The sequence below is a fragment of the Bradyrhizobium sp. 137 genome (genome assembly GCF_023074095.1).
Lineage (GTDB): Bacteria > Pseudomonadota > Alphaproteobacteria > Rhizobiales > Xanthobacteraceae > Bradyrhizobium.
This window is the reverse complement of record NZ_JADPKU010000044.1, coordinates 222,718-276,528: the sequence shown is the minus strand read 5'-3', so window position 1 is coordinate 276,528 and position 53,811 is coordinate 222,718. Positions and strand designations below refer to the sequence as shown.

The following is a 53,811-nucleotide window of genomic DNA, read 5'->3' as shown; positions in this document are numbered from 1 at the left end:
CCCGGCTTGTCCTCGTTGGTGACGTAGATCATCGACTTGCCGAACTCGGCATCGACGCGGATGCCCTTGATGTCGACGAGGCGCGGCTTGCCGTCGGCATAGACGGTGCCCGAAACCGACCGCTCCTGCCGCTCGGTGATGACGGTGACGGTGATCAGGCTCTCATAGTCGCTCTGCGCCGCGCGCACGATCTCGTCCACCACCATGCCGCGCTCCTTGGCGACGACCGGCGCGGACACCACGTTGACCTCGCCCAGCATCGGGCGCAGCAGACCCGACAGCACCGCGGAGGTGATCGCCTTGATCTTCATCTCGGCGACGTGGCCTTCATAGGTGATCTCGACCTTGAGGATGCCACTCTCGGTGAGCTGGCCCGCGAACGAGCCGAGCTTCTCGGCGAGCGCGATGAACGGCTTCAGCTTCGGCGCCTCTTCCGCGGTGATCGAGGGGAAGTTGACCGCGTTCGAGATCGCACCGGTGAGCAGATAGTCCGACATCTGCTCGGCGACCTGGAGCGCGACGTTCTCCTGCGCTTCCGTGGTGGAGGCGCCGAGATGCGGCGTGCAGATCACGTTAGGATGGCCGAACAGCACGTTCTTGGTTGCGGGCTCCTCGACGAAGACATCGAAGGCGGCGCCGGCGATGTGCTTGGAATTGAGCGCATCGACCACCGCCTGCTCGTCGACGAGGCCGCCGCGGGCGCAGTTGATCAGGCGCACGCCCTTCTTCATCTTGGCGATCGCGGCCGCGTCGATGATGTTCCTGGTCTTCTCGGTGAGGGGGGTGTGCAAGGTGATGAAGTCGGCGCGCTTGAGGAGATCGTCGAGCTCGACCTTCTCGACGCCGATGTCCTTGGCGCGCTCCGGCGACAGGAACGGATCGAAGGCGATCACCTTCATGCGCAGGCCGAGCGCGCGATCGGCCACGATCGAGCCGATATTGCCACAGCCGACGACGCCTAACACCTTGCCGGTGATCTCGACGCCCATGAAGCGGTTCTTCTCCCACTTGCCGGCCTGGGTCGAGGCGTCGGCCTGCGGGATCTCGCGAGCGAGCGCCAGCATCAGGGTGATGGCGTGCTCGGCGGTCGTGATCGAATTGCCGAACGGCGTGTTCATCACGATGATGCCCTTGGCCGTGGCGGCGGGAATCTCGACATTGTCGACGCCGATGCCGGCGCGGCCGATCACTTTCAGCCTCGTCGCCTTCTCGATGATCTTGGCGGTCGCCTTGGTCGCGGAGCGGATCGCAAGGCCGTCGTAATTGCCGATGATCTCGGCGAGCTTGTCCTTGTCCTTGCCGAGATTGGGCTGGAAGTCGACTTCGACGCCGCGGTCCTTGAAGATCTGCACGGCGGCGGGCGAGAGCGCGTCGGAAATGAGAACTTTGGGTTTGGTCATGGGTGTGATCCGTGGGTGCGGGCTGCATTTACGGAATCCGCGGGCTTGACCCGCGGAACCATCTCTCTTGATTGATGGATGGCCGGGTCAAGCCCGGCCATGACGAGTTGAGATAACGCGACGAGTGAAACCTGCTCACGCCGCCTTGGGCAGAGCGGCCTTGGTCTCGGCAAAGGCCCAGTCGATCCACTGCGTCAGCAGCTCGACGTCCCTAGCCTCGACGGTGGCGCCGCACCAGATGCGCAGGCCGGCCGGCGCATCGCGGTAATAGGCGAAGTCGTAGCCTGCGCCTTCCTTCTCGACCAGCGCGACCAGCTTCTTGGAGAACTCGGCCTGCGCATCCTCGGAGAGCGAGGTGATCGCGGGATCGGTGAACTTCATGCACACCGAAGTGTTGGAGCGGATCGAAGGATCCTTCGCCAGGAAGTCGATCCAGGGCGTCTTCGCCTTCCAGTCGGCGAGCACCTTGGTATTGGCGTCGGCACGCGCGATCAGCGCCTTGAGGCCGCCGATCGACTTGGCCCAGTTCAGCGCGTCGAGATAATCCTCGACGCAGAGCATCGAGGGCGTGTTGATGGTCTCGCCGACGAAAATACCTTCGTTGATCTTGCCGCCCTTGGTCATGCGAAAGATCTTCGGCAGCGGCCAGGCCGGCTTGTAGGTTTCGAGCCGCTCCACCGCACGCGGCGACAGGATCAGCATGCCGTGGGCGGCTTCGCCGCCGAGCGCCTTCTGCCAGGAGAAGGTGACGACGTCGAGTTTTGCGAAATCGAGCGGCTGCGCGAATGCGGCCGAGGTCGCGTCGCAGATCGTGAGTCCTTCGCGGGTCGCGCTGATCCAGTTCGCGTTCGGCACGCGCACGCCAGACGTGGTCCCATTCCAGGTGAAGACGACGTCGCTCTTGGGATCCACCTTGGAGAGATCGGGGATCTCACCATAGGCTGCGTTCAGCTTGGTGACGTCCTTGAGCTTCAATTCCTTGACGATATCGCTGACCCAGCCTTCGCCGAAGGATTCCCAGGCAAGCGTGGTGACGGGCCGCGCACCAAGCAGCGACCACAGCGCCATCTCGACCGCGCCGGTATCCGAGGCCGGCACGATGCCGATGCGGTAATCGGCGGGGACCTCGAGCACTTCGCGCGTCAGATCGATCGCGAGCTTGAGCTTGGCCTTGCCCACCTTCGCGCGATGCGAGCGGCCGAGGGCTGCGTCCTTGAGATTTTGGGCGTTCCATCCGGGGCGCTTGGCGCAGGGGCCGGAGGAGAAATGCGGCACGTTCGGCCGCGAAGCGGGCTTCGCTACAGTCATGATCTACCCTTCCAGATAGTAAGCCTCCCGTTGGGGGGAGGTGTCCCGCCGCGGCTGATACGGGAATCGGGCAGACCAGTCAAGGAAGTTCCGGCGTCTCACGGCGGAGTGAAGGCGCCTCCGGCGCGAGATCAGGCGAGTCGACGGCAGCGAGCGCATTCAGCAAGTCCGTGGCTTCGCTGATCAATTGCGCGGCTCTGCGGCGGCTGCCGACCTTCAAAATGCATTTGTCATTGGCCTGCACGACGTAGTCGTTGCCGACCTTGATCATCGAATAGCTTGTCATCGAAATCCCCGAACCGACCGAGCTCGGTGTCTGACGCTGCCGTAGCACCGTTCGTTCCTTCATCAATGTGAACGACGGACGGGTAGTTTACCGGCTCTTAACACGAACGAATGCGCGATCCGATTCCGCTGATCGCGCAACGCCTGCGTCACGCTGCGTCAAAAGCGGACAGTCATACCGACATGACTCGCCGTGAAGCCGAGCCGCTTGTAGAAGCGCTGCGCATCGACACGCGTCTGATGCGTCAGCAGTTCGACGAGATTGCAGCCGCGTGCTTTCGCTTCCGCAACCGCCCATTGCACCAACCGCTCGCCGATGCCGCGGCTGCGACAATCGGAAGCAACGCGGACGTCTTCGAGCAAACCGCGCACGCCGCCTTGCGAGCTGATGCCGGGCAGGATCGCGAGTTGCAGGCAGCCGACCACCCTGCCCTCGCTCTCGGCGACCACAAGCGTCAGATTCGGATCGCGCTCGACCCGCGCAAATGCCTCGTAATAGGCGGCGGGCAGCGGATCCTCCACGCGCTCGCGTGCGCGTCCGAGATGATCATCGGCGAGCATTGCAACGATCGCGGCGATGTCGTCGCGGCGCGCGCGGCGAATGGAGACGGCTTCGGCGTTCATGCGCGATGCTCCAGACTCAGCGCGCCGGCGCAAGGCCGAGAAAGGCCTCGGTCTGGTCGATCCAGCGGCGGATGGCCGCAAAGCGGCCGAGATCGAAGCCGCCCTCATGCGCAACGCGGGTATAGGCGAGCAGCGAGACATCCGCGAGCGAAACCGCCTCACCGGCGAGGAAGCGGCTGGCCGCAAGATGCTGCTCCATGCGCTCGAGCGCCGCATAACCGCGCTTGACCTTCTCAGGATCGAGCTCGGAGGCCTGCTTGCCGAGATAGACCAGGAGGAAGCGGCACACCGCGATATAGGGCTCGTGGCTGTACTGCTCCCAGAACAGCCATTCGTCCATCTTGGCAGCGATGAAGGCGTCGCGCGGAACGAGGGCGCTGTCGCGTGCGAGATAGCGGATGATGGCATTGGATTGCGCCAGCGTGCGGCCGTCGTCGAACGCGACGGTCGGCACTTGGCCGGCGCCGTTCATCTTCAGGAATTGCGGCGTGCGCGTCTCGCCCTTGCTCGTGTCGATCTCAACCCACTGATAGGGCAATGCGAGCTTGTCGCAGACCCACTTCACCTTCAGACAATTGCCGGAATTGCTATCGCCGTAGATCTGCATCGCCGCCGTCCCGCTTTTGGGCGACAGAGCATCAGGACGGAAGGAGGCTGTCAACCGCGGCGTGTCGCCGCGTCAGAACTTGTAGCCGAGGCCGGCGCGGACGGTGTTGATGCTGGTGTCGACCTGGGACGTGAAGCGAATGTATTCCCACTCGGCGCGCATGAAGAGACCGCCGACGAGGTTGACGTCTACACCGAGGCCGCCGCTGTAGCCGTAGATCAGATGATTGTGCTGCGCTTCGCTCGCGGAGACCGGCCCCAGCAGAACGCCGGCGGGCGTCACGTAATCCTGAGCACTCACCGTGCGAACGATATCCGCGTTGCCGAGCGCGAGCCCGCCGAACACGTAGGGCAGGAAGCAGCCCCACGCGTAACCGGCCCTGCCGCGAAACGTTGCCATGTCCTTGATCGCGATCGAGGCCGTCGAACTCGCAGTCACGCTGTGCACGTTGCCGTCGGACAGCTGGAGGCTACGTGCTTCGCTGGCGGTGGTCGATCCTCCGAACTTACCGTGCAGGTAACTGGCTTCCAGGCCGATCACGACATCGTCCCACTGCCCATTGTAGCCCGCGAAAGCACCGTATCCACTGCTGCGCTGAGAGGCCTTTCCGAGGCCGAGATTCCATTGCGAGACCTGCATCTCCTGTTCGATCAGGGTGTCCGCGAGCAGCGCGGCCATCATATTGCTGGTCGACCCGTTGAAATTTTCGTCGGACGAGCCATAGCCGCCCTGGCCTCCGACATAGAAGCCCTGCCAGTTGACGCCGGATCTCGTCAGGCCGTCGGTGAAGCTGCCGCGCAGGATCGGCAGGTCCGGCATGTCGGCCGCATTTGCGGCGGACACCGTCCCCAACATCGCCGCCGCCACCATCAGCCTACGCATCGCAACGCTCCATGGACTCGAACAGTTGCGATGATCATCCCCTGTTAACCTTAACCAATGGTTGCGTCCGCCACGTTCGTCGCTGCTGCGCCATGAAAAATCCGCAAAGCAAAACGGCGCGGGCTGACCCCGCGCCGTTAAGAGACTTTAACCGATGAGGCTGCCGATCAGCCCTTGGTGACCAGCGGCGGCGCGTAGACCGGCGGGCTGTTGAGATCCCAGCGCACGCCGAGCTTGACGTCGTGCGAGGTGAGCTCCCTGATCTTGATAGAGGTCGGACCGGAGGCACTGTTGTCGAACAAGCGGTAGTTGCCAGGCGCCGCGTCGCCGAGGTTCATGTAGCTGTAGGCCAGTTCGACGGTGAACCCGGGATTGACCTTGTAGGCGAGACCGGCGTGAGCGGCCCAGGCGAAGTTCCACTTTCCGCTGTCTGCGAAGTAGGCGACGCTGTTGCTCGGAGTCGGGGTCAGCGCGGCGCTATAAGAAACGCCGTCGTCACGGAAGCCACTGATCTTGTTGTAGGAGCCGCCAACACCGGCGCCAATGAACGGGGTGATGCACCACCAGGTGCCGAGATCGACATAGGCATTCGCCATGACGACCCACTCGGACTTGCTCCCGCTGTAATTGTTTGTGCCGACGAAGCCGGGTCCAATGACGTTGTCCGCACCGTGCAGGTTAGCCTTGCCCCGGTACTGGCCGATCACGTCCGCACGGAACCAATTGTTGAAGCGATAGCCGACGCCGAGATCGAACAGTGGCGAAGAGTCGAAGCCGAGTCCCTCAGTCGACTTCTGATACCCAGCCGGCAGCGCGCTATCGATGCGCTTGGCACTCTGGTTGGTCATGCCAATATCACCGCGCAGATACCAGCCGCCGAAATCGGCGGGCGGGGCCGGCGGCGCGTACATCGGAGGGGGCGCCGCGATCGGCATATCGGCGGCGAATGCCATCGACGAGATCAGGGTTGCCGCACCCGCGGCGAGGAGAGACTTAACGCTACGCATTGGCTTCGTCCTTATGGCCGGTGAGGCAAAATGCAGCCGCCCCACGTTCTGGAAACTCACGGGAGGACGATGGCACCAAATGTTTAAGCGCCGCTTAACCCTAATTTTTAAGGTTGATTTTTTCTGACAGTACACGCGCGCGCCGCGCCAGCGTTGCAAAAAAGCAGCGCCAAATGCGACTTCCTTCGCCGCATTCCCTAACGATGTGTGAAACCGCAAGGCGGCAAGAGAGGATGTGTTAACGCGCGTGCCGCGGCAGCCTGGGTAGGAACACTGCAAGCAGGCCGATCGCCGGCAGAAAAGCGCAGACCTGATAGACGAAAGCGATCGAGGTGTGGTCGGCGAGCTTGCCGAGCACGGCCGCGCCCAGCCCACCGATGCCGAAGGCGACACCGAAGAACACGCCGGAGATCATGCCGAAGCGATGCGGCACCAGTTCCTGCGCGAACACGATGATCGATGACGTCGTCGAGGAGATGATCAGGCCGATGACGACGCTGAGCACCGCGCTCGCATAGAGGCCGGCATAGGGCAGCGCCAGCGTGAACGGCAGCGCGCCGAGGATCGAGATCCAGATCACGATCTTGCGGCCGAAGCGGTCGCCCAAGGGACCGCCGAGAAACGCACCCACGGCGTTCGCCGCCAGGAAGATGAAGAGATAGATCTGCGCAGCCTGCGTCGACACGCCGAAGCGGTCGATCAGGTAGAAGATGTAATAGCTCGACAGGCTCGATACGTAGAGCTGCTTGGAGAACAAGAGCGCGACCAGCACGAGCAGCGCGACCGCGACGCGGCGCGAGCTCGGACCACCCGGCTGGCTGTGAACGGGGGCTGCCTTCTTCGCCGTGATCTGCGGCGCGTACCAGCGGCCGATGCGCCACAGGATGAGGATCGCGAGGAAGGCGATCGAAGAGAACCAGGCGATGCTGCCCTGCCCGAACGGCACGACGATGAGCGCGGCCAGCACCGGTCCCATCGAGGTGCCGAAACTGCCGCCGAGCTGGAACACGGATTGCGCAAAGCCGTAGCGGCCGCCGGAGGCGAGCCGCGCGATGCGCGCCGACTCCGGGTGAAACACCGCCGAGCCGAGACCGACCAGCGCGGCGGCGACGAGAATGACGAGGTATTGATGCGCGGCGCTGAGCAGCAAGAGGCCGAAGAAGGTCGAGGCCATGCCGATCGCCAGCGAATAGGGCTGCGCCTTCTTGTCGGTGTAGTGCCCGACCACCGGCTGGAGCAGCGAGGCCGTGAACTGGAAGGCCAGCGTGATCATGCCGATCTGCGCGAAATCGAGCGCATAGGTGTCCTTCAGGATCGGATACACCGAGGCGATCAGCGACTGCATGGTGTCGTTGAGGAAGTGCGAGACGCTGATGCCGGCGAGCACCACGTAGACCGGCCCTGGCGCTTTGGCGGGCGCCACGTCGTTGACGACGACGGGCTCGGTCAGTGTTTCCTCTGAGACGACGACAGGCTTGTTCAATGCAGCAATCCCGGCGCGGCAGATTGCCGCGACCTCTTAGGTACGATGCAAGCGGCAGTAGAACCAGCGTCAACGGCAAATAGCTGGGATGCGCGGGTCTTACCCTCTCCCCTTGTGGGAGAGGGTGGATCGCCGCGTCAGCGGCGAGACGGGTGAGGGGTCTGCCTCCGCGAGTCTCTCTAGCAGTTGGGGGCGAGGATAGAACCCATCATCCGGCGCTTCGCGCCACCTTCTCCCACAAGGGGAGAAGGAAGAGCCCTTACGCCGCCGCCTGGCCCAGCGCGGAGACGATAGTGTCGACGACGTCCTCGACCAGGATGCGGTCCTCGCCCTCGCCCATGACGCGGATCACGGGCTCGGTGCCGGAGGAGCGGATCAGGAGGCGGCCGTGGCCGTTGAGGCGCTTCTCGCCGTCGGAGATCGCCGACTTGACGTCGGAATCGTCGAGCGGCTTGCCGCCCTTGTGGCGGACGTTCTTCAGGATCTGCGGCAGCGGATCGAAGCGGTGGCAGACTTCGGAGACGGGGCGGCGCAGCTTCTGCACCACCGCCAGCACCTGCAGGGCCGCAACGAAGCCGTCGCCGGTGGTCGCGTAGTCGGACAGGATGATGTGGCCGGACTGCTCCCCGCCGAGATTGTAGCCGCCGTTCAGCATCTGCTCGAGCACGTAGCGGTCGCCGACCGGCGTGCGGACGAGATCGAGCCCCTGCCCGTTGAGGAAGCGCTCGAGGCCGAGATTGGACATCACGGTGGCGACGATGCCCGGCCGCGACAGCCGGCCGTCCTCCTTCCAGCTTTGCGCGATCACCGCGAGCAGCTGGTCGCCGTCGACCAGATGGCCGCGCTCGTCGACCAGGATGACGCGATCGGCGTCACCGTCGAGCGCAATGCCGATGTCGGCGCGCATCTCGCGCACTTTCTTCGACAAGGCTTCCGGCGAGGTGGAGCCGCATTCCTTGTTGATGTTGAAGCCGTCGGGCTCGACGCCGATCGGCACCACATCCGCACCCAATTCCCATAGCGCTTCCGGCACCACCTTGTAGGCGGCGCCATTGGCGCAATCGATCACAACGCGCAGGCCGTCGAGCGACAGATCGCGCGGCAGCGTGCGCTTGGCGAATTCGATGTAGCGGTCATGCACGCCGTCGATGCGGCGGGCGCGCCCCAGGCTCGCGCTCTGTGCGAGACGCTTGTCGAGGGATTCATCGAGCAGCTGCTCGATCTGCCTCTCGACGTCGTCGGAGAGCTTGAAGCCCTGCGGGCCGAACAGCTTGATGCCGTTGTCCTCGAACAGATTGTGCGAAGCCGAAATCATGACGCCGAGATCGGCCCGCATGGATTTGGTCAGCATCGCGACCGCCGGTGTCGGCATCGGGCCGACTAGCAGCACGTCCATGCCGACCGAAGTGAAGCCCGCGACCATCGCGTATTCGATCATGTAGCCGGACAGGCGGGTGTCCTTGCCGATCACGACTCGATGGCGATGGTCACCGCGCTGAAACGCAAGCCCTGCGGCTTGGCCGACCTTGAGCGCGAGCTCCGGCGTGATCAGTCCGTTGGCGCGGCCCCGAATCCCGTCCGTCCCGAAATATTTGCGGCTCATATCGTCCCCCAGGCAACAACCAGGGACCCCTCTACAACCACGGGCTGCCCGAAAGGGCCCCGCATCCCTGATTTGCCGAGCACTTATAAAGCCATCGCGGCTAAGTTGGCTTCAAAAAATATGATAAATCATTACGGAACCGGGCACGCCGCTGCCCTGATAACGTATTGTTAACATTATATTTCCGAACTGGGAAGCCGGAACGGGAACGGAACCTGTCCCTAGCCGGTGCGCTTCACATGCCCGTCCCCGCGGCTCGGCGGCGGCTGGGTGACATTGACGGGATCGGAGGCGGGAAAGGTCTCTTCCAGACCTTCTTCCAGCGCTTCCCCGAGGGCGCGCTTCTCCTTGGTCTCTTCCGGCGAAGGTCCGGCGTGCGGCCTCGTCATGGCGCCCTCCTGCAAAACGGTCTGGCAAACGATTTGGCTGTGCATCCAACCATGCTAGATGACCCCGAAATCATCCGATGCAAGACGGGCCGGGGAAACGATCATGAAGCACATCACCTGTATCGACGATCTCCGTGCGCTGCATAAGCGCCGCGTGCCGAAGGCGTTCTTCGATTATTGCGACCGCGGCTCCTATGCCGAGGAGACGCTGCGCGCCAACCGCGAGGACATGCAGGCGATCAAGTTCCGCCAGCGCATCCTGGTCGACGTCTCCAAACGCGACACCTCGACCACAATCCTCGGCGAGCCCTCGACCATGCCGCTGATCCTCGCGCCCGTCGGCCTGCTCGGCATGCAGCATGGCGACGGCGAGATCCATGCCTGCCGCGCCGCGCAGGCCGCCGGTATCCCGTTCACGCAATCGACGATGTCGATCTGCTCGATCGAGGACATCGCCGCCAATGTCGAGAAGCCGTTCTGGTTCCAGCTCTATGTCATGAAGGACCGCGGCTTCATCAAGGACTTGATCCAGCGCGCCATCGCAGCGAAGTGCAGCGCGCTGGTGCTGACCGTCGATCTTCAGGTGATCGGCCAGCGCCACGCCGACATCAAGAACGGCATGACGGTACCGCCGGAATGGTCGCTATCGAAATTGCTGGATTTCGCCAGCAAGCCGGCCTGGGTTTCCGGCGTGCTGCAAGGCAAGCGCCGCACGTTCGGCAACATCGCCGGCCACGTGAAGAACACCGAGGATCTCAACCGCCTCGCCGAATGGACCGCGTCGCAGTTCGACACCTCGCTGAACTGGAAGGACGTCGAGTGGGTCCGCAGCATCTGGCCTGGCAAGCTCATCCTTAAGGGCATTTTGGACGTCGAGGATGCCGAGGAAGCCGCCAAGACCGGCGCGCAGGCCCTGGTCGTCTCCAACCATGGCGGCCGGCAGCTCGACGGCGCGCCGTCATCGATCGAGGTGCTGCCCGAGATTGCGGACGCGGTCGGCGAGAAGATGGAGATCATGTTCGACGGCGGCATCCGCTCCGGCCAGGACGTGATGCGCGCGCTCGCGCTCGGCGCCAAGTCCTGCATGATCGGCCGCGCCTATGCCTATGGCCTGGGGGCTGGCGGCCAGGCCGGCGTCGCCAAGGCGATCGACATCATCCAGAAGGAGCTGCTCACCACCATGGGCCTGTGCGGCGTCAACCGGATCGACGAGATCGACGATCATATCATTGCGGCAGCACCGTAGCGTCTTGGGTGGGCAGGGCGCTTGTCCACCGTAGCTCGACGAGCGAAGGCGGAAGCGTGGCGACCTTCGTTCCAAGTTGAGAGAAGACGTGGGCACGGCGCGAGCGCGCCTTTGCCCCTTGCTCGGCGAGATGCAGCAACACTAACAGCCTCGTCCCGGCGGAGGCGACCGCTCTCCCCTCACATTGGCGGCGTGAGGCCGTCGCGGCCGACGCTGACGCGGTTGGTCTCGAAAGAGCCGTCCGGCAATTGCTTCATGAAGGCGATGACCTTGGCACCGGTCTTCAGATCGGATTTGTCGCCGGGCACCAAGGTCACCACCGGGGTGTTGTCGGGAACGAACACCTTCTTCTCGCCGTCCTTGTACTTGACCAGCAGCGTGTGGCCGTCATTGCCGACCACGCTCTCGGCGACCGTCGCATTGGTCATGCTGGAGTTGGGCTTGAGGTCCCAGGGCCGCGAGCCCTCGCCGGTGCCGCGCATGCTCTCCGGAAACACGTGGACCTCGACCGCGTTCTGGCCGCCATCCGGCCCCGGCACGGTGGTGGCGCCGATGAACGAACCGGGCTTGATGTCGGCGAGTGAGATCTTGGTGATGCCCGAGACGTTCACATCAGCGGCGATGTGAAGCTTGAAATCTTCGCCGCTGCGCGACTTGACCTGCATGGTGTCGCCATTGACGTTCTCGATCGTGCCGCGCACACGCGTCGGCACCGGCGCTTTTTGGGCGGTGGCGCAGTAGGTCGAGAGGGTCACCATCGCGATGGCGAGAAGTGGACGTGTGAAAGTTGCGCGTTGAACAGACATGGCGGTCTCCGGTTGTCCCCACGGAGATAGAACTCCGGAACAGCCGCGCCATTCTCTCAAGTCTTTGTGAGATCGGCCTCGACCAGCGCGCGCAGCTCGGTGGTGACTTCAGGACGCCGGCCGAACCACAGCTCGAAGCCGCGCACCGCCTGGTGCAGCAACATGCCGAGCCCGTCGGCGGTCTTCAGCCCGTGCGCTTTGGCTGCCGCAAGCAGCGGCGTCACCAGCGGGACATAAACGAGATCGGCGACCACCGCCGCCTCCGGCAGGCGCGCCACATCGATATCGAGCGGAGGCTGGCCGTGCATGCCGAGCGAGGTCGTGTTCACGAGAAGTTTTGCACGCGGCAGCACGTCGTTGATGCTGTCCCATGTCACAGGATGCACCTTTGGCCCAAAGAGACTTGCCAGCGTCTCCGCCCGCGCGATGGTGCGATTGGCGAGATGGATGCGCTTGATGCCTTGCTCACGCAGGCCGAACACGACCGCGCGCGAGGAGCCGCCAGCCCCGAGGACCAGCGCCTCCTCAGCCGCATTCCAGCCGGGCGCGCTGGCGTCGAGATTGCCGATGAAGCCTTCGACGTCGGTATTGGTCGCGTGCAGCTCGCCGTCTTCGAACCACAGCGTATTGGCGGCACCCACAGCCGTTGCGCGCGCATCGGGTTTCGACAGCGCCAGCACGTCCTCCTTGTGCGGGATGGTGACGTTGGCGCCAACGAAGCCGCGCAGCGACAGCCGCAGCACGAAGTCACGCAAATCCTCGGGCGGGACAGCCTCGATGACGTAGCCGCCCTCGATCCCGAGCGTGCGCAGCCAGTAATGATGAATCAGCGGCGATCGCGAATGCGCCGCCGGCCATCCGATCAGACAAGCGGCGGGAGCCCTGGTCACGGTCGTCCTTCCCTCAAGCGATATGGAAGGCGATCCATTTCGCGTCCCGACGGCTCTGTCAAGCGCACGAGCGCCGCATCGCCACGGCGCCGTCAGCTCGCAGCAGCCTCATCGGCTGCAGAGCTCTTGATGTCAGCAATGGCGCGCTCGAGGCTCTGGCGATAGCGCGCGCGGGGCGGCGTCACGCCATGGGTGAGCAGCGCGCGGCGAACCGCTGGCGAGGCGCCCGTGATGAACAGCCTGATGCCCTGGCGATGAGCCCTCGCGGCGACGCGCCCGAGCACGTTCGCCGCGGTGGAGTCCAGGAACGGCACCGCGGCGAAATCGACCACGAAGGCCTTGCGCCGGTCGGCGATGCCGTCGAGCACGCTTCCGATCGCAGAGGCGGCGCCGAAGAAGAACGCGCCGGTGATGCGATAGACCAGCACGTCGCGGTCCACCGCAAGCGCGGGGTCGTAGGGAATGCGCGAACCGTTGCCGTCGTCGGGACGATCGGCGGCCACGAGCGGCGTGCGCTCCTCGATGCCCGTCGTCTCCGCCATGCGGTGGATGAACAGCACCGCGCCGAGCGCGAAGCCGACCAGAATGCCTTCGGTGAGATCGCGAAAGATCGTGAGCAGGAAGGTCGCGAGCAGCACGACGGCATCGCCCCATGACGAGCGCAGCAGCGTCGCGAATTCGTGCTTCTCCGCCATGGTCCAGGCCACGACCACGAGCACGGAGGCGAGCGCAGCCAGCGGAATGTAGCTTGCGAGCGGCGCCGCGATCAGCATGAACAACAGCAGGAAGAACGCGTGCAGCATCCCCGCGAGCGGCCCGCGCGCGCCAGCGCGGATATTGGTCGCGGTGCGCGCGATCAGGCCGGTGACGCAGATGCCGCCGAACAGCGCCGAGCCGATATTGGCGGCGCCTTGCGCCACCAGCTCGCAATTGGAACGGTGGCGGCGTCCGGTCATGCCGTCGGCCACCACTGCCGATAGCAGCGATTCGATCGCCGCCAGCAGCGCGAACGCAATCGCATCCGGCAGCACGGCCCTTGCCTTCTCAAGCGAGAAGGCGGGCAGCGCTGGCGACGGCAGCTCGCGCGGAATGCCGCCGAAGCGCGAGCCGATGGTCTCGACCGGCAGCGACAATACGGCAGTTGCGACCGCCGCAAACACGACCGCGATCAGGATGCCGGGCCAGGACGGCCGCCAGCGACGCAACACGCCAATGATGACGATGCTGACGATCGCGACCGCGACGGCGGCTGGATTGACGGTGTTGAGGCCGCCGGCGAGCGCAACGAGTTTCGGGACGAATTCGCTGGGCTCTTTTCCCGCAAGCGTGATGCCGCCGAGATCGCGGAGCTGGCTCGCAAAGATGATGACGGCGATGCCGGCAGTGAAGCCGACGGTTACGGGATAGGGAATGAACTTGATGTAGGTGCCGACCCGCAACAGGCCCGCCGTGACCAGGAACAGCCCCGCCATCAGGGTGGCGAGGATGACGCCCTCGACGCCGTGCCGCTCGGCCGTCACCGCAACCAGGACGATGAAAGCGCCCGCGGGTCCGCCGATCTGGAAACGGCTGCCGCCGAGCAGCGACACGATGAAGCCGCCGATAACGGCGGTGTAGAGGCCGCGATCCGGTGTCACGCCCGATGCGATCGCGATCGCCATCGACAGCGGCAACGCCACGATCGCGACCGTGAGGCCGGCGAAGACGTCGGCGCGAAAGTCCGCGGCGCCGTATCCCTCACGCCAGACGGTGACGAGCTTTGGCAAGTATAATTCGGCAAAAGTCGGCCGGCGAAGCTGATGCAGTCTGCCCGCGTGATCGCTTGTGATGCTCATGCCCCACGATGCTCCGAAGCATCGTGCGTCCCGTGTTGCCGAGGTGCGACGATGCGCTAGCCCATCCTGATCCCGAGCATGATCAACGCCCGATCATGCCCCCACCCGCCGCGGCGGCCCCGGCTGCTTGAGGCGAACGCCGCGCCCGCCGCTGTCGCTGCGGGCCTGCTCGCCGATCAGCTCGACGCCCGCCCGATCGAACGCCTCGACCACCTTGATCAGGGTCTCGACCACGCCGCGAACATTGCCGGTGCTGGCTTCCATCCGCTGGATGGTCGGCAGCGAAACGCCCGCGAGTTCGGCCAGGGTTTTCTGGTCAATGCCGAGCAGCGCGCGCGCTGCCCGCATCTGGAACGACGTGATCACCGTGGCCTCACGTATCAGAATCTATAAATGATATCTGGAGCATATACAATGATGCAAAATACATCATTCGGGGCCAACCGCAAGGGTTTCATGGGCTGCCCATGTCTGTCTCTCTGCAATCAATAAAGGTTGACAAGCCAGCGTCTCCCCTCGCCCTCTCCGCGCAAGGGCGGGGAGAGGGTAAGGGGACTGTGCTTCCCCAATAGATCACGCCGCGTGCTGATGAGCGGCGATGATCTGGTCGGCGGCGCGGCCGGTCACTTCGGCCATGTGGTCGAACTGGCGGGTGAAGCTGCCGGCGCCGGCGGTGGCCGAGCGCAGCTCGACGATCAGCTCACCGATCTCGGCTTCCGGCATCATGGCGCGGACGCAGTCCCAGCCGCTCCAGCCGTCTCGGGTGTCGAAGCCGAGGATCTGGCCACGCCGCGCCGACAGGATCGCGTTGATCTTGGCGGTGGCATCGGTCGGGCAGACGATCTCGACCATGTGGATCGGCTCGAGCAAGACCGGCTGGCATTGCGGCAGGCCCTCGTTGAGCCCGATCCGTGCCGCCGTGCGGAAGGCGAGGTCGGAGGAATCGACGCTGTGATAGGAGCCGTCGGTCAGCGTCACCTGCACGTCGGTGACAGGGAAGCCGAGCGGGCCGCGCGCCAATCCGTCGACGACGCCTTCCTCCACCGCGGGGATGTAATTGCGCGGCACCGCGCCGCCCACCACTTTTTCGGCGAACTTGAAGCCATCGCCGCGCGGCAGCGGCCTGATTTCGAGCACGACGTCGCCGAACTGGCCGTGACCGCCGGACTGCTTCTTGTGGCGGCCACGCTGGACGATCGGCTTGCGGATGGTCTCCTGATAACCGATCGCGGGCGGGTGCGAGGTGACCTTGACGCCGAAGCGGTCGCGCAGCCGCTCGCCGGCGACCCGCAGATGCATTTCGCCCTGGCCCCACAGCACGGTGTCGTGGGTCCGGGCGTTCTGCACGACCACCAGCGATGGATCCTCCTCGTGCAGGCGGGCCATCGCCTGGCCGAGCTTCACGTCGTCCTTGCGATCGGTCGCCGCGATCGAGATCGCGAGCACCGGCGGCGTCGGCTCCACGGTGACGAGCGCAGCCGGCGGGGTCTTGCCGCTCGAGACAGTGTCGCCGGTCTTCACGGGATCGAGCTTGGCGAGCGCGACGGTGTCGCCGGCTTCGGCCGAGGCACGCTTGGTGTCGTAGGCGCCATTGACGGCGAGGATGCCGGAGATGCGCCCCGCGCCGCCGGAAGAGGATTGCAGCGTGGCGCCGTCGTCGAGATGGCCGGCGAGCAGCCGCGTCAGCGACAATTTTCCGCCATGCTGCGAATGCAACGTCTTGAAGACGTAGCCGAGCGCATCCTTGGTCTCGGGAACGCCGAGACGTTTTGCGGTCTCCGCGACGCCCGGCGCCTCATGGCGCAGCGCCTTCATCAGGCGCAGCACGCCGTTTTCGCGCGCGGCGGCGCCCAGCAGTACCGGACAGATCAGCCCTTCGCGCAATTCACGGGCGAGATCGTCGAACACGGCATCGCGCGGCGGCTGGATGTCCTCGAGAAGCTGCTCCATCAGCGCATCGTCGTGATCGGCGAGCTTCTCCAGCATCGAGAAGCGGGCCTCTTTCTCGCGGTCGAGATTGCCGCCTTCGAGCGCGATCACCTCGGAGGCCTTGTGTTCGCGATAGATGAAGGCGCGCTCGAGCGCGAGATCGACGAAGCCCTCGATCAGCTCGCTTTTCCAGATCGGGATCTGGCGCAGTACCAGCGGCACGCGTGAGGCGGGCTGTAGCGTTGCGAGGCTCTCGCGGACGCGCTCGGTGGCGCGATCGATCTTGTTGAGGAACAGGAAACGCGGGATCTTCAGCTCTTCCAGTTCGCGCAGGATGATCTGAAGCTGCGGCAGCTTCTTCTCGTCGGCCTCGCAAACCACGACCGCGGCGTCGACCGCAGGCAGCACGGCGCGCATGTCATAGGCGAATTCAACGGAACCGGGACAGTCGAGGAAGGTGTAGCTGTCGCCCATGAAGGTCGTGGTGGCGGCAGTCAGGCCGACGGTCATCTTGTGATGACGGGCCTCGGGCGTGGCGTCACCGACAGAAGTTCCGGCATCGACGCTGCCGGCGCGGGGGATTGCGCCCGTTCGCGCTAGGATTGCTTCGAGAAGCGTGGTTTTACCGCTTTGGAATGGGCCCACTAGCGCAATGCACCGTGGACCTCGGGGACTTCTGACGTCCTGTCCCATTCGCCGCCTCCTTTTTTGTGGAGCTCGGCCCATGATTGGGTCGGCAAGCGCAGATGCTCTGCCCGTCCCCGAGATTTGGCAAGCATCAAACGTCGCTGCGGTGCGTCGTCGGCTCGATCAAGACTTCAACTCTTGACGATTGGTACGACTATCGGCCCGAGCGTTCCACCTCTCCGCGACGGGGGAGGCGAGCCGCCGCCGGTGCAGTTAGAATTGACGGCAATCAGCGGCCCGGACGGAGTTCCAGACTCTCCAGACCGGCGGCGACGTTGAGGCCGACCTGGCCCTGCACGCTGAGCGGCTGAAGGGCGATCGAATTGTTGGAGCCGCCGACCAGCACGTTGCCCCCAAGGCCGACGCCGACCGAGGCGCTGCCCTGCGCGCCGGCGTAATTGCCGGAGAGATCGCCGGGGCCGAGCCGGTCGACCGGCGCGAACACGCCCCAGGCGAGCGCCGTCTCCTGGGTGATGCCGATGTCGAGACCAACTTTGCGGATGGTCGCGACGTAGCGGTCGTCGGGTAGACCATCGGCGCGCAGCACGCAGCCGAGATGGGTCACCGATCCCACGATGAAGCCGACGCTGGCGCCGCCGCGGCACTCGAGCACGCCGACCCGTGCCATCCGCTGCTGCGCGCCGGCGGCAGCGACGGAGACAACGAGGCTTGCCGCTGCGAGCCCGGAGAGGAGGAACGAACGGCGCATGAAACGTCTCCGGCGATGATGGGGTGCGAGCAGGAAGGCGCGGCACACGCCGCATGATGGTCTATGCCATAATAGTTGTGGTGGGGCCAGCTCGCGCGGACGCGACAGAAAAAGGGCCCACTAACCGCGGGCCCTTTGATTTCACGTCGTTGCTGCGCGCTTACCGCAGATTGCCGCAGAAGCGCTGGATGCGCTTGCAGGCGTCTTCGAGGTCCGAAGTCTTGGTCGCATAGGAGATGCGGAACGCCGGTCCCAGGCCGAAAGCCGACCCCTGCACCACGGCGACGCCTTCGGTTTCCAGCAGCTCGGTGACGAACGTCTCGTCATTGTCGATCACCTTGCCCGACGGCGCGGTCTTGCCGATCGTGCCGGCGCAGGACGGATAGACGTAGAACGCCCCTTCCGGCCGCGGGCACTCGATGCCTTTGGCCTGATTGAGCATGGAGACGACGAGATCGCGGCGCTCCTTGAACACCTTGTTGTTGGCTGGGATGAAGTCCTGCGGACCGTTCAGCGCTTCGACCGCAGCCCATTGCGCAATGGACGACGGGTTCGAGGTCGACTGCGACTGGATCGTCGACATCGCCTTGATCAGCTGCGCCGGGCCGCCGGCATAGCCGATGCGCCAGCCGGTCATGCAATAGGCCTTCGACACGCCGTTCACGGTGAGTGTGCGGTCGTAGAGTTTCGGCTCGACCTGCGCGACCGTGGTGAACTGGAAGTCGTCATAGACGAGATGCTCGTACATGTCGTCGGTCATCACCCAGACGTGGGGATGCCTGAGCAGCACGTCGGTGAGCGCCTTCAGCTCGGACTTGGTGTAGGCAGCTCCCGTCGGGTTCGACGGCGAGCACAGGATCACCCATTTGGTCTTCGGCGTGATCGCGCGCTCCAGCGCCTCCGCCTGAAGCTTGAAGCCTGTCGCAGCGGTGCAGACCACCGGTACCGGCTCGCCACCGGCGAGCGCCACCATCTCGGGATAGCTGACCCAATAGGGCGCGGGAATGATCACCTCGTCGCCCGGATTGATGGTCGCCATCAGCGCGTTGTAGAGCACCTGCTTGCCGCCTGTGCCGACGATGATCTGGTTCGGCTTGTAGACGACGCCGTTCTCGCGCTGAAACTTGGCGATGATGGCTTCCTTCAACTCGGGAATGCCGTCGACCGCAGTGTACTTGGTCTTGCCGGCTTCGATAGCGCGGATCGCCGCCAGTTTGATGTTGGCGGGCGTGTCGAAATCGGGCTCGCCGGCGCCGAGGCCGATGACGTTGCGGCCCGCCGCTTTCAGCGCGCGTGCTTTATCCGTGACCGCGATGGTCGCGGACGGCTTCACACGGTCGAGCGCAGCGGCAAGGAAGGACATCGTCATCTCCTGACAAGCGTCGTGAAGCCCTTCGCCTCACGACTCCGATTGTGGGAATGAGCCACCCTAAAACGGGAGCCGCTGCACCGCAAGAAACTTCGGCCCGATCTCGAAGAAGTTTACGGATTTCCCGCGCTTCGAGGCGCGATTACCGCAATGTTCCGCAACTTTGCCAGCCAAATCCCTCATATCCGGCAAGGCTTGTCCTCGGAGCAATTTGTCGCTTCCGGCCGAAGTTTTCTCATGGCGCGCTTGCCGTCGTCTGAAGTTTCGCCGGCCCAAATGGCGAAGCCTTGGCGTAGCCGCGTCCCAGCCATCTACACCTGGCCGCGCGCACGAAGAACGTGGATGCCTCGGACAAGCCCGGGCATGACGGCGCGCTGCATCCAAATCGCATGCGATCGTCGCCGACCTCACGAATGCCCGACGCAACGCGCCCGTGCTCTAACGCAAGCGTGATCTCGTTTGCGCGGTCGCGCGGAAATGATCTTTCGTGGCGTTGCAGTGCGGTAGGGATTTCGAGTTTTTCTATTGGCTGGCTCTTGCAGCGGATTCGCATCGGCATCATTGTTTAGCCGCGCTGCAGGGCAGCCAGCGCCGCGCCTTCCCGTCCTCGGAAACGAACTCCCAGAATGTACAAACTCTATTCGATGCAGCGCTCCGGCAACAGCTACAAGGTCCGCCTTGCGCTGGCGCTGCTCAACGTGCCTTACGAAGCCATCGAGGTCGACATTCTGCGCGGCGAGAGCCGCACGCCGGACTTTCTGGCGAAGAACCCGTCGGGCCAGGTGCCGCTGCTCGAGGTCGGCGGCGACCGCTATCTCGCCGAGTCCAACGCCATCCTCTGGTACGTCGCCGTCGGCACGCCGCTCGCGCCAGAGAACCGCATCGACCGCGCCGAGGCGCTGCAATGGATGTTCTTCGAGCAGCACGCGCTCGAGCCCAACATCGGCGCGGCCTATTTCTGGCTGTCGCTGGTCAAGGGCGGCCGCGATCTCCAGACCCATTCGCTCGAGGACTGGATGGAGCGCGGCTATGGCGCGCTCCAGGTCATGGAGAACCATCTCAAGACCAACGCCTATTTCGCCGCGCGCCAGCTGACGGTCGCCGACATCGCGCTCTACGGCTACACCCACCTCGCCGACCGCTGCGATTTCGACCTTTCGACCTTCCCGGCGATCCGGGACTGGCTGAAGCGCGTCGAATCTGCGCCCGGCTTCGTCACGATGGACTGGCGCCCGGCCGACGTCGACGACCCCGCCAGCATCGCCGTGGGCGCCTGACAGGCTAGTCCCCGCTGGCGAATAGCGGGCACAAGGGTCGTCTTTGCCGCAATCTCGCCGTTTTCGGCGCGACGGCCGCCGCAATGTTGCCCGTTGAAACGGTGAAATTGTCCCGCGTCGCGGGTGATTCGCTCGCGTGTTGAAGGATTTAGACCCATGACTCGGGCGTCCGGCACGGCAGGCTTCCAGGGCCGATCCGCCACCGTCGCGTCTTCCCGGCTGACCAATGCGGTCGCGGCCTCGCTCGCCGTCGCCGCGCTCTCGCTGTGCCTGATCGTCACGCTGACGGTCATGTCGACCAAGGCGACCATGGCAATGGGCCTGCCGATCTGATTCCCGTTTCATCCTGGACCAGCCTTCAAGCCGCCGTGTGGCCCTTGCCGACCGGCATTGCGACAGGACCTCGATGAAGTCACCTGTGGTAGTCGTTGCAATCACGCTGACTGCGGCCATCCTGGTCGCGGCGTCGCTGTTGATTTTCACCGGCATGCGCAAGAGCTCGGGCACCTCGACGCTGAATGCACCGTCGCTGCAACAGCGCCTCAGGCACTCGCACTTGGTCTAAAATCATCCGAAAGATTTGCGCTCCGCGGCAAGGGTCTCTTAAGCGCGCCGCGCGAAATCGCATCGCATCAGCGCAACGATGAGCCAGTGTTGCTGCGTTGCCTCGTTCAGGAGGAGCGAGACTGGCCCATGCGGCTCGGGTGGCGTGCGATCTCCGGTCCGGTGCTGACGGCAGCGACGCTGCTGCTGGCGATGCTGTTCGATCACTTCATCCCCACTCCCTCCCCTGCGCCGCTGTTGGTCTGCATCGTGGCGCTGGCCGGTGCGCTGTCGGGTCTCGCCTCCGCCATGACCAGCGCAGCCATCGCGGTCGCCGGCGCTGCGCTGCTCTTCCTTAACCAGCATGGCGTCTCCGGATACGGCATCGCAGACCTGGTCCGGCTCGGCCTGCTGGCAATCATGGCCGCCGGCACCGCAGCCGTCACCGGCCTGATGCGCGAGCGGCTGCTCGGCACGTTCGCGGGCGAGCGCCAGAGCCACGCTACCGCCGCGCGCTTGTCGGCCGCGCTCGACCAGATCGATATCGGCGTCGTGCTGCTCGATGCCGAGACCCGAGCCGAATTCATCAACCGCGCGTTCCGCGATTATTTTGCGGTGCCCGACCAGATCGCCGACCGCAAGCCGCCCTTCATCGCGCTGATGTATCACGGCCGCGATACCGGCGCGTTCGAGCTGCCCGAGGACGAGCTCGGCACCTTCATCGCGCAGCGCATGGAGATGGTGCGGATCGGCGATGCCAGGCCGATCAACATCGCCTTGCGCAATGGCGAGGTGCTGCGTTTCGTCTGCACCGCGCTGCCCGACGGCGGCCGCATGCTGAGCTACACGCCGGTGACCGATCTCGTGCGCCACACCGACGCGCCCGCGCGTGCCGACTACTACCGCTCGCTGCGCGATCCGGCGAACCGAAGGCTGATCCGCTCTTTGCGCCTTGCAGAGTGATGCGACAGCAGGATTGATCGGCAGCGCGATAATCTCGTATCAAGGATGCCTCACCGGCCGTTGGCATCCTCCGAGCCCAGGAATTTCAGATGTCCCTCACCATTCGCTCCGTCACGAAGCAGGATTACGAACAATGGCTGCCGCTGTGGGACGGCTACAACACCTTCTACGGCCGTTCGGGCCCGACCGCGCTCGCGCCAGAGATCACGCGCATGACGTGGCAACGTTTCTTCGACGCCTATGAGCCGGTGCATGCGCTGGTCGCCGAGAGCGACGGCCAATTGCTCGGACTGACGCATTATCTCTTCCATCGCAGCACCACCGCGATCGAGCCGTCCTGCTATTTGCAGGATTTGTTCACGCGCGAGGCCGCGCGCGGCAAGGGGGTTGCCTCGGCGCTGATCTATGGTGTGTATGAGCGGGCGAAACTGGCGAGGTCGCCGCGCGTCTATTGGCAAACGCACGAGACCAATGTCACCGCGCAGCGACTGTACGACAAGGTCGCGGAGCGGTCCGGCTTCATCGTCTATCGCAAGATATTCTAATCTTCGCAGGCAGCGCCTGTGGATAATTCCTGCCTGTCACCCGCGCGTAACACAGCGGAACTACGCTGCACCTGCGTCTGGTCAGGCCCCCCGTCACCGATCAAGCGCCCCAAGCGGTCCCCGTCAGTCGCCGCGTCTGACAGGGGCCGCATTTTTTATGGCAGTCACTTCGCGCCGCGCCCGACCGTCTGCATCACCTCAAAACCTTCGAACTGGGGATGGCCGAGATAGAGCGGCTTGTTGTCGCCAGCCCGGTGATGCGCCGCGCGAAATGCCTCCGACTTGGTCCACGCCTCGAACGCCGCGTAATTCGCCCACACCGTGTGCGAGGCGTAGAGCGTATGGTCTTCGAGCTCGGGGCCCTTCAACAGATGGAATTCGACGAAGCCCGGCACCGTGTCCAGATGAGTGTCGCGCGTGAGCCAGACCTGCTCGAAAGCGGCCTCGGAGCCCTTGGCGACGCGGAACCGGTTCATGGCGATGTACATTGCGGTGATCTCCTGATGTCGCATCATTATCGCGTCATTGCGGGGCGCGCGGCAAGGCGCGGGCCCGGTATCCATTTTGCGATTCCGGGTTCGCGCTACGCGCCCCGGAAATGACGGGCTGTTATTACGCCACCAGCCCCTTCATCGGCTTTGCGGCGGCGCTGTCTGGAAACACCGTCTCCGCCAGCACGCGATCGGACAGGCCAAATTGTCCTTGCAGCACGCCCTTGATCACGGAGCGCAGATCGGTAGTCGGCTTGAGGTCGCGCCCTTCGTGGAGGTTGGCAAGCTTGAGGCCGGGCCAATCGGCGATGACGCGGCCGGCCTTCACCGCGCCGCCGGCGAGCAGCGCCATCGTTCCCGTGCCGTGATCGGTGCCGTCAGTGCCGTTGATGCGCGCGGTGCGGCCGAACTCGGTGGCGACGACGACCACCGCGTCGCGCCAGCGTTCGCCGAGCCCGCTTTCGAATTCGGCGAGCGCGCCGTCGAGGCCGCCGAGCAGGAAGGCGAGACGCCCCACAGGCCCGCCTTCATTGGCGTGTGTGTCCCAGCCGTCGAAGGCGAGCGCCGCGATGCGCGGACCATCGTCGGCCGCCATCAATCTTGCCGCGCCGTGCGCCACCTGGCGCATCTGCGCGGCTGCGTTGCCGCCCTTCGGCTTCATGTCGTCGCCGCTTGCGGCCTTGTCGAGCTGAAGGCCTTGCGCCAAGGCCGTCGCCAGCACGGGATCGCGATGGCGGTAGAGCTCGACGAGGCGCATTGCAGTGTCGTCGTCGGCCTGCGGCAGCGCGACCGGCGCCCAGCCGACGGTCGGCGCATTGCCGCGCAGCACCAGCGGCGTGGTCGGGCCGACAGCGAGGCCGCTCGATACCCGCTCGCCGCGCGGTAGCACTTCCAGCGCGCGATTGAGCCAACCGGACTGCACCCGGCCCGGGCCGGCATAGCCGCTTTCGAGCACGTCCTGGCCGTCGAAATGCGAGCGATCGCGATACGGTGTTGCAACGGCGTGGATCACCGCGGCGTGCTTGTCGCGGTACATGCGTGCGAACTCCGGCATGGCGGGATGCAGCGCAAAGAAGCTATCGAGCATGGTCGCGGGGTGTGCGCCGTCAGCCGTGAGCGCGATCGAGCCGTGCAGGCCGGCGTAATCGGGGTCGCCGATCGGGGCAACGGTCGAAAGCCCGTCGAGCGCGCCGCGCAGGATCACCACGACCAGGCGCGGATCGTGCCCGTCGGCGCCGCGTGCGAATTTCGGCAGGTAGGCCCAGGCCGCGAAAGAGGCGCCGCCGAGCAGGAGCCCGCGGCGCGAGGCGAGGAGCCGGTTCTCGACGCAGTCGATCATCGTCATCTCCGCTGCATTTCCGGCGACATCAGCAGCAGCGCCAGCGCCTGCTGCCGCGACTCCGCGCGCTCGATGGTTCGTCGCGTCTCGATGGAGGCCGCATCGGCTGCGGCGAATTCCAGCAGGTCGAGCGGATCGATGGTGTTGCCGAGCCGCGAGCCGATTTGCGCCGCGATATCGAGCCTGAGCTTCATGCCCTCGGGTGCGGCCCAGGCTGCATTGGTGTCGGGAAAGCCGTTGGGCCCGGCCGGCGACCATAGCGGTTGCCCGAGCAGGTTGAGGCCATTGAGATAACGGCTCGGATCTTCCGGCACGCGCGCGAGCAGCCGGCCGCTCGCGACCAGGAAATCGTAAGGCGAGCGCATCTTGGTCAGCGGCGCTTTCCACGCTTCGTCGGAATCGACCAGCGCCATGGCAAGCGCCTTGAGGTCGCCATCGGTCTTGACGAAGATGTCGCGCAACCGCGCAACGAGAGACGGCGGCGGATCATCGGCAACGAAGTGGCGGACGAACTTGGTGGCGATGAAATTCGCGGTCGAGGGATGGCGCGCGAGGTCGGCGAGCGCGGCCTCGCCTTGCGCGAGGCCCGCCTGGCCGTAGGTCTTGCCGAGCAGGATCTGCGGCCCCGGCTGATGCGCATTGACGTTGAACACGAAGGAGCCGGGCGCCCCCAGCTGCCCCTGGCGGCCGGCGAAGGTCCAGCCCGTGATGATGCGCGCGAGCGAGGTGACATCGTCCTGCGTGTAGCCGCCGCCGACGCTGAGCGTATGCAGCTCCATGATCTCGCGCGCCAGATTCTCGTTCAGCCCGCGCTTGCGGTTTTGCCCCGCACGCGAATCCGGTCCGAGCGATTGCTGGTTATCGAGAAAGAACAGCATCGCCGGATGCTGCTCGACCGCCTTGAGCATGTCGGCGAAACGCCCGAGTACGTGCGGCCTGATCGCCTCGCGCTCGAACGCGCCGGCCCAGATCCGCGCCAGCTCGCCCTTGCTCGCGGAGATGCAGAAATGGTTGGACCAGAACACGACGAGTCGCTCGGTGAAGCCGCACTCGACGAGGGTGGCCCGCTGCAACCGCGCCAGCGCCTCGGCGCGAAATGTCTTCTGGATGACGTTGAGCGGCTGCGGCGCGGGCTTTGCGGCGGGCGGCGCGCCGGGGCTGGGCTGCATGGCCTCCGGCTTCGCCGCGTTGTCCGCTGGTCTCGCATCCGCCATCTGGCCGGCGACCTCGCTTGCGGCTGCGTTCAGCGAGAGATTGCGGCGCAGGGCGGGCTTCTGATCGGCAGACGCTTGTGTCGGCGTTTCAGCGGCCGCCGTGGCCTTGGCGGCCTCGCGCGCCTGCTTGACCTCGTCCTGATAGGCGAACACCGCCTGCCCGAGCTGCGGCGTCGATTGCAGACCCGGCGCTTCCAGCAGCACGCCATTGGGACGCGCGAGCTCTGCCTTGACGAAACCGCGCGGGTCGGAGGCGGCATCGATGAGATCGCCGGACGCGCCGCCGCGGGCGCCGAAGCCGAAGCGGTTGAGCGCAACGAGGGCGGCTTGCGAATCACGGGCCATCGGTCTGTCCTTCGCGCGCCGGGAGCCGCTTTCCGAGTCCGTGCGCAAGGCATAATATACCGCAGCGGCCAATGAACCCGACATGAAAATGACGGCCTAGCTTCGACGTAAATCATGACAAATCAGCAAGAATCTGCGTTGCCAGAATCCCGGCGCCTCGCCTGCTCCCGCTGCGGCGCCGAGTTTGGCTGCGACCTCTCGGGCAGCTGCTGGTGCGCGGAGGAGACGGCAAGACTGCCAATGCCAGTCGAGGGCGAGGATTGTTTGTGCCGGGCATGTTTGCGGCAGGCGGCGGCGAGTGCTGCTCGTTAGGCACGAGAGCCGACCACGTTTTCCGTGTCGTGAGCCGGGAGGACCCATTACCCCGGCGAGCACGCCACGAAAATTCCCCGTTCGGTACCGTACCGCAAACGATCGATAGATCACGCGAGATGGGCCCTGGCGTCGCCAGGACGACGATGGAGGGAGCCTACCCTACACCGCGAATCCCGGCGACCTGCGCGCCATGCCGTCGAACGCGTCGAGCAATTTTTCCCGCCACGCATAAACCGGATCATCGGCTTCCAGAAGCTTGAACGGGCTCACCACCCGCGCCCATTGAAAACCGCCGAACACGATATAGTCGGCGTAGTTGGGAGCGGCGCCGCCCAGATAGGGCTGCTTCTTCAATGTCTGCCGCATCACCTCCAGCGACTTGCGGAACGCGATCACGCCGGTGTCGCGGCTGGCCATGACCTGTTCCAGCGACTTGCCGCCGAAGCGTGCCTCGCGCGACTGGCGGAAATAGGCGGCGTCGACCTCGGCGAGGTTCTTCGGGATGTCGGCGACGATCAACGGAAAGATGCCGCCGACGATGGCGATGTCGCCGAAGGTATTGATCATGCGCGCCATCGCGCGACCGCCCTCGCCGCCGAACAACGATGCACGATCCGGAAAACTGTCTTCGAGATAATTCGCGATGGTCCACGAATCGACCACGGGCTTGCCGTGATGCAGCAGCACCGGGACTTTCTCGGAGCCATGCGGCGCAAGCGCGCTCTTCTCGGTGAAGCGCCAGGGCAGCGATTCCGCCGTCAGCTCCTTATGCGCGAGCGCCATCCGCGTGCGCCAGCAATACGGGCTGAACGGGCGCGCTGCGTCGGTGCCGACGAGTTCGTAGAGTTTGAGTGACATGAGAGGCCTCCGCTTGCTCCGTCATGGCGAGCCAACGGTGCCGCGCGAAGCGCGACCCGATGACAGGCTCCGCGAAGCAATCCAGGCTGCGCGGCAGAGACATTCTGAATTGCTTCGCTTACGCTCGCAATGGCGATGTCGAGACGGAAGTGCGCATCACCGCCGGTTCGTCCGCAGCAGCTTCTCGCCGCCTTCCGTCACTGCGACGATCAGCCCGATTCCCGGCACCATCTTCCGCGCGACATAGCCGCGCTCAGTGGCGTCTTCCCAGATGGTAAGGCGCGGGCACGAGGTCTTCCAGGTCGCGATCACCTCGGCATAGGCGCGCGGCTCGCGTGCGACCCATTCGACGAAATCCAGCACCAGCGGATCGGCGGTCTCGCTCATCGCAAACCTCCCTTGTCGAAGGCGACCGCGACCTCCGTACGCAGCAGGAGCCAGCCGCCATAGGCGATGTAGTAGCAGGCGATGGTGGTGATCAGCTTGTTCGACCAGGCTACGAATTGCTGGTCGGTCATGGCTTCAAGGATGCGGCGCGCCAGTGTGGTGCCGAGCATCGATGCTGCGATCGCGACGCCGGCGAGGACGGGATCGAGGCTCGCCGCCTGGTCGATGATGCCGCCGAAATAGACCAGCTTGGTGAAATGGCTGACCAGCTGGCACATCGCCTTGGTCGCCACCTTCTCGCGCCGGCCGAAATCGCCGCCGAGGAAGAAGGTGTCGAGCAGCGGGCCGGAGACGCCGGTCATCAGCATCAAGCCCATGCAGATCGAGCCGTAGACCGAGCCCTGCCAGACGCTGTCGGGGTTGGGCTTGATGTTTGACGGCAGCAGCCGCGCCATGAACGGCGTGATACCGAGCAGCAGCAGCGCGACCGGCTTGTCCGGAACGTAGCGCGTGAGCGACCAGGCCGCGAGCGCGACCGCGCAGCCGGCGAGATAGTTCGCGACCGGGCGCCAGCGGATATGCGCGCGCCACAAAAACGCACGCCAGCCGTTCGAGGCCATCTGCGTGATCGCATGCAGCACCATGGCCGCCGGCAGCGGCATCAATGCCAGCAACACGCCGATCAGGATCAGCCCGCCCGCCATGCCGAACAGCCCGGACAGGAACGCGGTGGCGACCATCAGCATGCCAAGGGCAGCGATCACGATGGGCGCCACGAAAGGATTCTCCTCAACATAGGTAAGGGACGCAGGCTGCTGGCGCTGCCTCGCCTCGCTTGCGGCGAGAAGCGAAGAGCGCTGCGGCTGCCCGAAATCAACTTAGAATTACACTCGTTCTTGTGCCTCGCTTGCCCCCCACGTGCAAACTGAGTTATCTTGGCCTGGCATCAGCTTTCCTGAGGGTCGGGCATTTGCGGCGGCTGCTGTTTCTCAACGGCATCAAGGCATTCGAGGCGGCGGCGCGGACCGGCAGCTTTGCCGCGGCCGGGCTCGAGCTGAACGTGTCGGCCGCTGCCGTCAGCCGCATGGTGCATCTGCTGGAGGAGCGCCTCGGCCTCGCGCTGTTCGAGCGCAAGGCCAACAAGCTCGTGCTGACGCAGGCCGGCCGCGCCTATCAAAGCGGGCTGACGCCGATCTTCGATGCGCTGGCGCGCCTCACCGCGCAGGTGACGGCGCCCTCCAGCGTGCGCGTGCTCACCATCGGCGTCGGCCACACCTTTGCGATGCGCTGGCTGATCCCGCGCCTGTCGGAGTTTCGCAGCGAGGAGCCCGACATCGAGGTGCGCTTCACCACCGGCGGCGCCTCGGTGCCGTTCGGCGAGGACTGGAGCTGCGGCATCAAGCTCGGCACCGGCGACTGGCCCGGCCTCGTCGCCGAGCCGCTGTTCGCGGGCGACCTCACGCCGGTCTGCGTGCCGCGCCTTGCGAGCGGCCTGAAGCGGCCGGCGGATCTCAGGGGACCGAGCCTGATCCGCGTCGCGCATTCGCCGGAGGACTGGCCGCTCTGGCTCAAGGCCGCGAACCTGGCGCGCATCAACGCGCGCGGGCCCGAGTTCCAGTTCTACGGTCAGGCGCTGCAGGCCGCCGCGGACGGACTCGGCGTTGCCATGGGCATTCGACCCTATATTGACGACGATCTCGCCGCCGGACGGCTGGTGGCGCCGTTCGATCTCTCGGTGCCCAAAGGCATGCGCTGGTACCTGCTCTATCGCAGCTTCCAGACCGAGCAACGCGACTTCGCCGCGTTTCGCCGCTGGATCATGCGCGCGGCGTCGGAACCGGCGCGTCCGGCGCGGCGACTCGGTCGTGCTGCGGCGCGGAACTGACGCGCTCGGCAAAAAAGCCTCGCGGCTTGTGAACGGCTTCACATCCCGGGATTCGCAAATGTGGTCCCCTGACCCTCTGACAAAAAAACGTGGGACCGACAAGAATGACGACCCTCTACGACGGCTTTGACATCGAATCCTTCGAAGCTGGAAAAGGACTGTGGCACGCCCGCATCCGGCGCTCCGATTTCAGCCCGCTTGCAATCGACGGCGTGCTGTTTCCCGCCATGGAAGTCGGCCTCGCCTGGCCCGACCGCGACGCCGCGATTGCCGATGCCAAGCAACACATCGATCGCTTCCGCCGCCGGGCCGACAGCGACGACGAATAGCGTCCGCGGGCGGACCAGCGGCGGGGCGCCGCAAGGGGGAACCGGTCATGTCTATCACCGAAATCGGCTCAGTGCGGCCGCGGATCTATGCGCGCGCCGTGCTGTCCAACTACCCGGAATGCGACGGCGATCTCATGGTGCTCCGTGTGATCGGCGGTCGCGCTGGATGCGAGTACTGGACCATGCGCTGCACCGATTGCGGCGGCATCCATCTAGACATCCTTGAGCCGAATATCGCGGCTGAGGATGACGAGGGGCCGCTGCCGGCGGGGTGACGCCAAGCCTGCTGCCAACCTGCTGTCAGCAGGCTGCATAGCGGCGGGCATTCGCTCTTTCCTGAGAGGCGGACTCGTCCCATATTCGCCCTATGGCGAAGAAACCTGCATCCTCCGAAAAATCTGGCAAATCCCCGAAGACCAAGGCTCCGAACTCGAAGGCGCATCGCCCCGATGTGCAGCCGATCGGGCCGGCGCTGGCCGAACTGCTCAATCCTGCGATCAATCGCGGCGATGCGGGCCTGGGATCGGGCACCGGGCTCCAGCCGCCGCCGGACAATTCGCGCGATCGCCGTGCCGGGGGCGAGGCCGCCGCGCATCGCGCGCGCGCCTCGACGCCGAAGGAGTTTCCGCAGGATACGGCCAAGAACATTACAAAGCCGATGCCGCTGCGTACCAATCCGCAGCCGGCTGGAGCGCGCGCACCCACCGAAGGCTTCGACGAGGCGCCGCAGGCCAATTACGGAACCTCGGCCACGATCCCGACACTCGATCCGGAACTGGCGCGGCAGCTCGGGCTGCCAACAGAAGAAGACGATGCCGAGGCGCTGGCGCGGCCGCCGCGCTCAAAAATGGAGGCGCTGGGCGTCAAGGCCACCGCGGATGCGTTGGAATCGCTGATCCGCGAGGGCCGCCCGGAATTCCGCAAGGACGACGGCTCGATGCGGATTTGGACGCCGCACCGGCCACCGCGCCCGGAAAAGTCCGAGGGCGGCGTGCGCTTCGAGATCAAGTCGGCCTATGAGCCCAAGGGCGACCAGCCGACTGCGATCGCCGAGCTGGTCGAGGGCATCAATCGCAACGACCGTTCGCAGGTGCTGCTGGGCGTCACCGGCTCGGGCAAGACCTACACCATGGCCAAAGTGATCGAGGCGACGCAGCGCCCCGCCCTGATCCTGGCCCCGAACAAGACCCTCGCCGCCCAGCTCTATGGCGAGTTCAAGAATTTCTTCCCTGACAACGCGGTCGAGTACTTCGTCAGCTACTACGACTATTACCAGCCGGAAGCCTACGTCCCACGCACCGACACCTATATCGAGAAGGATTCCTCGATCAACGAGCAGATCGACCGCATGCGCCACTCAGCGACGCGCGCGCTGCTCGAACGCGACGACGTCATCATCGTCGCCTCGGTGTCCTGCATCTACGGTATCGGGTCGGTCGAGACCTACACCGCGATGACCTTCGCGCTGAAGAAGGGCGAGCGCATCGACCAGCGCCAGCTCATCGCCGATCTCGTCGCGCTCCAGTACAAGCGCACCCAGGCCGATTTCACCCGCGGCACCTTCCGTGTCCGCGGCGACGTCATCGACATCTTCCCCGCGCACTATGAGGACCGCGCCTGGCGCGTGAACCTGTTCGGCGACACCATCGAGAGCATCGAGGAGTTCGATCCGCTCACCGGCCACAAGCAGGACGAGCTCGAGTTCATCAAGATGTATGCCAACTCGCACTATGTGACGCCGCGGCCGACGCTGGTGCAGGCGATCAAGTCGATCAAATCAGAATTGAAGCAACGGCTCGACCAGCTCCACGATCAGGGCCGCCTGCTCGAAGCGCAGCGGCTGGAGCAGCGCACCACCTTCGACCTCGAGATGATGGAGGCGACCGGAAGCTGCGCCGGCATCGAGAACTATTCGCGCTATCTCACTGGGCGCCGCCCCGGCGAGCCGCCGCCGACGCTGTTCGAATACGTGCCCGACAACGCGCTGATCTTCGCCGACGAGAGCCACGTCACCATCCCGCAGATCGGCGCCATGTTCCGCGGCGACTTCCGTCGCAAGGCGACGCTGGCCGAATACGGCTTCCGCCTGCCCTCCTGCATGGACAACCGCCCCTTGCGCTTCGAGGAGTGGGACATGATGCGGCCGCAGACCATCGCGGTGTCGGCGACGCCGGGCGGCTGGGAGCTGAACGAGAGCGGCGGCGTGTTCGTCGAGCAGGTGATCCGCCCCACAGGTCTGATCGATCCTCCCGTCGACATCCGCCCCGCCCGCACGCAAGTGGACGATCTCGTCGGCGAGGTCCGCGCCACCGCGCAGGCCGGCTATCGCTCGCTGATCACCGTGCTGACCAAGCGCATGGCGGAGGACCTCACCGAATATCTGCACGAGCAGGGCATCCGAGTCCGCTACATGCATTCCGACATCGACACCATCGAGCGCATCGAGATCATCCGGGATCTCCGCCTCGGTGCGTTCGACGCGCTGGTCGGCATCAACCTCTTGCGCGAAGGCCTCGACATCCCCGAATGCGCGCTGGTCGCGATTCTCGACGCCGACAAGGAAGGTTTTCTGCGCAGCGAGACCTCGCTGATCCAGACCATCGGCCGCGCCGCGCGCAATGTCGACGGCAAGGTGATCCTCTACGCCGACCAGATGACCGGTTCGATGGAGCGTGCCATCGCCGAGACCAACCGCCGCCGCGAAAAACAGGTCGAGTACAATACTGCCAACGGCATCACGCCGGAGAGCGTGAAGAAGCAGATCGGCGACATCCTCAACTCCGTCTACGAGCGCGACCACGTGCTGGTCGAGGTTGGCGGCCACGACATGACCGATGACGTCATCTCGATCGGCCACAACTTCGAAGCCGTGCTTGCCGATCTCGAAACAAGGATGCGCGAGGCCGCCGCCGATTTGAACTTCGAGGAAGCCGCGCGTCTGCGCGACGAAGTCAAGCGCCTGCGCGCCACCGAGCTCGCCGTGGTCGACGACCCTACCGCGAAGCAGCGCACCGTGCAGGGCAAGGCCGGCGCTTATGCGGGCACGAAGAAGTACGGCGATGCTGCGAACTTGCCGGTCAGTGCCATGAAGAACAAGAGCGCCGTAACGGCGCTCAAGGCCGGCAGCGGCAAAGGCTCCCGCGTGCACAAGCCGCATCTCGACGAGATGCACGGCCCGGAATCGCTGCCCTATCGCGAAAGCCCGAGCCTGCCGTCAAAGCCGTTCGGCAGCACCAGCCGGATCATCCAGCCAACCGACTCGCGGCAGTCGGGACCGGAGTTCGGGCCGGCGCCGAAATCGACAGGCGGGATGCCGGGGCGACGGGGCGGGTGGAAGAAGAGGTAGGCGGCGCATCCGCGCCGCTGATCGCAGTGGATTCCGGGCTCGCCGGTTTGCGGGCCCCGGAATGACGAGAGGGATAGCCCGCTCCTCACCCGACGCTCGCCGTCACCACCGCCATTACCGACAGCAGCAGCACGATGGTCACGAGCTGGAGCGAGGCGACCGGCTGGGTGCGCCATGCCGTGATCTTGCCGGCGAGCGTCAGATGGGCCTCGAAGAATTTTGGCTCGTAGACGGTCTTGAAAAAGGCCGGGAAGCTCGGGCCGAAGGTCACCGCGAGCAGCGCGTGGGCGAGCGAGGCGACAGCGACGAAGATGGCGACGCCGGGGTCGCCGACGAGGTCGTGGTCGCCGACGAGTTTGAGCAGGAAAGCGGCGGCGGCGAAGGTCGGGAAGCTCTGCAGCGTCGCGGTCAGCGCGAGCCCTTCGACCGCGTTGTGCAGGCGGGACTTTCTGACGGTGGCGATGGCGGCCATGACACGTCTCCCTGATGACATGGGATGACGTTAGGCGCGATGGTGGAGAGGTGATGTGAGACGGGTCACGCGGCCCTTCCCCGCTGTTGTCCGCTGAAGGGGGCGTCCGCGATCCGAGGAATCTAACCGGCAAGCACCGGGAAATTGCGGGACTCTATTGCAAATCTCACAAATCGCATTCAATGGTGCATTGCGAAAACGTGAATTGCGTTTTGGCCGAAATCCCGTAGTTATTTGTACACGAACGAGCTGAGCCCCGGCACCTTACTGTGCATGGGGTTGTTTTCCGTTTTTTTTGCAGCCAGCTTCAGGACAGCCCAAATGACAGAGCACAGCCTCTGGCGTTTCTCGCGCGCGTTGCATGGCGCGATCAACGACCGGCAGTTCAGGGATATCGAGGCCCTGATCGACGAGGACGTCGAGTGGGCCCTGTACGGCCCGATCGACATGTTTCCGTTCCTTGGCGCGCGCCAGGGCAAGGACGCCGTGCTCGACGTCATCCGCCAGCTCGCCGACAATTTCCACGTTCGCCGCTTCGACCGCGAGAGCATCATGCTCGGCGTTGATTCAGCCGCCTCGATGCTGCGCTATTCGCTGACGGCGCTCGATTCCAACAAGCAGTTCGCCCAGTTCAGGGCGGGAAAGCTCACCAGCATGCGGGTACTGATCGATACGTTCGACCTGGTCGAGCAGGCACTCGGCCGCGCCATTCATCTGCCGAAGATGAGCCGCGCCGGCTGAGGGGGACGCCAACGGGTCCCGCTGTTCGGGACCGATGACGACGCTCACATGACGCCCTGGCTTCCAGCCCCGCCGGATGCGGTCGTGTCACAGCTCGTCGTCGGGCGCGCGCCTTTCGCGCGGCCCGTTGGTTCGTTATGCGAGGCGAGCCGCCACAATTTCGTGACGATGGATCAGCATCTGTCGCGCGGAATGGCGCACGGCCGAAGGCCGATATATATTGTTGGAAAGCGTGCGCTGGGGTTCGCGGGCAGGACGATGGAATTCTCGACAGGGTTTGGCCGGACCAGGCTGCCGTTGCTGGCGGCCGCATTCATTCTGGGCTCCGTGCTGACGGTCTCGGCACAGATCATTCCATCCGCGACGATCGCGCCTGACGATGAGGCCGAGACCGAGGCGGCGCAGGCCCCCGACGTCAATGACCCCGACGTGCTCAAAGGCATCGACGTCGACAAGCTCGACTGGAGCCAGCTCGCGGTCGATGCCGGCACCGGCATTGACCCCATGGCCGCCAAGAAGCGCGCCCAGACCGCGGCCAAGGACGGCCTGGCCTGGTCGTCGAATCCAAATGCAAACGGCTCCTCGGCGGTGACGGTGAAGCAATCGGTGTTCTCGTTCTGGGACACGCGGATCGGCGCCGACATGACGGTGACGAGCGAGCCGCGGACGATGTCCGAGTTGCTGGCGCAGAAGGCCGCCAATGGCGGCAGCCTACCGCAATCCTCCGGCAGCGCCTGGGCGGCGGCGACAGCGCCGGGCGCGGGCTCGATCTGGGACAAGACCGCGGTGGAAGCCCGGGTCGATCCCGGCACCGAACACAGCAAGATCGGCGCCTCGTTGACCAAGTCGGTGCCGCTGTCGGGCGACACCTCGCTAACGCTCCAGAACGGCTACAGCGTCAACCAGCAGGGCACGACCGCCGTCCCCGGCATCGGCGGCCACGTCATGCGAAATTACGAGACCGATCAGACCGCCAAGATCACCCTCACCGACACCGGCACCAGCATTACCGCCGGCCAGACGCTGTCGACCACCGACGACAAATGGCTGCGCAAGTTCGGTGCCGAGCAAAAGCTGTTCGACAATGTCACCGTCTCAGGCTCGGTCGGCGAGACCTCGCAAGGCGCGATCAACAAGAGCCTGACGGCCGGTTTCAAGAAGAGCTGGTAGGGCGAGCCGCCACTTCCCCTCATCCTGAGGGCGCTCCGAAGGAGCGCGTCTCGAAGGATCGAGGGCTCGCTGCTACAGCGGGGCCTGCATGGTTCGAGACCCGCGCGAAGGGCGCGCTCCTCACCATGAGGGGATGGCTTGCCGTCGCGGTTCCCTATTCACATTCTCCTAACCATACGCCACGGCAAAACCCCCGAATGGTCCGCCCTTGCCGCATCTCGGCCCATTTGCGGTCAAAATCGGACGCCCTAGTCGCCAAAATAGACGTCGTCGTGCGGGGGACACTCGCGCCGCGCTCAACGCGAACAGGGGAATAACGATGAACGCCATGCGTCCGGAAAAGACCGAAACCACCGAGACCGAGACGGTCGACACCAACCTCGCCGCCGTGACCGAGGTCGAGGCCGGCATCCGCGATTTCGTCCGCAACGACATCGCCTATCTGCGCCGTCCGGCATCGACGACCACCGACGCGCCGCCGCTCGACCCGAGCGCCGAAGCCACCGTCAACAACGTCAACTCGCTGATCCAGCGCGTCGCCGGCACCTCGCTGGCCGAGATCGAGAACTTGATCTCCGAGCTCGAGAGCCTGCGCGACCTGCTCCATGCCGAAGGCCAGCGCGTCCAGCGCGAGATCTCCGGCTACGCCCAGCTCAGCCAGGCCGCGATGAAGTCGACCCGCATGATCGCCGACAACGTCGCGCAGTGGAAGCGCGCCGCCGACGGCCTGCGCAACAGCTGACCGCGAAGCACCGCATCATCGGCCGCCGCGTTCCCGGAAGGGGAGCGCGGCGGTTTTGATTCATGGGGCATGTGATAGGTGCGCACACGCGCCGACATGATAGGTGTCGTCGCCCGCGCAGGCGGGCGATCCAGTACTCCGAGACAGTGCCAGGATACGGAGGGGCTGCGGCGTACTGGATGCCTTCGCGGGGCACGACAGCGGAGGATGTGGCAGCACGGGCGTGACAGCGTAGGGTGTTTGAACCCTCCATCCTTCCGCAGCGACCAATGCCAAGCGTCGATGGCCGTCTTACGGCCTGGCGGGGGGACATGTCATGGAAAGCATTCGGCCCGATAACACGGACCCTATATCGCTGCGGCCGGCACCGAATCAGCTCGGCACGATCATGCTGCGCTTTGTCGGATTGCTGGTGGTTGCGGTCGCGGTGCTGGCGTTCGTCTACAGCCGCTGACGCGCGGCGGCCCCGACAAGTAACGAACTCTTACCGAGCGGCTTCCACGGTCGAGGCTTCCAGGGTGTAGGCGCCATCGGCATAGCCCTTCACCACCATGCCGGCAACCAGCATCACGGCCAGCGTCGCGGTCGCGAAGATGAATCCGACAAACTTGAGTGCGCCGCGATCTGCCATGGTCCTCGTCCCCTGTCCTCTGCCCATTCGTTTCAAATAGACAGCGACAGGTTCATAATTAGTTAGCACCTCACTGGTTCCGCCAAACTGCTTCGCGGTAACCATATCGCGCAGGCTTATGACAGCCACGCCGAATCGCGTCCATAGCGCGCGGGCAACACTCGCGCACTCAATTGGACCGTTCATCCTGGAACAGATCTAACCACCGTTCGTGCGCATCGGCACAAAGGCTGAGGCGGTGATGGAATAGACCTCCTCGCCGCGCTGGTTAGTGCCGGTGGTGCGAGCCGTCAGAATGCCCCAGCCGGGACGCGAGGCGGAGGTGCGCTTGTCGATGACGACGTTGACGTAGGCGACCGTGTCGCCGGCAAGCACCGGCCTGATCCAGCGCAGATCGCGAAAGCCCGGCGACGGACCCCACACCGCAACTTCCTCCTCGCGCGAGGCGGCTTCCCGCGCCAAGCGCTGGCCGTCGGCGACAAGCAGGCTCATGCAGGCCGAGCCGACATGCCAACCGGAGGCGGCGAGCCCGCCGAACAGCGAGTTCTTGCCTTCCTCCTCGTCGAGGTGGAAGCGCTGCGGGTCGAACTTGGCGGCGAAGCTCTTGATGGACTCCGCTGTGAACGTATAGGTGCCGATCTCGCGGCGCTGGCCGATCTCGATATCCTCGAAGAACCGCATCAGGCCGTCCCCTCGCGCCGCTTGATCAGGATCGGCGAGGTCATCTCGGCGAGCGCCTGCCCCGCAGCGTTGCGCACGGTGCATTTGAACTTGACGATGCCGAGCTCCGGGCGACTTTTCGAAGTGCGCGCCTCCACGACGTCGACGTCGAGCATGAGGTCGTCGCCGGGCCGGAGCGGAGACAACCAGCGCACCTCGTCGACGCCGGGCGAGCCGAGCGAAGCCGCGCGCGTAATAAAACCATCGGCCATCATCCGCATCATCAGCGAACAGAGGTGCCACCCCGAACCGGACAGGCCGCGCAGCATGCTTCTAGCCGCCGCCTCCTCATCGAGGTGCATCGGCTGCGGGTCGAACTCGGCAGCAAAGGCCAAAATCTCGTCGCGAGTGACATGGCGCGGGCCGAACGTTCCGAACCGCCCGGGCGGGAAATCTTCGAAGGTCAGGGTCATCTTGGGATTGGTTCGCGGAAATGACAGATTGTGGCCGCACTTTGTGGCAATCTCAACCCGCGGGCCCGCATGGCTCGTGCTACATTCGATGCAGCGGGGTTGGTCTTGAGTCGGATCAGCCGAAAGTCAGGATCATTTAGCAAAGCCGGATCTGGCAAAAGCCGCTTTGCCCTGGGGAGAACGATGTTTTCATTCAGCGACCTGTTTCAGTGGGACCGCTTCATCACACCGACGATCATCAAGACCTTCTACTGGCTGGTAATCGCGCTGATCTGCCTGTTCGGCCTCTCCGGCGTCTTCTCCGGCTTGGCTGCGATGGCGATCAGTCCGTTCGGCGGCTTCCTGGTGCTGCTGTCGTCGATCGCGAGCGTCGTCGTCGGCGTGGTGTTCTCGCGCATCCTCGCCGAGCTGATCCTGATCGTCTTCCGCATCAACGAGCATCTCGGCGCGATCAGGGACCAGGGCGGCGGGGTGCGGTGAGCCTTGTCATTCCGGGCTCGCGCAAGACGCGCGCCCGGAATGATCGCTTCAAATTACGTATTAAACCTGAAATGCATCACGTCGCCGTCGGCGACGACGTATTCCTTGCCTTCGAGCCGAAGCTTGCCGGCATCGCGCGCGCCGGCTTCGCCGCCGAGGACGACGTAATCCTCATACGCGATGGTTTCGGCGCGAATGAAACCCTTTTCGAAATCGGTGTGGATCACGCCGGCCGCCGCCGGCGCCTTGATGCCGCGATGGATGGTCCAGGCGCGCGCTTCCTTCGGCCCCACGGTGAAATAGGTGATGAGGTCGAGAAGCCGGTAGCCGGCGCGGATCAGACGGTCGAGACCGGCTTCTTCGAGACCCAATGTCTCCAGGAAGTCGGCGCGTTCGTCCCGCGAGATGGTCGCGATCTCCGACTCGATCTTGGCGGAAATGACGACGGCGACGGCGCCCTCCTTGGCGGCCTGCTCCTCGACTGCCTTGGAGAACGAATTGCCCGTTGCGGCCGAGCCTTCCTCGACGTTGCAAACGTAGAGCACAGGCTTTGATGAGAGCAGCCCCAGCATGGAGAAGGCGCGCTCCTCCTCGGCCTTGCGCTCGACGAGGCGGGCGGGCTTGCCGTCGCGCAGCAGCACCAGGGTGCGGTTGACGAGGTCGAGCTGCTCCTTGGCGTCCTTGTCGTTGCCCTTGGCTTTCTTCGAGAGGTTGTCGACACGCTTCTCAAGGCTGTCGAGGTCGGCGAGCATCAGCTCGGTCTCGATGGTCTCGATGTCGGCGAGCGGGGCGATCTTGCCCTCGACGTGGGTGATGTCGGAATCCTCAAAGCAGCGCACCACATGCGCGATGGCGTCGACCTCGCGGATGTTGGCGAGGAACTGGTTGCCAAGGCCCTCGCCCTTGGACGCGCCGCGCACGAGGCCCGCGATGTCGACGAAGGTCAGCCGGGTCGGAATGATCTGACCCGATTTGGCGATGGCGGCGAGCTTCTCAAGCCGCGGATCGGGCACGGCAACCTCGCCGACATTCGGCTCGATGGTGCAGAACGGATAGTTCGCAGCCTGCGCCGCGGCCGTCTCGGTCAGCGCATTGAACAAGGTCGACTTGCCGACATTCGGCAATCCGACGATCCCGCATTTGAATCCCACGAGCGTTATTCCTTGCCGTTGTCGTCCTTGATCAAAAATCCCTTTGCCTGCATAGCAAGGTGCACCCTGTTGGCGAAGGTCGCGTCGGTGCCCTTGGCAAGCAGCGGGGCGTGCTCGGCGACCGCTTCGCAGAGCGTCGCCACCCATTCGTTGTCGCTCTTGGCGAAGTCCGACAGCACGTGGCCGTGCACCAGCTCCTTGACGCCGGGATGTCCGATGCCGAGCCGCACCCTGCGATAGTCGTTGCCGATATGGGCCGAGATCGAACGCAGGCCGTTGTGCCCGGCAATGCCGCCCCCGATCTTCACCCGCACCTTGCCCGGCGGCAGTTCGAGCTCGTCATGGAACACGCTGACGTCGCCCAGCGCGATCTTGAAGAAGCCGGCCGCCTCCTGCACGCTGCGACCGGAATCGTTCATGTAGGTCGTGGGCTTGAGCAGGATCACGCGCTCTGGTCCGAGCATGCCTTCCGAGGTCTCGCCCTGAAAGCGGCGGCGCCATGGCGCAAAGCCATGACGCCGCGCGATCTCGTCCACGGCCATGAAGCCGATATTGTGCCGGTTACGTGCGTATTTCGCGCCGGGATTGCCGAGCCCAACAAAGAGTCGCATGACGCGGCGCGCCCCTCGCTCGGCGCGCGATCCTGGGGACCGCGCGCCAGCTTTGAGAGATTACTTCTTCTTGTCGCCGCCGGCCGGAGCCTTGGCAGCCGCTGCCGGAGCAGCAGCACCCGCAGCCGGCGCAGCCGCCGCCGGAGCAGCAGCACCCGCGACCGGAGCCGCACCACCGGCCGCAGCCGCAGCTGCCGCCTTCTGCTCTTCGGCGTAGCCCGACGGCGGCACGATGGTGACGAGGGTCGCGTCCTCGCGGGTCAGCGCCTTCACGCCGGCCGGCAGCTTGACGTCGGACAGATGCAGCGAGTGACCGATTTCAAGCGAACCGACGTCAGCCTCGATGTATTGCGGGATGCTCTCGACACCGCATTCCAGCTCGATCGCATGCGCGACGATGTTGACGGTGCCGCCGCGCTTCACGCCGGGCGAGCCTTCCGCCTTCACCACGTGCAGCGGAACGCTGATGCGGATGGTGGCGCCTTCGCCCAGCCGCATGAAATCGACATGGATCGGGAAGTCCTTGACCGGGTCGAGGTGATAGTCGCGCGGAATCACGCGGTGCTTCTTGCCCTCGAGGTCGATGTCGACCAGCGTGGTCAGGAACCGGCCCGCGAGGATGCGCTGACGCAATTCGCGATCTTCAATCGAGATCGTCACCGGGGGCTGGTTGTTGCCGTAGATCACTCCGGGCACTCTGCCGGCGCGACGCTCAGCCCGGGCGGCCCCCTTGCCGCTCTTCGGACGTGCGGTCGCCTTCAATTCCTTGACGGTCGTCGCCATGTCGTTAAGTCCTTGTTTTTGCAAAAGTTAATGGGCCGCAGCGCGGCCCATGGCAGCATCCGCAGCAAGCCTCCAGGGGTGCGGGGGCTGCAGACGTGGCGGGCTTTTACCCGGAAGATGCGGAAATGACAAGGAGAATGGGGTGCCATCCTCCCCTGGAGGAGGAGGGTCGGCGCGTAGCGCCGGGGTGGGGTGACAGTCTCGCCATCGAGGCGATGCCCGTGGGGAGGGATCACCCCACCCCTCACCGCATTCCGCTTCGCTGCATGCGCTGCGACCCTCCCCCTCTAGGGAGGTAAGAGCGCGTGCCTTACGTCGGCGTTCCGCCGAACTTGGCCTCCAGCGCCGCGATCCTAGCCTTCAGCGCCTCGTTCTCCTCGCGGGCGAGGCGGGCCATGTCCTTGACCGCCTCGAACTCCTCGCGCTTGACCAGATCCATGTCGCGCAGGAATTTTTCCGCCTGGGTGCGCATCACCGTGTCGAACTCGCGCTTGACGCCCTGGGCGGCACCGGCAGCGTCATTCATCAGGCGGCCGATCTCGTCGAAAAACCGGTTGCTGGTCTGGGTCATGGCTGCCTCCGATAAACTTTGCGCGAATTCTCCGAAACACAATGGCAATCCGACTGGGCCGGTTCAAGGGCCGAGCGGGGGCATCCTTGTCATGCCCCGGTTTCCTTGCAATCGTATTCAACGTCCCTGCATAACAAGAATCACTGGGCGTCTGCTGGCGCTCGATCGCCGCAATCTCGTTCAGCCATAGAAGGCGCGATGCCCTTTCTGCTCATCGACTTTCCCGCCTTCAAGCCGATCGCCCTCGAGATCGGTCCGTTCGCGATCCGCTGGTATGCGCTGGCCTATATCTGCGGCATCGTGTTCGGCTGGCTCTATGCGAGATCGCTCCTCAAGAACCAGCGTCTGTGGGGCGGACCCGCACCGATCTCGCTGCTCCAGATCGACGATTTCATCCTCTGGGTCACGCTCGGCATCATCCTGGGCGGCCGCACCGGCTACGTGCTGTTCTACAATCTGCCGTTCTTCATCGACCATCCCGCCGCGATCTTCAAATTGTGGGAGGGCGGCATGTCCTTCCATGGCGGCTTCCTCGGCTGCGTCGTCGCGGTAATGTTGTTTGCTCATCGCAACGGCATCTCGATCCTGTCGCTCGGCGACATCACCACCGCGGTCGCCCCGGTCGGGCTGCTGCTCGGACGCATCGCCAATTTCATCAATGGCGAATTGTGGGGCCGCGCTACCGATGCGAGCCTGCCTTGGGCGATGATCTTCCCGAACGATCCCACACAGCTGCCGCGCCATCCGAGCCAGCTCTATGAGGCCGGCATGGAAGGCATCCTGTTGTTCGCGGTGCTCGCGATCATGATCCGCTTCGGTGCCCTGAAGCGGCCCGGCATGATCCTCGGCGCCTTCATCCTGATCTATGGTCTGACCCGGATCGCCGGCGAACATTTTCGCGAGCCGGACGCCCAGCTCGGCTTCCTGTGGGGCGGGTTAACCATGGGCATGCTGTTGTCGATCCCGATGCTTATCGTCGGCACCATACTTATTGTATGGGCAGTCAGGCGCGGCGCGCCGAAGCCCATCGAGGCCATTCGTTAATTCATTCCGAGAACATAGATCGTGACCGACTCGCCGCTACTCAACGAGATCAAGGCGCTGATCAAATCCTCAGGCCCGATGCCGGTCTGGCGCTACATGGAATTGTGCCTGATGCACCCGCGCTACGGCTATTACGTCTCGCGCGATCCGCTCGGGCGTGAGGGCGATTTCACCACCGCGCCCGAGGTCAGCCAGATGTTCGGCGAGCTCTTGGGACTGTGGGCCGCCTCGGTGTGGAAGCAGATGGGCTCGCCGCACTTTTTGCGGCTGATCGAGCTCGGCCCCGGCCGCGGCACCATGATGGCGGACGCGCTGCGCGCATTGCGCGTGCTGCCGCCGCTCTACCAGGCACTCCACATCCACATGGTCGAGGTCAATCCGGTGTTGCGCGAGCGGCAGAGTGCGACGCTGGCGAACGTGCGCAACATCGCCTGGCACGACAGCATCGACGAGGTGCCGGAAGGTCCCAGTATCATCCTCGCCAACGAATATTTCGACGTGCTGCCGATCCATCAGATGATCCGCTACGAGAACGGCTGGCACGAGCGCGTGATCGAGATCGATCCCAACGGAAAACTTCAGTTCGGCGCCGCGCCCGAGCCGACGCCACGCTTCGACGTGCTGCTGCCGCCCTTGGTGCGCGCCGCGCCGGTCGGTGCCGTGTTCGAATGGCGGCCCGACAGCGAGATCATGAAGCTCGCCACGCGCGTGCGCGACCAGGACGGCGCGGCGCTGATCATCGACTACGGCCATTTGCGCAGCGATGCCGGCGATACGTTTCAGGCGATCGCGCGCCACAGCTTCACCGATCCCCTGAAGGCCCCGGGCCAAGCCGACGTCACCGCCCATGTCGACTTCCAGGCGCTGGCGCGTGCGGCCGAGGATGTCGGGGCCCGCGTGCACGGGCCGGTGACGCAGGGCGACTTCCTCAAGCGCATCGGCATTGAGACCCGCGCGGCGGCGCTGATGCAGAAGGCTACGCCCGAAGTCGCAACCGACATTTCGGTGGCGCTCAAGCGCCTGACCGATACGGGGCGCGGCGGCATGGGCTCGATGTTCAAGGTGCTCGGCATCTCCGAGCCAGGTTTGACCGGTCTTGCCGGTCTCAGCGATCTCGAACGCGCCGGAGAAGCCTCATGACGCTTGCCTCGTCGCTGCTGTCGGCCGTGCCCGGCCTGCGTCATGCCTTCTTCACCCGCGAGGGCGGCGTCTCCAGCGGCATCTATTCCGCGCTGAACGGCGGGCTCGGCTCCAACGACGATCAGGCCCACGTCGCCGAAAACCGCCGTCGCATGGCCGAGCATGTCGGCGTCGCACCGGAGCGTTTTCTCAGCCTGCACCAGATCCATTCGCCCGACGTGCTCGTCGTAGATCGCGCGTGGCCGAACGGGCCGCGGCCGAAGGGCGATGCGCTTGTCACCAGGACATCCGGGATTGCGCTCGGCATCTCCACCGCCGATTGCGGGCCGGTGCTATTCGTCGACCCCAATGCGCGCGTGATCGGCGGTGCGCATGCCGGCTGGAAGGGCGCGCTATCAGGCGTGCTGGAAGCAACGATCTCGGCGATGGAGAAGCTCGGCGCCACGCGCGACGGCATCATCGCGGCGATCGGCCCCTTGATCCGGCAGGAGAGCTACGAAGTCGGCAACGAGTTCGTGGCGCGTTTCATCGAGGCGGATGCGGACAACGCGATGTTCTTCATCCCGTCGGTACGCGAGAGCCACGCGATGTTCGATCTCGCCGGCTTCATCCGGACGCGGCTGGAAGCCTCCGGCATCCTGATGGTCGACGATCTCGGTCTCGACACCTATGCCGATGAGCGCTTCTTCAGCTATCGCCGCTCGGTGCATCGCAAGGAGCCGGACTACGGTCGCCACATTCATGCCATCGCGCTCGAAGCGTGAACACAAGAGCAACACGCTGTTGTCCCGGGATGACGGTGCTGTTTGTGGCTAGCCTGCCCTAGACCTTAATCGATTTTAACGATATCGCTGCCCTCCATAATGAGGGAAGCGTCATCTTTTCCGCGTCGCGCGGGCGCACGCGTGCTGGCGGTCATGCTGCTGGCGGCTGCGACCATGCTTGCCGGCTGCGCCGGCGGCAACGCGCCGAGCAATTCCTATGCGATGGCGCCGAACGGTGGCTCGGGCGCAACGGTCGCCTTCGAATCGATCGACGGCCCGCCGCCGCAGGTGTTCGACCGCATGGTCGGTGTGCTCGACAGCGAATCCAAGCTGCGCAGTCTGTCCGTCGTCTCCCGCGAGGGCACGGCGGCCTATCGCGTGCGCAGCTACCTCTCGGCTCAAATCGTGCGCGGCAAGACCATGATTGCATGGGTCTGGGACGTCTACGACGCCAACCAGCAGCGGGCGCTGCGCCTCTCCGGCGAGGAACCCACGTCCGCCAAGGGCGGCCGCGACCCCTGGGGCGCTGCCGACGACCTGGTGCTGCGAAAGATCGCCCAGGCCGGATTCAGCGGACTTTCCAACATGATCAACGGAACGCCGGATGCCTCAGGCGTAGCTCCAGGCCTGCGGGGACCGGCCGTGGCGACCATCATTCCGGTCGCGCCCGCGCCGGACATGCCGGCCACGGCGCTCGGCTACGCCGAGCCATAACCCCCGCTAAACCACGGGCCCAAGTTACGGCCAAACCGTTGGCCCGACTCAGGATTTTCGAAGGGAAAACGTAGCGTCCCGGGTTGCCATTCGAGCCCCCGGCCTGATATTTCCTCGCCCGTCGTAACCGTGCTTCCAATGGGTATTCGTAGGATGTTGAAGGTCGTATCCAGCAAAGCGCGGGAGGAAGCGTCCATGTCGGCCAAAAACGGCTCCATCAAGCTCGTCGCCGGCAACTCCAATCCGGCTCTGGCGCAGGCCATTGCGCAGGGCCTCGACCTGCCGCTGACCAAGGCGGTGGTGCGGCGCTTCGCCGACATGGAGATCTTCGTCGAGATCCAGGAGAACGTCCGCGGCTCGGATGCCTTCGTCATCCAGTCGACCTCGTTCCCAGCGAACGACCATCTGATGGAGCTCCTGATCATCACCGACGCGCTGCGCCGCTCCTCGGCGCGCCGCATCACCGCGGTGCTGCCCTATTTCGGCTACGCCCGGCAGGACCGCAAATCGGGTTCGCGCACGCCGATCTCGGCCAAGCTCGTGGCCAATCTGATCACGCAGGCGGGCGTCGACCGCGTCATGACGCTCGACCTGCATGCCGGCCAGATTCAGGGCTTCTTCGACATCCCGACAGACAACCTTTACGCGGCGCCGCTGATGGTGCGCGACATCAAGGAGAAGTTCGATCTCTCCAAGGTGATGGTGATCTCGCCCGACGTCGGCGGCGTGGCCCGCGCGCGCGGCCTCGCCAAGCGCATCAACACCCCGCTCGCGATCGTCGACAAGCGCCGCGAGCGTCCGGGCGAGTCCGAGGTCATGAACGTGATCGGCGACGTCGCCGGCTACACCTGTATCTTGGTCGACGACATCGTCGATTCCGGCGGCACCCTGGTGAACGCGGCCGACGCGCTGATCGCCAAGGGCGCCAAGGACGTCTACGCCTACATCACTCACGGCGTGCTCTCCGGCGGCGCGGCGGCCCGCATCTCCGGCTCCAGGCTGAAGGAGCTGGTGATCACCGACTCGATCCTGCCGACCGAGGCGGTGACCAAGGCGCCGAACATCCGCACGCTGCCGATCGCCAGCCTGATCTCCGACGCGATCGCGCGCACGGCCGCCGAAGAGTCGGTGTCGAGCCTGTTCGACTGATTTCTTTATTGTCATTCCGAGGCGGCGCGTCAGCGCCGAACCCGGAATCTCGAGATTCTTAGGTGCGCAACTGCGCACCGTAGTTCTCGCTACGCGAGCCCCCGGAATGACTTCAGTCTCGTAGGGTGGGCAAAGGCGCAAAGCGCCGTGCCCACCTTTCTCTTTCGATGAAGCTGGTGGGCACGCTTGCGCTTCGCCCACCCTACGGCAGTCTGCCTACCCCACGATCCCCGCCGCGACCTGGCCGCGCAGACGTTCCAGGCCGAGCAATGTCTCCGCACAGGCGGCCGCGACCTCCGTGCCCTTGATCGCAAAATGCTTGCGGAAGAAGTCGTAGTGCACCTCGGTCTCGTGGAATTGCTGCGGCGTCAGCACGGCCGAGAACACCGGCACCTCGGTGCGGAGCTGCACGTCCATTAGCGCCTTGATCACGGTGTCGGCGACGAATTCATGGCGGTAGATGCCGCCATCGACGACGAGTCCGGCCGCAACGATCGCGGTGTAGCGGCGCGTCTTGGCGAGGACCTGCGCATGCAGCGGGATCTCGAACGAGCCGGGCACTTCGAACACGTCGACATGGGTGAGGTGCCGCGCTTCTGCCTCCTTCAGGAAGGCGAGGCGGGCCTCCTCGACCACGTCGCGGTGCCAGCAGGCCTGCACGAAGGCCACCCGCTGCGGCTTTGCGAAGCGCGGGTGTTCGGGCGCGGGTCCTTGCGGAACCGGCGGTTCGGCGACTTCAGTTTCGACTGTGGAGGTTTGGACTTGGGGATCTTGCAACATCTGATTCATGGCTTTCCTCGGTTTAAGGACCAGAATCAGGGCACACGGAACGACAAACAGCCGCATCTTGCGATGCGTCTGCCACCGACCGTTCTCTTTCATCCGGACTTTGACCGTCGGCTTCGGAGTTGCACCGAATCTGCTGACCCTTCCCTTCGGCAAAATCCTTTTCAGGAAAGAACCTCGGGGAAGGCGCTCGCGGGCTTGGGCCTTTCGGCCCTTACCGCCGGTGGGGACTTTCACCCCGCCCTGAGAACATCGGCCGTTCGGGATGAACGGCCTGCCAGCAAATATGCCGCCGGCGAGCCGTTGCGGCAAGCGCGTTCCGCATGGGCAAAGCGCATGGTCCCATGCCGTCGCGGTGGGAGCGGCCCTCGCGGGACGGAATTAGCAATTGGCGCCGGCCGCCCGAATGCGATTCCGGTTTGTTCTCCCTCGTCCGGTTTTGCCTCTCCCCGTTAACAATTGTGGCGGAGATGAGCTGTGGACGAACGAGTCCTGGCTTGTGGACGGACTCGGGACGCGGTTGCGCAGATTCCGCAAATCACATCACTTGATCCGCGACAGGCCCGCGCTGATCCGAAGAGATCGCAAGAGCGACCCTAGGGATCGCCGTAGCGACGTTTAGGGAGCGCGCGCCGGGCCAACCGCGTGCGTATCAAAACAACAAGAAGGCAAGAGGTCGAGACGGCATGTCCCTGCTCGAAGGCACTATCGATTCCAAGAGCCATCCGCTCGCGGTGGTCGAGGATATCGCTGCCAGCAACAACTGGCCGTTCGAACGCTCCGGCGAAGACGAACTCACGATTGTCTCGAAGGGACAATGGACCGATTACCAGCTCTCCTTCACCTGGATGGGCGAAATCGAGGCGCTGCATCTGGCCTGCGCCTTCGACATGAAGATCCCACTGCAGCGCCGGGGCGAGGTGCAGCGGCTCGTCGCCGCGGTCAACGAGCAATTGTGGGTCGGCCATTTCGACCTGTGGACCAACACCGGCATGATCATGCACCGCCAAGCGCTGGTGCTGCCGGGCGGCCTCACTGCCTCCACCGCGCAATGCGAAGCCATGCTCGCAGGCGCCATCCACGCCTGCGAGCGCTACTTTCCGGCGTTCCAGTTCGTGGTGTGGGCCGGCAAGACCACCGCGCAAGCCATGGACGCGGCGATGTTCGACACGGTGGGCGAGGCGTAGGGCGCCTCGCTCCCCAGCGCGTGAGGAGGGCATCGCCCATCCTTCGTCGTCCTGGACAAGCGATGACGGCGCGAAGCGCTGTCGTCGCGCAGATCCAGGATCCATACCGCGGGGACTCTCCGTATCTCGCGATGCTTGTTGCTCTGCCCTCCATCCACTAGAACCACTTGGGGTCATGGGTCCTGGCTTGGCCTGGACGACGGATTTGGCAGCAGCGATGGCGAACAACACCCTCCAAAACATCACCGGCACCATCCTCCTCGCTGGCGCCGGCAAGATGGGCGGCGCGATGCTGAGCGGATGGCTGGCGGGCGGGCTCGATCCGCGCCGCGTTGCGGTGATCGATCCGCACCTCTCGCCCGAGATCACCGCGCTTGCCGCCAAGGGCGTTGCGCTCAATCCTGACATGAAAGCGGCGGGCACGGTCGAGACGCTGGTCGTCGCGGTGAAGCCTCAGATGTTCCGCGAGGCCGGCGCCAAGCTGAAACCATTCGTTTCGGACAAGACGTCGGTGGTCTCGATCATGGCAGGCACCACCATCGCCTCGCTTGAAGAGGTCTGCGGCGGCGCCGTGATGCGCGCGATGCCGAACACACCGGCCGCGATCGGCCGCGGCATCACCGTCGCCGTCGCCGCACAACACGTCAGCTCGGCTCAGCGCGCGGTGGCCGATGCGCTGCTGCGCGCCACCGGCTCGGTGGAATGGGTCGAGGATGAAGGCCTCATGGACGCGGTCACCGCAGTCTCCGGCTCAGGGCCCGCGTATGTCTTCCTGCTCGCCGAGGAGCTCGCGCGCGCCGGTGTGGAAGCGGGATTGCCCGAGGCGCTGGCGACCAGGCTTGCGCGCGAGACCGTCGCCGGCTCCGGCGAGCTGCTGCACCAGTCCGAGCTTGCTTCAAGCACGCTGCGCCAGAACGTCACCTCTCCCGGTGGCACCACCGCTGCCGCCCTCGACGTGCTGATGGGCGAGCCCGGACTGCGCGAGTTGATGATCCGCGCAATTGCGGCCGCGACGAAGCGGTCGAAGGAATTGGCGAAGTAGCTAACGGACTCGCAGCTACGCTCCTAGTCGCTTGTTGAACATCTCGACATTGACGAGACCGCGCGCGTGGCGGCCCTCGCCGAGTTTGCGGGTGCTCTCGAACGCCTCGACCTCGAACCGGATGACGCGGCGCTCGACCGTGACGACTTTCGCTGTGGTCCGCACCGTCGCACCGACGCGAGCTGCCGCCAGATGGCGGATGTCGACCTCGGTGCCGACGGTGACCCACCCGGGCTGAAGCGCGGAGCGGATCGCATCGCTTGCGGTCATCTCCATCTCGAGGATCATCATCGGCGTCGCATAAACAAACGGCATGCCGGGCACGAAATGCCCGACCGTGCGCTCCACCGGCACCACCAGCGTGCGCTCTGCGCTCATGCCGATCGTGATGAAGTCGCGTGCGTCCATATTCTTTCTCGTCATTCCAGGCGCAAAGCGCGAACGCGGAAGCCAGAGATTAGCCCTGACGGGCTGCCCCGGAATGATGCTAACGCGTCACTTCTTCGCAGCCGCCGCGCGCTCAACAAAGGTCTTGCCGCCCTTCATCTTGTGGCGCAGCGGGGCCTCGTTGATCTGGATAACGACGGCATCGGCGTCGACGCCGAGATTCTTCACGAGCGCCTGGGTGATGTCGCGCATCATGCCGGCCTTCTGCTCGTCGGTGCGGCCTTCGGCCATGCTGATTGTGATCTCAGGCATCGTCTTCTCCCTGCTCGTCGTTCATCATCTATTCGTCATTGCCGGGCTCGATCCGGCAATCCATCATTTGGAAGATGGATGCGCGGGTCAAGCCCGCGCATGACGAATGGAGCGAATGGCTAGCCCCAGCTCACGTCATGGCGCGCCAGGACCTCGCGCACCTTGGCGACGAGATCGGCCTCGCTGCACGAGAATTGCGCCGGGCGGCTCTCGCGCCATTCCTGGTTGGAGGCGATCGCAGCGGCGGCCTTGGCACCTTCTATCAGATCCTTGATCTGAACCTCGCCGCGCGCCTTCTCGTCGGAGCCCTGGATGACGACGCAGGGCGCGTTGCGGCGATCGGCATATTTGAGCTGATTGCCCATGTTCTTGGGATTGCCGAGATAGAGCTCGGCGCGGATGCCGGCGGTGCGCAAGGAAGCGACCATCTTCTGATAGTCGGCGACGCGGTCGCGGTCGAACACGGTGACGACGACGGGCCCGAATTCCGGCCGCGTGTCGAGCTTGCCGAGCAGCGTCAGTGCGGCCTGCAAGCGAGACACGCCGATGGAGAAGCCAGTCGCCGGCACCGGCTCGCCGCGAAAGCGCGAGACGAGGCCGTCATAACGTCCGCCGCCGCCGACCGAGCCGAAGCGCACCGGGCGGCCCTTCTCGTCCTTGGTGTCGAGCAGGAGTTCGAGCTCGTAGACAGGGCCGGTGTAATATTCGAGGCCGCGCACAACGGAGGGATCGATGCGAATGCGGTCCGCGCCGTAACCCGAAGCCATGACCAGCTTGGCAATTTCTTCCAGCTCGCTCACGCCGGCCTGACCGACTTCGCTCTTGGCGAGGTACGTTTCTGCGGCGGCGATAGCTTCTTTCCAATCATCGCGCTGCTTGGTGATGGCGAGAACAACGTCAGCCTCCGCCGCACTCAGATTGGCGCCTTTCGTGAAGTCGCCCTTGCCCTCTTCGCCGCCGTCCCATCGTCCGGGACCGAGCAATTTGCGCACTTCGTCGGCGGAAAACTTGTCGAGCTTGTCGATCGCGCGGAGCACGGTCAGCCTGCGTGCCGCGTTGTCGTCGCCGCCGAGCCCGATGGCTTCCAGAACACCGTCGAGCACTTTTCGATTGTTCACCTTCACGACGTAAGAGCCGCGTGCAATCCCGAGCGCCTCCATCGTATCAGCCGCCATCATGCAGATCTCCGCATCCGCCGCCGGCGTCGCCGAGCCGACCGTGTCGGCATCGAACTGCATGAACTGGCGGAAGCGTCCGGGACCGGGCTTTTCGTTGCGGAACACGTAACCGGCGCGGTAGCTGCGATAGGGCTTTGGCAGCGTGTCGAAGTTTTCAGCGACGTAGCGGGCGAGCGGCGCGGTCAGATCGTAACGCAGGCTGATCCATTGCTCGTCGTCGTCCTGGAACGAGAACACGCCCTCGTTCGGACGGTCCTGGTCGGGCAGGAATTTGCCGAGCGCATCGGTGAATTCCATCGCCGGCGTCTCCACCGGCTCGAAGCCATAGAGCTCGTAAACAGCGCGGATCTTCTCGACCATCTCGCGCGTCGCCCGGATCGCGGCGGGATCGCGATCCTCGAGCCCGCGCGGCAGGCGCGCCTTCAATTTCTGGGGTTTTTTGGGTTTCTCGGCCATGCGCGGCGTTTACCAGCCGACGCGCGGTGCGGCAACCGTTCTTGCCCTCTCCCCTTGTGGGAGAGGGTGGCTCGCGGTAGCGGCGAGACGGGTGAGGGGTTTCTCTCCGCGAACAAACCTCTCGCGCTTGAACTCGCGAAGACAACCCCTCAGCCGGCGCTTCGCGCCACCTTCTCCTACAAGGGGAGAAGGTATAGGTAAAAGCCTCAAAACACTTTGCGGATCCAGTTGTGCGGATCGTTGGTGCGGCCGTACTGGATGTCGACGAGCTGCTTGCGCAGGCCCATGGCGACCGGGCCGGCCGCGCCGCCACTGATGTCGAAATCGCCGCTCACCGAGCGCACCTTGCCGATCGGCGAGATCACGGCGGCAGTGCCGCAGGCGAAGGCTTCTTTCAGCCTGCCGCTGGCGGCGTCCTTGCGCCACTGGTCGAGCGAGTAGGGCTCCTCGCGCACCGTCTTTCCGGCATCGCGGGCGAGCGTGATGATGGAGTCGCGTGTGATGCCCGGCAGGATGGTGCCGAGCGGCGGCGTTGACAGCGAGCCGTCGTCGAACACGAAGAACACATTCATGCCGCCGAGCTCCTCGATGTAACGGCGCTCGAGCGCATCGAGGAACACGACCTGATCGCAGCCATGCTGGATCGCTTCCGCCTGGGCGCGCAGGCTCGCGGCATAATTGCCGCCGCATTTGACGGCGCCGGTGCCGCCGATCGCGGCGCGCGTGTAGTTCTCGGACACCCAGATCGACACCGGTGCAGGGCCGCCCTTGAAATAAGAGCCCACCGGCGAGGCGATGACCGCGAAGATGTATTCGGATGACGGCTTGACGCCGAGGAAGGTCTCGCTCGCGATCATGAAGGGCCGTAGGTAAAGACTGCCCTCGCCGCCCGGCATCCAGGCGCGATCGATGCGCACGACCTGCTCGACCGCCTCGATGAAGACATCCTCGGGCAATTGCGCCATTGCCATGCGGTCGGCCGAGTCCTTGAATCGCCGCGCATTGGCGTCGGGGCGAAACAGGTTCACGCCGCCGTCGTCGCGCTTGTAGGCCTTGAGGCCCTCGAAAATTTCCTGAGCGTAATGGAGAACCGCGCCGGCCGGATCGAGCTGAAAGTTGGCGCGCGCCTCGATTTTGGCCTCGTACCAGCCGCCCTTGGCCTGATTGTAGCGGACGATCGCCATGTGATCGGTGAAAACTCGCCCGAACCCTGGGTCCACCAGCTTGGCGACGCGGTCCTTCTCAGGAGTCGGATTGGATGCGGGCTGGATGTCGAATGTCATGCTCATGTCCTTGGCTCCCGCTGCCGGTATCGGCGCTGTTCTGGCACCGGCCCGCCCCTGTTCGGGGCCGGCTGGCTTCATTAGGTGTCTGGCTGGACCGCCGCCAGCCTTGTTACGGCCGGTTTCCCGTGGCCAGCATGTCGCCGAGGACATGCTTTTGCGGAAGGCGGAAGTCCAGTATGTTTTGTCGAAATGCCGCTCGACAATCGCACGGTAGATCTGCTCCGGCCGTCGTCGCCTGTCCGGCTGTTTCCGCCGTCCCTGCTTCGACGCCGCCCGTCGCGATACGATCTAAAATTTCGTACGGGCCAGTCGTTTTGTAACATTGAACCCAAGATACGTCAATATGCCTGACATAAATTTCGCGAGTCCGTCTCAAGACGCCGCCGAGCCTCGGCCGGCCGCAGGCGATGGAGGCAATTTGCGCTGGGATATCATCGAGCTGCTGTTCTTCGCTTATCGCGATTTCGTGGGCGATCCAGACCAGGAGCTGGAGGCCTTCGGCTTCGGCCGGGCCCATCACCGGGTCATGCACTTCGTCTATCGCTATCCCGGCCTCAAGGTCGCCGATCTCCTCGACGTCCTGCGCATCACAAAACAATCGCTCGGCCGCGTGCTCAAGCAGCTTCTCGACGAAGGCTATATCGTGCAGAAGACCGGCGACAATGACCGTCGTCAGCGCCTGCTCTATGCGACGCCGAAAGGCGAAGCGCTGGTGCAGAAGCTTGCCGGGCTCCAGACCACGCGGATCACCAAGGCGCTTGCCGAGATAGGTCCGCAGGATGCCGAGACCGTCAAGCGCTTCCTGCGCGCGATGATCGATCGCGACGATCCGGACAAGGTGCTCGAGACGATCTTCGCTTCCGTCAACCACGACGCCAAGGAGTGACCGTGCCGCTCGCTGCCACGCTCGCCCGCCCGCCGGTGCAACCCGCCGACGATGCCCCGCATCTGCTGCTGGTCGACGACGACCGCCGCATTCGCGATC

The 53,811-nt window shown here is 64.8% G+C and carries 61 protein-coding genes and 1 riboswitch (2 of these 62 cut by a window edge); of the genes, 25 read left to right on the top strand and 36 right to left on the bottom strand.

Annotated features, from left to right (window positions below; translation table 11 throughout):
• From serA to IVA78_RS10515, 10 genes are all read right to left on the bottom strand, one after another.
• Window positions 1-1,400: the 5' portion of a phosphoglycerate dehydrogenase gene (serA, locus tag IVA78_RS10560; protein ID WP_247277496.1), read on the bottom strand. It extends 190 nt beyond the left edge of the window; the window shows 1,400 of its 1,590 coding nt (coding positions 1-1,400); the start codon lies at window positions 1,398-1,400; the stop codon falls past the left edge of the window.
• 135 nt (window positions 1,401-1,535) lie between these two features.
• Window positions 1,536-2,708 (bottom strand): phosphoserine transaminase, encoded by a 1,173-nt coding sequence (locus IVA78_RS10555; protein WP_247277497.1) that lies wholly within the window; start codon window positions 2,706-2,708, stop codon window positions 1,536-1,538.
• Window positions 2,709-2,787: 79 nt separating this feature from the next.
• Window positions 2,788-2,994 carry a hypothetical protein gene (locus IVA78_RS10550; RefSeq protein WP_247277498.1) on the bottom strand — a complete coding sequence of 69 codons (207 nt, stop codon included), beginning with the start codon at window positions 2,992-2,994 and terminating at the stop codon, window positions 2,788-2,790.
• A gap of 158 nt (window positions 2,995-3,152) precedes the next feature.
• Window positions 3,153-3,617 carry a GNAT family N-acetyltransferase gene (locus IVA78_RS10545; RefSeq protein ID WP_247277499.1) on the bottom strand — a complete coding sequence of 155 codons (465 nt, stop codon included), beginning with the start codon at window positions 3,615-3,617 and terminating at the stop codon, window positions 3,153-3,155.
• Window positions 3,618-3,633: 16 nt separating this feature from the next.
• Window positions 3,634-4,224: a glutathione S-transferase family protein gene (locus IVA78_RS10540; protein ID WP_247277500.1), complete on the bottom strand. Its 591-nt coding sequence runs from the start codon at window positions 4,222-4,224 to the stop codon at window positions 3,634-3,636.
• Window positions 4,225-4,296: 72 nt separating this feature from the next.
• Window positions 4,297-5,106 (bottom strand): outer membrane beta-barrel protein, encoded by an 810-nt coding sequence (locus IVA78_RS10535; RefSeq protein ID WP_247277501.1) that lies wholly within the window; start codon window positions 5,104-5,106, stop codon window positions 4,297-4,299.
• Window positions 5,107-5,273: 167 nt separating this feature from the next.
• Entirely contained in the window at window positions 5,274-6,113 is an 840-nt protein-coding gene (locus tag IVA78_RS10530) for an outer membrane beta-barrel protein (RefSeq protein ID WP_247277502.1), read from the bottom strand.
• Between the two features lie 238 nt (window positions 6,114-6,351).
• Complete coding sequence (locus IVA78_RS10525; protein WP_247277503.1) at window positions 6,352-7,596, bottom strand: MFS transporter; 1,245 nt, start codon at window positions 7,594-7,596, stop codon at window positions 6,352-6,354.
• Window positions 7,597-7,855: 259 nt separating this feature from the next.
• Window positions 7,856-9,199, bottom strand: coding sequence for a phosphoglucosamine mutase (glmM, locus tag IVA78_RS10520; protein WP_247277504.1), 1,344 nt, complete (start codon window positions 9,197-9,199; stop codon window positions 7,856-7,858).
• Window positions 9,200-9,420: 221 nt separating this feature from the next.
• Complete coding sequence (locus IVA78_RS10515; protein WP_247465187.1) at window positions 9,421-9,588, bottom strand: hypothetical protein; 168 nt, start codon at window positions 9,586-9,588, stop codon at window positions 9,421-9,423.
• A gap of 103 nt (window positions 9,589-9,691) precedes the next feature.
• On the opposite strand from IVA78_RS10515, the gene IVA78_RS10510 reads away from it, so the two are divergent.
• Window positions 9,692-10,834 (top strand): alpha-hydroxy acid oxidase, encoded by a 1,143-nt coding sequence (locus tag IVA78_RS10510; RefSeq protein WP_247277506.1) that lies wholly within the window; start codon window positions 9,692-9,694, stop codon window positions 10,832-10,834.
• Window positions 10,835-11,013: 179 nt separating this feature from the next.
• Here the strand turns inward: IVA78_RS10510 and IVA78_RS10505 are convergent, their stop codons facing one another.
• The 7 genes from IVA78_RS10505 to IVA78_RS10475 all read right to left on the bottom strand — a co-directional run bounded on the left by IVA78_RS10505 (window position 11,014) and on the right by IVA78_RS10475 (window position 19,053).
• Window positions 11,014-11,640: a hypothetical protein gene (locus tag IVA78_RS10505; RefSeq protein WP_247277507.1), complete on the bottom strand. Its 627-nt coding sequence runs from the start codon at window positions 11,638-11,640 to the stop codon at window positions 11,014-11,016.
• A 56-nt stretch (window positions 11,641-11,696) separates the two neighbouring features.
• Window positions 11,697-12,530 (bottom strand): shikimate dehydrogenase, encoded by an 834-nt coding sequence (locus IVA78_RS10500; protein ID WP_247277508.1) that lies wholly within the window; start codon window positions 12,528-12,530, stop codon window positions 11,697-11,699.
• Window positions 12,531-12,622: 92 nt separating this feature from the next.
• Window positions 12,623-14,365, bottom strand: coding sequence for a SulP family inorganic anion transporter (locus IVA78_RS10495; RefSeq protein WP_247277509.1), 1,743 nt, complete (start codon window positions 14,363-14,365; stop codon window positions 12,623-12,625).
• A 93-nt stretch (window positions 14,366-14,458) separates the two neighbouring features.
• Window positions 14,459-14,731, bottom strand: a complete 273-nt coding sequence (locus IVA78_RS10490; protein WP_247277510.1) for a helix-turn-helix transcriptional regulator — start codon at window positions 14,729-14,731, stop codon at window positions 14,459-14,461.
• Window positions 14,732-14,938: 207 nt separating this feature from the next.
• Window positions 14,939-16,987, bottom strand: a complete 2,049-nt coding sequence (locus tag IVA78_RS10485; RefSeq protein WP_247277511.1) for an elongation factor G — start codon at window positions 16,985-16,987, stop codon at window positions 14,939-14,941.
• A gap of 223 nt (window positions 16,988-17,210) precedes the next feature.
• Window positions 17,211-17,690 (bottom strand): DUF992 domain-containing protein, encoded by a 480-nt coding sequence (locus tag IVA78_RS10480; RefSeq protein WP_247277512.1) that lies wholly within the window; start codon window positions 17,688-17,690, stop codon window positions 17,211-17,213.
• A gap of 160 nt (window positions 17,691-17,850) precedes the next feature.
• Complete coding sequence (locus IVA78_RS10475; protein WP_247277513.1) at window positions 17,851-19,053, bottom strand: pyridoxal phosphate-dependent aminotransferase; 1,203 nt, start codon at window positions 19,051-19,053, stop codon at window positions 17,851-17,853.
• Window positions 19,054-19,685: 632 nt separating this feature from the next.
• Between IVA78_RS10475 and IVA78_RS10470 the strand changes: the two genes are divergently transcribed.
• The 5 genes from IVA78_RS10470 to IVA78_RS10450 all read left to right on the top strand — a co-directional run bounded on the left by IVA78_RS10470 (window position 19,686) and on the right by IVA78_RS10450 (window position 22,387).
• Entirely contained in the window at window positions 19,686-20,336 is a 651-nt protein-coding gene (locus IVA78_RS10470; RefSeq protein WP_247277514.1) for a glutathione S-transferase family protein, read from the top strand.
• 156 nt (window positions 20,337-20,492) lie between these two features.
• Complete coding sequence (locus tag IVA78_RS10465) at window positions 20,493-20,669, top strand: hypothetical protein (protein ID WP_247277515.1); 177 nt, start codon at window positions 20,493-20,495, stop codon at window positions 20,667-20,669.
• Between the two features lie 73 nt (window positions 20,670-20,742).
• Window positions 20,743-20,901 (top strand): hypothetical protein, encoded by a 159-nt coding sequence (locus tag IVA78_RS10460; protein ID WP_247277516.1) that lies wholly within the window; start codon window positions 20,743-20,745, stop codon window positions 20,899-20,901.
• Window positions 20,902-21,029: 128 nt separating this feature from the next.
• Window positions 21,030-21,842, top strand: a complete 813-nt coding sequence (locus tag IVA78_RS10455) for a PAS-domain containing protein (protein WP_247415006.1) — start codon at window positions 21,030-21,032, stop codon at window positions 21,840-21,842.
• Between the two features lie 89 nt (window positions 21,843-21,931).
• Window positions 21,932-22,387, top strand: a complete 456-nt coding sequence (locus IVA78_RS10450; protein ID WP_247277518.1) for a GNAT family N-acetyltransferase — start codon at window positions 21,932-21,934, stop codon at window positions 22,385-22,387.
• A gap of 164 nt (window positions 22,388-22,551) precedes the next feature.
• Here IVA78_RS10450 and IVA78_RS10445 read toward each other — a convergent pair whose 3' ends face one another.
• The 3 genes from IVA78_RS10445 to IVA78_RS10435 all read right to left on the bottom strand — a co-directional run bounded on the left by IVA78_RS10445 (window position 22,552) and on the right by IVA78_RS10435 (window position 25,776).
• Window positions 22,552-22,875: an antibiotic biosynthesis monooxygenase gene (locus IVA78_RS10445; RefSeq protein ID WP_247277752.1), complete on the bottom strand. Its 324-nt coding sequence runs from the start codon at window positions 22,873-22,875 to the stop codon at window positions 22,552-22,554.
• Between the two features lie 124 nt (window positions 22,876-22,999).
• On the bottom strand, window positions 23,000-24,223 hold the full coding sequence (locus IVA78_RS10440; protein ID WP_247277519.1) for a DUF1501 domain-containing protein: 1,224 nt from the start codon (window positions 24,221-24,223) through the stop codon (window positions 23,000-23,002).
• Entirely contained in the window at window positions 24,220-25,776 is a 1,557-nt protein-coding gene (locus tag IVA78_RS10435; RefSeq protein ID WP_247277520.1) for a DUF1800 family protein, read from the bottom strand. Before IVA78_RS10435 ends, IVA78_RS10440 begins: the two co-directional genes overlap by 4 nt.
• A gap of 114 nt (window positions 25,777-25,890) precedes the next feature.
• On the opposite strand from IVA78_RS10435, the gene IVA78_RS10430 reads away from it, so the two are divergent.
• On the top strand, window positions 25,891-26,088 hold the full coding sequence (locus IVA78_RS10430; RefSeq protein ID WP_247277521.1) for a cysteine-rich CWC family protein: 198 nt from the start codon (window positions 25,891-25,893) through the stop codon (window positions 26,086-26,088).
• Window positions 26,089-26,250: 162 nt separating this feature from the next.
• Here IVA78_RS10430 and IVA78_RS10425 read toward each other — a convergent pair whose 3' ends face one another.
• The 3 genes from IVA78_RS10425 to IVA78_RS10415 form a co-directional block, all read right to left on the bottom strand.
• Complete coding sequence (locus tag IVA78_RS10425) at window positions 26,251-26,949, bottom strand: glutathione S-transferase family protein (RefSeq protein ID WP_247277522.1); 699 nt, start codon at window positions 26,947-26,949, stop codon at window positions 26,251-26,253.
• Between the two features lie 156 nt (window positions 26,950-27,105).
• Window positions 27,106-27,336 carry a hypothetical protein gene (locus IVA78_RS10420; protein ID WP_247465184.1) on the bottom strand — a complete coding sequence of 77 codons (231 nt, stop codon included), beginning with the start codon at window positions 27,334-27,336 and terminating at the stop codon, window positions 27,106-27,108.
• Window positions 27,333-28,112, bottom strand: a complete 780-nt coding sequence (locus IVA78_RS10415; RefSeq protein ID WP_247448716.1) for a sulfite exporter TauE/SafE family protein — start codon at window positions 28,110-28,112, stop codon at window positions 27,333-27,335. Before IVA78_RS10415 ends, IVA78_RS10420 begins: the two co-directional genes overlap by 4 nt.
• A 194-nt stretch (window positions 28,113-28,306) precedes the next feature.
• Here IVA78_RS10415 and IVA78_RS10410 point away from each other — a divergent pair, with 194 nt between their 5' ends.
• The 4 genes from IVA78_RS10410 to uvrB all read left to right on the top strand — a co-directional run bounded on the left by IVA78_RS10410 (window position 28,307) and on the right by uvrB (window position 32,896).
• Window positions 28,307-29,221 (top strand): LysR substrate-binding domain-containing protein, encoded by a 915-nt coding sequence (locus IVA78_RS10410; RefSeq protein WP_247277525.1) that lies wholly within the window; start codon window positions 28,307-28,309, stop codon window positions 29,219-29,221.
• Between the two features lie 104 nt (window positions 29,222-29,325).
• Complete coding sequence (locus IVA78_RS10405; RefSeq protein WP_247277526.1) at window positions 29,326-29,550, top strand: hypothetical protein; 225 nt, start codon at window positions 29,326-29,328, stop codon at window positions 29,548-29,550.
• Window positions 29,551-29,597: 47 nt separating this feature from the next.
• The gene (locus IVA78_RS10400; RefSeq protein ID WP_247277527.1) at window positions 29,598-29,825 is read left to right on the top strand and encodes a hypothetical protein; all 228 of its coding nucleotides are present in this window, start codon (window positions 29,598-29,600) and stop codon (window positions 29,823-29,825) included.
• Between the two features lie 92 nt (window positions 29,826-29,917).
• A complete protein-coding gene (gene uvrB / locus IVA78_RS10395; RefSeq protein WP_247277528.1) occupies window positions 29,918-32,896 on the top strand; it encodes an excinuclease ABC subunit UvrB in 2,979 nt (992 codons plus the stop codon).
• Between the two features lie 85 nt (window positions 32,897-32,981).
• Here uvrB and IVA78_RS10390 read toward each other — a convergent pair whose 3' ends face one another.
• Entirely contained in the window at window positions 32,982-33,368 is a 387-nt protein-coding gene (locus tag IVA78_RS10390) for a hypothetical protein (RefSeq protein ID WP_247277529.1), read from the bottom strand.
• A gap of 321 nt (window positions 33,369-33,689) precedes the next feature.
• Here IVA78_RS10390 and IVA78_RS10385 point away from each other — a divergent pair, with 321 nt between their 5' ends.
• From IVA78_RS10385 to IVA78_RS10370, 4 genes are all read left to right on the top strand, one after another.
• Window positions 33,690-34,109: a nuclear transport factor 2 family protein gene (locus tag IVA78_RS10385; protein WP_247277530.1), complete on the top strand. Its 420-nt coding sequence runs from the start codon at window positions 33,690-33,692 to the stop codon at window positions 34,107-34,109.
• Between the two features lie 258 nt (window positions 34,110-34,367).
• Window positions 34,368-35,279, top strand: coding sequence for a hypothetical protein (locus IVA78_RS10380; protein WP_247277531.1), 912 nt, complete (start codon window positions 34,368-34,370; stop codon window positions 35,277-35,279).
• A gap of 319 nt (window positions 35,280-35,598) precedes the next feature.
• The gene (locus tag IVA78_RS10375) at window positions 35,599-36,021 is read left to right on the top strand and encodes a hypothetical protein (protein WP_247277532.1); all 423 of its coding nucleotides are present in this window, start codon (window positions 35,599-35,601) and stop codon (window positions 36,019-36,021) included.
• 316 nt (window positions 36,022-36,337) lie between these two features.
• A complete protein-coding gene (locus IVA78_RS10370; RefSeq protein WP_247277533.1) occupies window positions 36,338-36,475 on the top strand; it encodes a hypothetical protein in 138 nt (45 codons plus the stop codon).
• A gap of 30 nt (window positions 36,476-36,505) precedes the next feature.
• On the opposite strand, the gene IVA78_RS10365 is transcribed toward IVA78_RS10370, so the two are convergent.
• The 3 genes from IVA78_RS10365 to IVA78_RS10355 form a co-directional block, all read right to left on the bottom strand.
• Complete coding sequence (locus IVA78_RS10365) at window positions 36,506-36,652, bottom strand: hypothetical protein (RefSeq protein ID WP_027545961.1); 147 nt, start codon at window positions 36,650-36,652, stop codon at window positions 36,506-36,508.
• A gap of 198 nt (window positions 36,653-36,850) precedes the next feature.
• Complete coding sequence (locus IVA78_RS10360; RefSeq protein ID WP_247277534.1) at window positions 36,851-37,333, bottom strand: MaoC family dehydratase; 483 nt, start codon at window positions 37,331-37,333, stop codon at window positions 36,851-36,853.
• Entirely contained in the window at window positions 37,333-37,785 is a 453-nt protein-coding gene (locus IVA78_RS10355) for a MaoC family dehydratase (RefSeq protein WP_247277535.1), read from the bottom strand. Before IVA78_RS10355 ends, IVA78_RS10360 begins: the two co-directional genes overlap by 1 nt.
• 183 nt (window positions 37,786-37,968) lie before the next feature.
• On the opposite strand from IVA78_RS10355, the gene IVA78_RS10350 reads away from it, so the two are divergent.
• Complete coding sequence (locus IVA78_RS10350; protein ID WP_247277536.1) at window positions 37,969-38,265, top strand: DUF4282 domain-containing protein; 297 nt, start codon at window positions 37,969-37,971, stop codon at window positions 38,263-38,265.
• 53 nt (window positions 38,266-38,318) lie between these two features.
• On the opposite strand, the gene ychF is transcribed toward IVA78_RS10350, so the two are convergent.
• The 4 genes from ychF to IVA78_RS10330 all read right to left on the bottom strand — a co-directional run bounded on the left by ychF (window position 38,319) and on the right by IVA78_RS10330 (window position 41,381).
• Entirely contained in the window at window positions 38,319-39,416 is a 1,098-nt protein-coding gene (ychF, locus tag IVA78_RS10345) for a redox-regulated ATPase YchF (protein WP_247465181.1), read from the bottom strand.
• A gap of 5 nt (window positions 39,417-39,421) precedes the next feature.
• A complete protein-coding gene (gene pth, locus IVA78_RS10340) occupies window positions 39,422-40,027 on the bottom strand; it encodes an aminoacyl-tRNA hydrolase (protein WP_247277538.1) in 606 nt (201 codons plus the stop codon).
• 60 nt (window positions 40,028-40,087) lie between these two features.
• Entirely contained in the window at window positions 40,088-40,810 is a 723-nt protein-coding gene (locus tag IVA78_RS10335) for a 50S ribosomal protein L25/general stress protein Ctc (protein WP_247277539.1), read from the bottom strand.
• 310 nt (window positions 40,811-41,120) lie between these two features.
• Window positions 41,121-41,381 carry an accessory factor UbiK family protein gene (locus IVA78_RS10330; RefSeq protein WP_247277540.1) on the bottom strand — a complete coding sequence of 87 codons (261 nt, stop codon included), beginning with the start codon at window positions 41,379-41,381 and terminating at the stop codon, window positions 41,121-41,123.
• Between the two features lie 198 nt (window positions 41,382-41,579).
• On the opposite strand from IVA78_RS10330, the gene lgt reads away from it, so the two are divergent.
• From lgt to IVA78_RS10305, 5 genes are all read left to right on the top strand, one after another.
• On the top strand, window positions 41,580-42,425 hold the full coding sequence (lgt, locus tag IVA78_RS10325; protein ID WP_247277541.1) for a prolipoprotein diacylglyceryl transferase: 846 nt from the start codon (window positions 41,580-41,582) through the stop codon (window positions 42,423-42,425).
• 21 nt (window positions 42,426-42,446) lie between these two features.
• Window positions 42,447-43,565, top strand: a complete 1,119-nt coding sequence (locus tag IVA78_RS10320; RefSeq protein ID WP_247277542.1) for an SAM-dependent methyltransferase — start codon at window positions 42,447-42,449, stop codon at window positions 43,563-43,565.
• Window positions 43,562-44,329 carry a peptidoglycan editing factor PgeF gene (gene pgeF / locus IVA78_RS10315; protein WP_247277543.1) on the top strand — a complete coding sequence of 256 codons (768 nt, stop codon included), beginning with the start codon at window positions 43,562-43,564 and terminating at the stop codon, window positions 44,327-44,329. Before IVA78_RS10320 ends, pgeF begins: the two co-directional genes overlap by 4 nt.
• 99 nt (window positions 44,330-44,428) lie before the next feature.
• On the top strand, window positions 44,429-45,043 hold the full coding sequence (locus IVA78_RS10310; RefSeq protein ID WP_247277544.1) for a hypothetical protein: 615 nt from the start codon (window positions 44,429-44,431) through the stop codon (window positions 45,041-45,043).
• 195 nt (window positions 45,044-45,238) lie between these two features.
• On the top strand, window positions 45,239-46,192 hold the full coding sequence (locus tag IVA78_RS10305; protein ID WP_247277545.1) for a ribose-phosphate pyrophosphokinase: 954 nt from the start codon (window positions 45,239-45,241) through the stop codon (window positions 46,190-46,192).
• Between the two features lie 216 nt (window positions 46,193-46,408).
• Here the strand turns inward: IVA78_RS10305 and IVA78_RS10300 are convergent, their stop codons facing one another.
• Window positions 46,409-46,981, bottom strand: coding sequence for a 6,7-dimethyl-8-ribityllumazine synthase (locus IVA78_RS10300; RefSeq protein WP_247277546.1), 573 nt, complete (start codon window positions 46,979-46,981; stop codon window positions 46,409-46,411).
• Window positions 46,982-47,058: 77 nt separating this feature from the next.
• Window positions 47,059-47,233, bottom strand: a riboswitch (FMN riboswitch).
• Window positions 47,234-47,664: 431 nt separating this feature from the next.
• Here IVA78_RS10300 and IVA78_RS10295 point away from each other — a divergent pair.
• Together IVA78_RS10295 and proC are read left to right on the top strand one after the other, a co-directional pair.
• On the top strand, window positions 47,665-48,165 hold the full coding sequence (locus IVA78_RS10295; RefSeq protein WP_247277547.1) for a YbjN domain-containing protein: 501 nt from the start codon (window positions 47,665-47,667) through the stop codon (window positions 48,163-48,165).
• Window positions 48,166-48,382: 217 nt separating this feature from the next.
• Window positions 48,383-49,207, top strand: a complete 825-nt coding sequence (gene proC / locus IVA78_RS10290) for a pyrroline-5-carboxylate reductase (protein ID WP_247277548.1) — start codon at window positions 48,383-48,385, stop codon at window positions 49,205-49,207.
• A gap of 15 nt (window positions 49,208-49,222) precedes the next feature.
• On the opposite strand, the gene IVA78_RS10285 is transcribed toward proC, so the two are convergent.
• The 4 genes from IVA78_RS10285 to IVA78_RS10270 form a co-directional block, all read right to left on the bottom strand.
• Complete coding sequence (locus IVA78_RS10285; RefSeq protein WP_247277549.1) at window positions 49,223-49,615, bottom strand: hotdog domain-containing protein; 393 nt, start codon at window positions 49,613-49,615, stop codon at window positions 49,223-49,225.
• A gap of 87 nt (window positions 49,616-49,702) precedes the next feature.
• Window positions 49,703-49,906 carry a tautomerase family protein gene (locus tag IVA78_RS10280; protein ID WP_025033847.1) on the bottom strand — a complete coding sequence of 68 codons (204 nt, stop codon included), beginning with the start codon at window positions 49,904-49,906 and terminating at the stop codon, window positions 49,703-49,705.
• A gap of 119 nt (window positions 49,907-50,025) precedes the next feature.
• Window positions 50,026-51,540 (bottom strand): histidine--tRNA ligase, encoded by a 1,515-nt coding sequence (gene hisS / locus IVA78_RS10275; protein WP_247277550.1) that lies wholly within the window; start codon window positions 51,538-51,540, stop codon window positions 50,026-50,028.
• A 206-nt stretch (window positions 51,541-51,746) separates the two neighbouring features.
• The gene (locus tag IVA78_RS10270) at window positions 51,747-52,829 is read right to left on the bottom strand and encodes a branched-chain amino acid aminotransferase (protein WP_247277551.1); all 1,083 of its coding nucleotides are present in this window, start codon (window positions 52,827-52,829) and stop codon (window positions 51,747-51,749) included.
• A 340-nt stretch (window positions 52,830-53,169) separates the two neighbouring features.
• Here IVA78_RS10270 and IVA78_RS10265 point away from each other — a divergent pair, with 340 nt between their 5' ends.
• Entirely contained in the window at window positions 53,170-53,712 is a 543-nt protein-coding gene (locus tag IVA78_RS10265) for a MarR family transcriptional regulator (RefSeq protein ID WP_247277552.1), read from the top strand.
• Window positions 53,709-53,811: the beginning of a response regulator transcription factor gene (locus tag IVA78_RS10260; RefSeq protein WP_247277553.1), read on the top strand. 629 nt of this gene lie beyond the right edge of the window; only the first 103 of its 732 coding nucleotides appear in the window; it begins with the start codon at window positions 53,709-53,711; its stop codon lies off the right edge, out of view. The genes IVA78_RS10265 and IVA78_RS10260 overlap by 4 nt, the downstream gene beginning before the upstream one ends.

What these genes read in the sequence shown, in the direction of transcription:
- IVA78_RS10305 (WP_247277545.1), top strand. Translation starts at nt 45,239, where the DNA reads ATGTCGGCCAAAAACGGCTCCATCAAGCTCGTCGCCGGCAACTCCAAT.
- IVA78_RS10495 (WP_247277509.1), bottom strand. Translation starts at nt 14,365, where the DNA reads ATGAGCATCACAAGCGATCACGCGGGCAGACTGCATCAGCTTCGCCGG.
- IVA78_RS10430 (WP_247277521.1), top strand. Translation starts at nt 25,891, where the DNA reads ATGACAAATCAGCAAGAATCTGCGTTGCCAGAATCCCGGCGCCTCGCC.
- IVA78_RS10475 (WP_247277513.1), bottom strand. Translation starts at nt 19,053, where the DNA reads ATGTCCTTCCTTGCCGCTGCGCTCGACCGTGTGAAGCCGTCCGCGACC.
- IVA78_RS10510 (WP_247277506.1), top strand. Translation starts at nt 9,692, where the DNA reads ATGAAGCACATCACCTGTATCGACGATCTCCGTGCGCTGCATAAGCGC.
- hisS (WP_247277550.1), bottom strand. Translation starts at nt 51,540, where the DNA reads ATGGCCGAGAAACCCAAAAAACCCCAGAAATTGAAGGCGCGCCTGCCG.
- IVA78_RS10300 (WP_247277546.1), bottom strand. Translation starts at nt 46,981, where the DNA reads ATGAATCAGATGTTGCAAGATCCCCAAGTCCAAACCTCCACAGTCGAA.
- uvrB (WP_247277528.1), top strand. Translation starts at nt 29,918, where the DNA reads ATGGCGAAGAAACCTGCATCCTCCGAAAAATCTGGCAAATCCCCGAAG.
- IVA78_RS10505 (WP_247277507.1), bottom strand. Translation starts at nt 11,640, where the DNA reads ATGTCTGTTCAACGCGCAACTTTCACACGTCCACTTCTCGCCATCGCG.
- IVA78_RS10310 (WP_247277544.1), top strand. Translation starts at nt 44,429, where the DNA reads ATGAGGGAAGCGTCATCTTTTCCGCGTCGCGCGGGCGCACGCGTGCTG.
- IVA78_RS10295 (WP_247277547.1), top strand. Translation starts at nt 47,665, where the DNA reads ATGTCCCTGCTCGAAGGCACTATCGATTCCAAGAGCCATCCGCTCGCG.
- IVA78_RS10455 (WP_247415006.1), top strand. Translation starts at nt 21,030, where the DNA reads ATGCGGCTCGGGTGGCGTGCGATCTCCGGTCCGGTGCTGACGGCAGCG.
- IVA78_RS10265 (WP_247277552.1), top strand. Translation starts at nt 53,170, where the DNA reads ATGCCTGACATAAATTTCGCGAGTCCGTCTCAAGACGCCGCCGAGCCT.
- lgt (WP_247277541.1), top strand. Translation starts at nt 41,580, where the DNA reads ATGCCCTTTCTGCTCATCGACTTTCCCGCCTTCAAGCCGATCGCCCTC.
- IVA78_RS10360 (WP_247277534.1), bottom strand. Translation starts at nt 37,333, where the DNA reads ATGCGGTTCTTCGAGGATATCGAGATCGGCCAGCGCCGCGAGATCGGC.
- IVA78_RS10390 (WP_247277529.1), bottom strand. Translation starts at nt 33,368, where the DNA reads ATGGCCGCCATCGCCACCGTCAGAAAGTCCCGCCTGCACAACGCGGTC.
- IVA78_RS10420 (WP_247465184.1), bottom strand. Translation starts at nt 27,336, where the DNA reads ATGAGCGAGACCGCCGATCCGCTGGTGCTGGATTTCGTCGAATGGGTC.
- glmM (WP_247277504.1), bottom strand. Translation starts at nt 9,199, where the DNA reads ATGAGCCGCAAATATTTCGGGACGGACGGGATTCGGGGCCGCGCCAAC.
- IVA78_RS10470 (WP_247277514.1), top strand. Translation starts at nt 19,686, where the DNA reads ATGTACAAACTCTATTCGATGCAGCGCTCCGGCAACAGCTACAAGGTC.
- IVA78_RS10440 (WP_247277519.1), bottom strand. Translation starts at nt 24,223, where the DNA reads ATGACGATGATCGACTGCGTCGAGAACCGGCTCCTCGCCTCGCGCCGC.
- IVA78_RS10405 (WP_247277526.1), top strand. Translation starts at nt 29,326, where the DNA reads ATGACGACCCTCTACGACGGCTTTGACATCGAATCCTTCGAAGCTGGA.
- IVA78_RS10445 (WP_247277752.1), bottom strand. Translation starts at nt 22,875, where the DNA reads ATGTACATCGCCATGAACCGGTTCCGCGTCGCCAAGGGCTCCGAGGCC.
- IVA78_RS10335 (WP_247277539.1), bottom strand. Translation starts at nt 40,810, where the DNA reads ATGGCGACGACCGTCAAGGAATTGAAGGCGACCGCACGTCCGAAGAGC.
- IVA78_RS10330 (WP_247277540.1), bottom strand. Translation starts at nt 41,381, where the DNA reads ATGACCCAGACCAGCAACCGGTTTTTCGACGAGATCGGCCGCCTGATG.
- proC (WP_247277548.1), top strand. Translation starts at nt 48,383, where the DNA reads ATGGCGAACAACACCCTCCAAAACATCACCGGCACCATCCTCCTCGCT.
- IVA78_RS10385 (WP_247277530.1), top strand. Translation starts at nt 33,690, where the DNA reads ATGACAGAGCACAGCCTCTGGCGTTTCTCGCGCGCGTTGCATGGCGCG.
- IVA78_RS10380 (WP_247277531.1), top strand. Translation starts at nt 34,368, where the DNA reads ATGGAATTCTCGACAGGGTTTGGCCGGACCAGGCTGCCGTTGCTGGCG.
- IVA78_RS10555 (WP_247277497.1), bottom strand. Translation starts at nt 2,708, where the DNA reads ATGACTGTAGCGAAGCCCGCTTCGCGGCCGAACGTGCCGCATTTCTCC.
- IVA78_RS10435 (WP_247277520.1), bottom strand. Translation starts at nt 25,776, where the DNA reads ATGGCCCGTGATTCGCAAGCCGCCCTCGTTGCGCTCAACCGCTTCGGC.
- IVA78_RS10285 (WP_247277549.1), bottom strand. Translation starts at nt 49,615, where the DNA reads ATGGACGCACGCGACTTCATCACGATCGGCATGAGCGCAGAGCGCACG.
- IVA78_RS10545 (WP_247277499.1), bottom strand. Translation starts at nt 3,617, where the DNA reads ATGAACGCCGAAGCCGTCTCCATTCGCCGCGCGCGCCGCGACGACATC.
- IVA78_RS10280 (WP_025033847.1), bottom strand. Translation starts at nt 49,906, where the DNA reads ATGCCTGAGATCACAATCAGCATGGCCGAAGGCCGCACCGACGAGCAG.
- IVA78_RS10375 (WP_247277532.1), top strand. Translation starts at nt 35,599, where the DNA reads ATGAACGCCATGCGTCCGGAAAAGACCGAAACCACCGAGACCGAGACG.
- IVA78_RS10400 (WP_247277527.1), top strand. Translation starts at nt 29,598, where the DNA reads ATGTCTATCACCGAAATCGGCTCAGTGCGGCCGCGGATCTATGCGCGC.
- IVA78_RS10450 (WP_247277518.1), top strand. Translation starts at nt 21,932, where the DNA reads ATGTCCCTCACCATTCGCTCCGTCACGAAGCAGGATTACGAACAATGG.
- IVA78_RS10515 (WP_247465187.1), bottom strand. Translation starts at nt 9,588, where the DNA reads ATGACGAGGCCGCACGCCGGACCTTCGCCGGAAGAGACCAAGGAGAAG.
- IVA78_RS10485 (WP_247277511.1), bottom strand. Translation starts at nt 16,987, where the DNA reads ATGGGACAGGACGTCAGAAGTCCCCGAGGTCCACGGTGCATTGCGCTA.
- IVA78_RS10540 (WP_247277500.1), bottom strand. Translation starts at nt 4,224, where the DNA reads ATGCAGATCTACGGCGATAGCAATTCCGGCAATTGTCTGAAGGTGAAG.
- IVA78_RS10365 (WP_027545961.1), bottom strand. Translation starts at nt 36,652, where the DNA reads ATGGCAGATCGCGGCGCACTCAAGTTTGTCGGATTCATCTTCGCGACC.
- IVA78_RS10530 (WP_247277502.1), bottom strand. Translation starts at nt 6,113, where the DNA reads ATGCGTAGCGTTAAGTCTCTCCTCGCCGCGGGTGCGGCAACCCTGATC.
- IVA78_RS10480 (WP_247277512.1), bottom strand. Translation starts at nt 17,690, where the DNA reads ATGCGCCGTTCGTTCCTCCTCTCCGGGCTCGCAGCGGCAAGCCTCGTT.
- IVA78_RS10350 (WP_247277536.1), top strand. Translation starts at nt 37,969, where the DNA reads ATGTTTTCATTCAGCGACCTGTTTCAGTGGGACCGCTTCATCACACCG.
- IVA78_RS10465 (WP_247277515.1), top strand. Translation starts at nt 20,493, where the DNA reads ATGACTCGGGCGTCCGGCACGGCAGGCTTCCAGGGCCGATCCGCCACC.
- IVA78_RS10355 (WP_247277535.1), bottom strand. Translation starts at nt 37,785, where the DNA reads ATGACCCTGACCTTCGAAGATTTCCCGCCCGGGCGGTTCGGAACGTTC.
- IVA78_RS10535 (WP_247277501.1), bottom strand. Translation starts at nt 5,106, where the DNA reads ATGCGTAGGCTGATGGTGGCGGCGGCGATGTTGGGGACGGTGTCCGCC.
- pth (WP_247277538.1), bottom strand. Translation starts at nt 40,027, where the DNA reads ATGCGACTCTTTGTTGGGCTCGGCAATCCCGGCGCGAAATACGCACGT.
- pgeF (WP_247277543.1), top strand. Translation starts at nt 43,562, where the DNA reads ATGACGCTTGCCTCGTCGCTGCTGTCGGCCGTGCCCGGCCTGCGTCAT.
- IVA78_RS10460 (WP_247277516.1), top strand. Translation starts at nt 20,743, where the DNA reads ATGAAGTCACCTGTGGTAGTCGTTGCAATCACGCTGACTGCGGCCATC.
- IVA78_RS10550 (WP_247277498.1), bottom strand. Translation starts at nt 2,994, where the DNA reads ATGACAAGCTATTCGATGATCAAGGTCGGCAACGACTACGTCGTGCAG.
- IVA78_RS10425 (WP_247277522.1), bottom strand. Translation starts at nt 26,949, where the DNA reads ATGTCACTCAAACTCTACGAACTCGTCGGCACCGACGCAGCGCGCCCG.
- IVA78_RS10370 (WP_247277533.1), top strand. Translation starts at nt 36,338, where the DNA reads ATGGAAAGCATTCGGCCCGATAACACGGACCCTATATCGCTGCGGCCG.
- IVA78_RS10270 (WP_247277551.1), bottom strand. Translation starts at nt 52,829, where the DNA reads ATGAGCATGACATTCGACATCCAGCCCGCATCCAATCCGACTCCTGAG.